We start from the raw sequence: 52,875 nt of genomic DNA, 5'->3' as shown, positions 1-52,875 counted from the left end.
TAAGTTAGGGTGAATCCGACTTCTAAACTCTAAACCTAAACCCTGCCTACTGTCTAGAACGAAATAGCCCTGGGTGCTTGGTAGCCCTGGGCCTGGGGTGCAAGCTGACAATTTCTCGGTGCGCTGGACGACTAATCGACCGTTTGATCGAGGAACCTATCGCTTTGTCGGCAACCACGATGACGGTTTTAAAGTGGAAGTTAATGGTCAAGCGCCCATTGACAAAATGATAGAAGTTGCAACGCTGACAAATGGCTATGGGACTTTTACTCAACCCGGTCAATATCCAGTGCAGTTGAAATATCGAGAGTATGGTGGGGGTGCAACGGCTCAACTTCGCATGGAGAAAGCTTCTGATTTTGTTGTCGCTCTTGATGATAACAATAACTCGAGCATAGAATTGCCTGATGCTTTTAATAAACATGGGGGCTACGATCGAGTTGGTGTACCGAGTAATAACGTTCATTTGTGGGGTAATGGTGTTGTCCAAGACTTTGATGGCGGGGCGAATGGTTGGGGCATCCTGATGCGGCGTCACAATACGACGGTATTCTATTATGTTTCTGGCAAAATTTGGGACGCTTACCGTAATGAGGGCGGTGCGCCCGGTTGGTTAGGTTATCCCACTAGCGATCCTTTTGAGGAAGGAGGAGTTACTCGTCAAAACTTTGAAGGGGGTCACATTACTTTCAATGGTCAAACAGCAACAGTCCACCGTCCTACTCCGCCTGTGCAGTCACAACCCGATCCCGGTTCAGGTGGAACAAACCAAAATATGGAAGCATTTTTTGGATTTGCTAAAGGTAAAGTAGGCATTACTCGCTTAGATGGTCTTTATGACTTACGGGGTCAATGTGTAACTTTGATTGCTCGATACGTTCAAGAAGTCTTTCTACCTGCTAACCAACGTACTGTTTCTCGTGCTTTTGGTCATGGAAAAGATACTGCCAGTGTAGTTGCTCGAATGCTGCCGAATAATTTCGGGCCTGCAACAAGTTCGGGCTTACCAAAACGTGGTGCAATTATTTCTTTCCCTGATATTGGGATTGTTGGTGGAGTCCGATATGGTCACGTTGGAATTGTAATGGAGTCGCGTCAACTATCTAATGGGCAACGACAAGTCAGGATTATGGATTCAAACGGTGACAATAAGGCAGTTAATAGCACTGTCAAAGAATACACCAACTGGATTAACATTCCGAACGGTACAGCCAATGGCTATGGCGCGAATATTTACTGGACGAATCCGAAATAATTCCCAGTGAAAAGCTGCGATCGCCCTTCTTTCCCTTCCTAAAATTAAGTGCGATCGCACTCCCTCATCCTTCTCAATCCAAACACTTCTGGCAAAACCCAAGCAATCTCCGATTTGTCAAGTTTTCTGAAGATTAGGCCGCGTTTCGCATAAAACTAGCGCCTTCTTCCAGATAGATAAGTGACGGTTGGTTTTTGAGTGCGACGGGCTGTCCTGAGTGCGATCGGGCGATCGACCTTTATTAATTTTTCTTAAAAAAGGGCGATCGCTCCTCGATCATCAGTTAAAAGGTCGATCGCCCTTTACTGCTTTTTCTCAAGCAAGGGCGAGATCCTTTTTGATATAAGCGATCGCCATGACAATAATTTGCTATCTCCCAGACAAAGAACGCGCAAACTCTAAAATTTGTTGCTGACGTTCATGAGACAAACGTTCAACCATCGCAGCTAATAGCTCAGATACAGACAACCAACGCCTTTCTTGCGCCTTCCAAACAACTAAAAACTGCTCGGTAGACAGAGTACACAAAGCTATCGTTTCGCCACAGCGATCGCTAAATTCTACCTCATAATTTCCATCATCATAACAATCTACTATTGCCCCTCTAACACCCTGGTGCAAATTAGATTCAGGCAATGTTACTAACAATTCGACTACATCAAATAATTCTGGCACGATCGTGCTTACCTCCGAACGAATAGTGTTACCAGTCTCGCCCCATTACTGCCCGGTTCTACGATCCAACCTGTACGGACAATCCCCTGCTGTCCCTGTGCGCCCACAATTTCCAAGTCTACAGTATAGCGCTGTCCGTGTTTGTCATTTAGTCCTAAAACTGCTTCAGCATCAAGAGTTTTAGCTGAAATCTGTGCTAACAGCAATTCATAATTTTCTTGGCTAAATCCTAAACGACGCTGAAATATTACAGCTTTATCGCTACCGACTGGATTATCTAAATTAAGAGCATACTCTGTTAATTTTCGAGGATCGATAACGAGATGGCTGACAAGTTCTTTCAGCTTCATGTTTGTTTACATAACACTAATTTTAGCACCCAACATTAAAGAGCGGCTTTGGAAACCCGATCAACTTTCAATTTTAGCTCTAACGTACAATAACTCATAACTAACAACTACCACTGTGGCCGAGAAGCCATTAAAGCAGTCGCAGCCTCGCTCGGTAAGGGCTTAGCAAAAAAATAACCCTGACCATATTCACAGCCGATCGACCTCAACCTAGCTAATTGTGCCGCCGTCTCCACACCCTCAGCAATCACATCCATACCCAAAGCGTGAGCCAGCGCCACAATCGTCCGCACGATCGCCACATTTTCCCCCTCGCTTTCGATCTCCATTCGCCCCACAAACGACTTATCAACCTTCAAAGTATCCGTAGGAAACCGACTCAAATAACTCAACGACGAATAACCCGTGCCAAAATCATCAATTCCCAAATTCACATTTAACGCTTTCATCTGCTTCAAAACTGCGATCGCCGACTCCACATCATCCATCACCACACTCTCAGTAATCTCCAGCTTCAAACTCTCGGCACTCAAACCCGTTGTTTCCAAAATCACCTTCAGGCGATCAACCAAATCCGGCTGAGCAAACTGCTTCCCAGATAAATTTACACTCATAATCAAAGCTCGATCGAAACCAAACATTTCCTCCCACAGCCGCAACTGCCGGCAAGCCTCCTCCAGCACCCACTCACCCAGCGGCACAATTGCCCCCGTTTCCTCAGCCACCGGAATAAACTTCATCGGTGGAATCAAACCCCGCAGCGGGTGTTGCCAACGCACCAAAGCCTCAAACCCGATAATCCTCCCGCTTGCCAAAGATACAAACGGCTGGTAGTGCAGCAAAAACTCCTGACGCTTGAGGGCCATCCGCAAATCTGTCTCCAACTGCAACCTCTCCACCGCCAAAGCGTGCATCGAAGCATTAAACACCTGATACCTTCCCGTTCCCAAAGCCTTCGCCCGGTACATCGCCGTGTGGGCGTCCCGCAGCAAGTGTTCCGGCTGTTCCCTGACAGTAGCAGCAGATTCGCCCCCCAGCGCAATCCCGATGCTTGCCGTCACAAATACCTCCTGCCCCTTCAACTCAAAAGGCACCATTAAAGCTTGGTGAATTCGATCGGCCAAATCCACGGCACTGTCAACATCAACATTCCTCACCAAAATCGCAAAATCGTCACCCCCCACCCGCGCCACAGTATCCCCGGAGCCAATAATAGCCCTCAACCGCAGCACCACAGCGATCAGCAGTTCATCCCCCACCAAATGACCCAAAGAATCATTAATCACCTTAAACCTGTCTAAATCCAGAAACAGCACCGCAAACAGATAGCTGCTGCGGCCCCTAGTATTGGCGATCGCCTGCCCCAAGCAATCCACGAACAAATCCCTGTTGGGCAAACCCGTTAGAGAATCGTGAAAAGCATCGTAAAGCTTCCTGTAAGCACTGACACCCAAACCAGTCACCACCAAACCCAAAGTCGGCGACACTAACGGTACCCACCCACCCCCAATAAAAATCCCATAAGTAATCCCCAACAAACCCATCAATCCCGCACCCCCAGCCAATCCGGCCCTCGCAGGATGCTGAATCCGCCAAGCCAAAACCCCGCCAACCATCGCCCAAGCACCGTTCCACAAAATTTCCGCCCATTCCGGCCACACCCAAAACAGCGATCGTCCATCCAAAACCGCACTCAATATTTGGCTGAGCATTTGCGCGTGCAGCAACACCCCCGGCATTTTCGGACTTTGCTTTTTAACCGGGCTGTAAGGCGTCAAAAACAAATCTCTGGTACTCGGTGCCGTCGTCCCGATCAACACAATCTTGTCCTTAACCCAGCTTGGGTCAATTTCTCCCTTCAATACCTGCCTGATACTGACTTGTCGCGCCACCTCCTTACCAGAACGGTATTTGAGCAGAATTTGGTAGCCTTTGGCGTCGAGATTTGCATAGCCGCCACTGTCAGAAGTTAAAGGCACAAATTCTGCCTTTCCCCAGTTGATTTGGTGGGGATGAACAGCGCTATTTTTCTGCTGTACTCTGTCTTTGAGATACAGCAAAGCCACTTGCAAAGAAAACGATAATGCAATCTTTTTGTCTGGTTGCGAGACTGAGAGCAAATTGCGGCGTACAACGCCATCAGGATCGAGCACGAAGTCGTTAAAACCAACTCGATCGGGCGGTATCCCCGGAGGCGCAGGCACTCCCGGACTTTCTGAATCGCTCAATTGGTTGATCGCCACCACATTCGGTGCTTTCAGCCCGGCCAGCAATTTTTCGTGTCCCGGCGCTTGAGGCAAATCCCGGTACAAATCCAAACCGATGACTTTTGGCTGATACTTTTGCAATTTTGCCAAGGTTTGAGCGATCGCACCGTCGGAAATCGGAAATCTCCCCAAAGCTTGAATATCGGCCTCCGAAATTCCCACCACCAGCAGTCGCGGATCGGGCCCCGAATCTGGCTGCAAGCGCACTAACGAATCAAAACTCGCCAATTCCAAGCTTTGCAGGCCTCCCAACTCCCGAACTCCCATATTCAGCAGCGTTACAGTCGCGCCCGCAAGCATTGCAGGCAAAATCCTGACCCGTCGGTTTTGAGAACTCAGGTTGAGGCTAGTTGCCACAGACATGACATATCGAAGATTTCGAGAAAATTTGGCAGTCACAGAAAAAATATGTCGGTGCAAATTAGCTTTGCACAAGTCTGTTCTTACAGAATTGAGCTTAATATGAGATTGATTGTAATTTTTTCAGAACTTGTGCCACAACCGAGTTTCTTTAAGCTAATTACTCGATTTGGCAAAGTATTTCTCGAATGGGAACCGGGTTTTTGAAGATTTGCCGACAAATCCTGTCTTTCATTCCTTGTTTCCCCAAATTCGCACAAGCGTTAAAATTTAGTCGATCGAACTTTCAGGATATTTTTGAGATTATGGCGAATCAACTTCCGATTCCGGTGATTGTTAACGGTGCTGCAGGCAAAATGGGCCGCGAAGTAATTAAGGCGATCGCCCATGCTAGTGACCTGACCTTATTTGGGGCTGTAGACCGCTCTCAGTCGTGCCTCAACGCCGATGCCGGCGAATTAGCCGGATGCGGCCCGTTAGAAGTTCCCATCACTGACGACTTGCAAGGAATGCTGGTATTAGCAGCTCAGGAAAAGCAGTTAGGGGTGATGGTAGATTTTACGCACCCTTCGTCAGTTTATGAAAACGTGCGATCGGCTATAGCTTACGGCATTCGCCCGGTAGTCGGCACTACGGGATTGAGCAGCAAGCAAATTGCAAAATTAGCTGAATTCGCTGATAAAGCGAGCACTGGGTGTTTGATCATACCCAATTTCTCGATCGGCATGGTTTTGCTCCAACAAGCCGCCGTCACGGCATCTCAGTATTTTGAACACGTAGAAATTATCGAGCTGCACCACAATCAAAAAGCCGACGCCCCCAGCGGTACGGCAATTCAAACTGCCCAAATGCTAGCAGAAATGGGAAAAACTTTCAATCCGCCAGAAGTTGAGGAAACCGAAAAATTAGCCGGAGCGCGAGGTTCAGTAGCAGATGAAGGGATTCGCATTCACAGCATCCGTTTACCCGGTTTAATTGCCCACCAAGAGGTAATTTTTGGCGGCGCCGGTCAAGTTTATACTTTACGACACGATACGAGCGATCGAGCTTGTTATATGCCAGGAGTCTTGCTGTCTATACGCAAAGTTATTGAACTGCGATCGCTCGTTTACGGCCTGGAAAAGATATTGTAGTCATTAGCCATTAGTCATTAGTCATTAGTCAACAGTCAACAGTCAACAATTCCCCAGTCATTAGTCATTAGTCAACAGTCAACAGTCATTAGTCATTAGTCATTAGTCAACAGTCATTGGTAATATGGAATTAATCTAACTTCTGACTTCTAACTTCTGATTTCTGACTTCAACATCAATCCGTTAAAACCCTTATATAATCCGCTGCCAAACAGACATCCGTTGTATCAGTTACAAAATCTGTTGCCCAACTTCCTATGCTAATTCCCTTAACCCGCCAAACCTTTCAAGAACTAATTCCCGCCGTCGCCACGGGAGTCCAATACAAATATTGCTGGGGGAAACCGCCCGATTTCTTGAGGAGAATGTTAATCTCTGCGGTTATCGTAATTCTCGTGCTGGTTGTCTACAGCTTCGTCGGTTCCGATATCGGGCCGCTAGTTTTAATCACCGGATTGATAGCTGGTTTGTACTGGCTGTGGGGGCCGATTTTGTGGGCGAGTTTGCGGAATGCAGAATGCCGCAAATATCAATACTGCGGTTTTTGGCAAGGACGAGTTTTGGATATTTACATCACAGATGAAGTCACAAGTCAAGAAGAAACAGTCAATCAAAAAGGACAACTCGTAATAATTGACAACCTAGAACCGCGCATCAACTTAGAAGTTGGCGACAAAACCGGATTTACCACTACACTTCGAGCTCCCTTGCGGAAAGAACACCAAGGAATTGTCCCCGGCCAAGCTGCTTTAATGTTAATCATGTCAAATCAAGAAGATTTAGGCAGAATTGCCAAAGTTTCAGATATTTATATTCCCAGCCGTGACGTGTGGGTGAGCGACTATCCTTATCTGCGTAGGGATTTGTTTGTCGAGATGAGCCAGCAAATTAAAAAAGGTAGGAAAAAAGACCGAGAGCGAGATAATGACAATAGAAGCACAAAAAGGCGATCGTCCGCTGATTATTAATCTGGGACTTATGCACGGGTGCGTGGGCAGAAACCGGGTTTTTGGGAGATACTTGGTTGTAGTCGCAAATTAAGGTGAAAAACCCGGTTTCTCGGAGCTCATATCAATTCCGATAATAACGGAATGAGAAGCGAGGAGACGGCAGTGCCGTTTCCCTATCGAAAATAATATTGTAGGGAAACGGCACTGCCGTCTCCTAATTTTGGCTAATAATTCCGATGCAACCGGAAATGATCTCACAGATAGAATGACTACTGACTAATAACTAATGACTAATGACTGCTGACTTCTCGATCAACTGTTCCCCTCTTGGCCGTAAGCTTGCCAAGCCAAATCCACCAGCCCGTTAACAATAGCCACAGCCACCACCGCAGAGCCCTTGCGGCCCTCAATCCGAATGTGAGGAATCATCGAATCATGCAGCCGCGACTTAGCCACGTCAACCCCTACAAACCCAGAAGGAGTCCCAATTACCAAAGCCGGTCGAATTTCCTCAGATTCAATCAAATCTACGATCGCCGACAAAGCAGTTTGAGCCTGGCCCACCACAAAAATCCCTTCAGGATAGCGTCTTGCCAAAGTTTCAATCCCCCAAGCCGCCCGCGTCCTTTCCTTTTGGGGGCGTGTCAAAGCCTCCATCGAACAGTAAACCGGATTCGCAAAGGTATTTTGGATTAGGGGCGTAATGCCCACCTGCACCATCGGCACATCTACCACGATCGTAGTCCGAGCAGCCAAAGCCGCAGCCCCAGCCTGCAAAGCCTGATCGGAAAAACTAATTAAAGACTTGTACTCAAAATCAGCAGTCGCATAAATCACGCGACGGACTATTTCGTACTCCGCCGCTGAAAAACCGTGGTCGCCAATTTCGTTATCGATTAATCCCAGACTCTGGGCATCGCTTACGTGCCATTCCATTTGTTGGATAGCTGTCGCCTGTGAGTTGTCAGGTATCAGCTTACCAGCTTTTAGTCATTCGTTGACTGTTGACTGTTGACTGTTGACTGTTGACTGTTGACTGGCAACTGCCAACTGACAACTGCCAACAAATGACTAAGTTTCCGACGACGAAGAAGATTTGCCCAACACCGGAGTCAGGAATGCCACCAAAGCTCCGATCGCAAAACCGGACACATTCCGAACCACAGGCAACCAGTCAGAAGTCCGAGTCACCACCGGCCCAAGCCCGAAAGCGAAAAACAGAATGCCCCACAGCGGCGAAAAAATCAGAGCCCACTGCCAAGCCACAACCTGTCCCGGCTTCCGAGGCTGAGCCGCAAACCCGCAGATGACGCCGCCAACCACCGACGTAATTAACGTCAGAACCCACTGTTCCCTCGGCAAACCGGGAACCACGCGGCATCCGCCCTGACGCAAACAGCCTTCTATCGACTCCAAAGATTCAATAATCGCTCGATCTTCCCCATTGTCCCGCACAAAAAATTGATTACCGTAGCGGGTTTGCAGTTCCACCCAAAAAGTGCGCGGCAGCAGCGGATACAGCGAGTCGCCCACATTAAAATTGAGCAAATTGCCCCCTCGGGGGTCAGCAACTAATAACACACTCTTGTTATCTAGCCCCCAATAACTTTTGACAGCCAAACCAGGCGTGCGATCGTACTGAGTCAGCACTCGCAATTTCCAGCCGGTTTCGGATTCAAATGCCTTTAAATTTTTTGCCAAATTTTCTTCTTCAATATCCGTAAGGGCTTTAGCTAAGTCAATGATCGGCGTCTGAGTTGACGGCAACAAATCGGGATTATTGAAAGCGTGGGCCGCAGGTGCGATCGTCCACACCGACAAAGCCAGAAAAAATGCGGCAACAGAGGCTAGAAATTTTCGCGGGAAAAGCTGTGACATAGGAACTTATAATCCGGGTCTTAATTGTGAATGCTAGCTGGCGGTCTTAACCAAAGGATAAGAGAAAACTCATATTTCTTTACAATTATTTACTTTACAGGAAGCCGAGAGCAAGGGGAAGGAAAAAATAGTTTTTGAGAAAGGGGGAGGGGGAAGGGGTGGAGGGAGAGAGGGGGAAGGCGGGAGAAATTAGCGATCAAGATCCTCAAAGGGGTGAGTAACATCGAAAATCGAAAATCCACTGCATCCCCCAATCGAAAATCTAAAATCGATTTGGTTTTGCCCCAACCCCCTCACAGAGACGCCGATCAAGATCGCTCACATTAGGATTAGTTCTCAGATAATCTCCCACCCAGTCACAGCCCCTCACCAGCAAATCGTCAAGATCCAAATTCCATAAAATCACCCGATTATCCCGGCCTGCAGAAGCCAGAACCTTCCCATCCGGGCTAAAATTCACACTCATCACGCTATCCTTGTGACCCGTCAAAGTTTTTAGCAAAGTCCCGCTGCGGCTCCACAGTTTCACCTTATGATCGTAACTGCCCGAAGCAACCAACAAACCATCCGGGCTAAAAGCAACGCTAGTCACGCTGTCGCTAGAACCCTTCAGCAGCGTCGCCACCAAAGTCCCATCTACCTTCCACAATTTCACCGAATTGTCGTAACCAGCCGAAGCCAGCATTTTGCCATCAGGGCTAAAAGCCACCCCCAACACAAAACTGTTGTGAGCTCCTTCAAAAGTTCTTAGCAAACGACCGTCGCGATTCCAGAGTTTGAGAGTACCATCATCGCTTGCAGAAGCCAGCATCGAGCCGTCGGGACTGAAAGTCACCCCAGTCACCCAGCCTGTGTGTCCCGTCAAAGTCTTAATCAACCTGCCGTTTCTAGTCCAGAGTTTCACACTCTTATCCTTGCTCGCCGAAGCCAGAACCTCGCTGTCGGGGCTAAAACTCACGCTCATCACGCTGTCGGCGTGGCCGTCGAGAGTGAACAGCACAGAAGGCGAACACGGGAATAGCGGAGCCGAAGGACAAGGGAGAATATTATTCATGCCATCTTCTGTCAAACTCCACACCTTCACCGTTTTGTCGTAACTCCCAGAAGCAAGTAGCTGGCCGTCGGGGCTGAAACTGACGCTGGCGACTCTCTGAGTGTGTCCTTCCAAGGTTTCCAGCAAAACCCCCGTGCGGCTCCAGAGTTTGATAGTGTTGTCCGTAGAAGCAGAAGCCAGCCTTTGGCCGTCGGGGCTAAAAGTAACGCCTTGCACCCGGTTTTGGTGTCCGTCGAGAGTTTTGAGCGGCACGTCATCGAGTCGCCACAGCCTGACAGTTTTGTCAAAACTTGCCGAAGCCAAGGTTTTGCCTTCCGGGCTAAAACTCACCTGAGTAACTCGATCGGCGTGTCCCTCAAAAGTTCTCAGTAAGCGACTCTCTGGTTTAATACTGCTAGCATCGGTTGGGCGTTTGTCGCCAACACCAGCAAGACTCCAGAGTTTGACAGTCCCGTCTGCACTTCCAGAAGCAAGTGTTTGACCGTCGGGAGAGAAACTGACACCAAATACCCACTTGCTGTGTCCCCGCAAAGTTGTTAGCAGTTCACCTTTTTTGGCTGGTGTGGAATTTTCTGTTGGTGGGCGTTTGAGTGCAGCGATGCTCCAGATTTTCACCGTTTTATCTTCACCCGCACTGGCGATCGTTTCACCATCGGGGGAGAAACTGACGGTGTAAATTTTCGAGGGTTGTCTGTTTTCGCTGTGCCATAAATTAGCGATTAACTTACCGTCAGAACTCCACAGTTTCACAGTACCGTCATCGCTCGCCACAGCGATTATTTTGCCGTCGCGGCTGAAGCTTAGCCAATTTACGGGAGCAAATTGTTCGATCGTTCGCAACAGCGTGCCGTCGGTTTTCCAAAGTTTGATAGTTTTGTCTGTAGAGCCACTGGCGATCGTTTGACCGTCAGAACTAAAAGCAACGCTGGTAACGCTATTAGTATGGCCTTTGAAAGTTGCCACCAAACTGCCGTCAGTTTGCCAAATCTTGACAGTTTTATCTAAACTTGCCGAGGCTATGGTTTTATTGTCTGGACTGAACGCCACACAGGAGACACTATTAGTATGGTCTTTAAAAGTTGCCAGCAAACTGCCATCGCGCCGCCAAAGTTTTACTGTTTTATCTACACTGGAAGAAGCTATTGTTTCGCCGTCTGGACTGAAGCTAAGGCCCCAAACTACATCGCCGTGTCCTTCCAAGCGGTTGCGTTCTTTGACTCCATAAACTGCCTGCTGGAGGGCAGCAGAAATCAGAATTTCGGTGTCTTTGAGAGTATACATTTGTTGGGAGTGTTCGATCTGTTTCCACTTTTTACCAGCTCTCAAACTTTCCATCATGGCGTCAAATTTGTTGTTTGAGAAATAAAGTGCTTCAGAAGCTGCTGTCAGGGTACTGATTTCAGCTCGCTGAGTTTGAGCGACAGCTAGCTGTTTTTGACCAACTGCCCGCCACCAAAAATTTACGGCGGCGATGGTGGAACTGGTTAGCAGCATGACGCCTATCACTGCTACTCCCAGCAGTTGTTTGAGAAAAGTATTGGCTCGGTAGAGCTGTGCTTGACTCATTTTTTTGTCTGCTTCTGCTTTGTGCAGCCTGGCTTCTAAGCCGAATCTTTGGCGGATTGGTCGCACTAAATAGTCGTGTACCAATTGATAGCGGTCTTCGGGCGCTTCCCGTAGCAGAAATAGCAAACCATGACCAACTAAAATGTCTAAAATTAAGTCGAGGTTGTCGGTTTTATTTTGTCGGTTTTCAGAGTCTTTTGCGAACTGTCGGTGTAAGGGAATTCGATTTCTGCCGATCGCCGATAATTCAGTTTCGCGGGCATCGGCTGGCTGCGGGCCTGTAACTAACGAGAGTTCGTGTTTGGTTTTTATCAGGCGAACGCCTCTTTCATCTGTCAAGGAAAACAAGATTTTCCAAGCTGCGTCTTCGTTAACCAGACCACAGTCAGAGATGACTCTTTCGAGCGATCGCTTCACTAATTCCGCTTTGGGATTGTCCCCCAATTGCTGGTATTGTGCTAGACTGGTAATACCTTCTTCTTGCAGTTGCGCTCCTACTACCTGCAATTCGATTGGTCGCACTTCTTGCAGTTCGTCTGCTAAATCTTCTACGAAGGCATCGATCAGTGCCGGCTCTAAATAAAATTCCGCCCGTTCTGTTAAGTGTCCGATGACAGCCCGCGCGTCTTTGATAGAAAAACTCCGCAGTTGGTAGCGGATACTTTTGTCGAGAATATTATTGTTAATAGCGTCAAGATTTGGGAAGCGATCGCAATCTAGTAAGTAGTGCAAATAATCTTCGCGCAAGCACAGAATGATCTTGACATAAGGCAAGTTCAAAAACAAACGCAAGAAATTATAAAAAAGTTGTCTTTGTGCCACTGAAGTTGAAACAAAGAAAAACTCTTCAAATTGATCGAAAATCAGCACAGTCAACAAATTATTTGTGGCATTTTCGCGTAACTGATCTATAATAAAAGAAGAGACTTCCGAGCTGCGAGCAGGAATAACAGAGCAACTTTTTTTGGGGATTTCCTGTAGTCCTTTCGAGATTAATTTACTTTCCTCTTCGGCTTGTTTGTCGTACAGTGCGCTGTTCAAAGCATTTTCTAACTCCACCAGCCAGTCGGTGTAAACTTTGACTACTACGGGCAATGTATCCCGCGCGCCCGGAGTAATATTTTTCAAAGCTGGTACTAAGCCGGCATTGACGAGAGAACTTTTCCCGACTCCACTGGGCCCATGAATAATAGTTAATTTATGGTCGTCCCTGCTAATTCTTTCTAGCAAGCTATTGATATCTGTTTGGCGCGAGTAAGCTGTCATGGACGCTGCAATGGCAGCTTGGTTTTGAGCTGAGGGACCTGAAGGATTGACGGCTTGGCGCTGCTGCTGCAATTGGCTGGCTCCGATAAAAGCTCTAAATCCGTATTGATATTCGATCGACCGCTGGGTTTTTTTAATCCGAAACGCTTTAAGATACTCTCCCTGCTCGAAATAAACCGCTTGCAGTTCCGTCAAAATATCGATGTAAAGTCGGGGGTCGTACTTCGGCTCGCTTTGAGATTGAGCCAACTCCAAAGAATGAACCGCCGCTTCCCACTGGCCTAGCTGCCGCAAACTTCGGGCTAAAAGTAAAAGATACGAACTCCTGTCGGATTTGGGATGTTGGATTTTAGATTTGGGTTCGTTACTTGACTCGTTAGGGCCCAGAAATTCAGGATAATTTCCCTCAAACCCCAATCTCAAATCTTCAATCAGCAATCTCAAATCATTAGGCGTTTGATCCAAAATCGCCAAAGCCAACTCGGCTAGCTGGCGGGCTTGACTCCACCTCGACTGTTGCAAGGCAACTTCAGCCAAAAAGCCGTAATCTTGAGCTAATTGGCTGGGAGTACCGTAAGTGAAGTGCAACTGCAAAGAATTTTCAGCTAATGCTTGCAACTCTCCCCAAGCTTTCAGGCGCTGCAGCACTTCTCCGAGGTGTGCTGTCACCTCAGCTACCAATTCGGGGCGTGAGGCAAGGGAGAAAGCGTTTCTAGATTGTTCCAGGCTAATCCAAGCTTCTTCCCAGTGCTGGCGGTTGGCTACCGGGTTTCTGGCTGCTTGCAAGCGGTGACACAGGGCTATGTGAAACAGCACTATGCCTTCTCTCTCTAAAAATAAAATTTTGGGGACAGGCTTCGACAAGGAGGAGAAGGTTTCTGGGTTTTCGGAATGTTCCAAGTTTGCCAGTTCCCAGTTGCCCGTTTTCTGCTGCCAAAATAGTAAACTTTCTTGGTAGTGAATTAAGGCAGTTTCGGTTTGGTCGCTGACATAGTAATCTCGACCGAGAACGAATTGCAGGCTGGCTTTGAGGGCGGGTTCTAATTCTTCACCGCGATTTTGTAAATCTCTTAAAGCTAATTCGAGTTCTCGGCGTGGCAAAGAGCCGATCGCCAAATCGAAGGTATTGCCCGGACTCAATGGCGAATACGAGTGGACATCTGATTGTCGTCGGTTTTGGGGCCCTGAGTTAAAAGTTAGAAAGCGTTCTCCAGAGCTGATTTCGCGCTCCAGGCCGCGTTTTTCGCACGGGGTTTCGCAGGTCTCACAATTAGCTATGCTGCTGACGTTGCTGCTGGCGAGTTCTTGATTGAGTTCGCCTATTTTAAATATAGTATCGGCCCGCTTAGCGAGGAAATTAATTAATTCGTCAACGCCCATTTCAAATTTAATTGTGGCGGCGGCCCAACTTTTGAAATCCGGGGCCAGACGAATCATTTTGGTCACGATGTCATCTGTTACCCACAAAATCACTGGGCAGGAAAAATTTTTGCGAAATTCGTCTCGCACTTGATTGGTAGAAGCCATCAGTTCGTCGATCGCTACTACTGTTTCTAAACCGAATACCATCAAAGCCGACGCGGTACCGACAGGGGAGTACCCCTCCTGGAAAGTGCTTGCCTGCAGGGTAGTGTAGAGAGTTTTAACTGAAGGTGGCAGAACGATATCTTGAATTGGAACTGGGGACACTTCTCGCAGGCGCTGCGCTATTTGCTGCCGCAACTGCTCATAGTTGCAGCGCACCAAAATTAGCGAGAATTGGTGTTGAGACATTGTGATTGACCTGACCAGAGTTTTGAGCGAGCGCTCGTTGTAGTTGGCAGTTTCTTGTACCTTAATTAGATCGGTCATGCGTGCACCTCTTTTGCATTAATCAATTACCTAACGCTCGCCAATCGTGACTGAAAGCGTATCTACTTAGACATAGCCGTCTCTGTTTGACGCTTTATCTCTGTATAAATACGTAGTTTTTCGTACTTGTCCTGTCAATACTTACATAGTTATTAGAGCCAATGTAAAGATATCATACCTCTCAATCTCAGAGAATGCTAGACTTGCGAATAAAAATTTAAGGTTGTCTTAGATTTTTTGATTCAGCTATATATAAAGGACTACAGATCATAAATAGCCAACCGCTAAATTTATGCTCATCGCGACTACTAGCTATTAGTAAACAACTCCGATATATCTGTAGCAGGCATTTAGCATAACAGAAAAAAAATGTCCTCCAAGATGGGATTATGTGAAATTAAGAGCAACAGGTAAAAATAGACATAGGGGCTCTGACATTGCAGATATGAGAGTTGAGAGTGGGCAAAGTCTTTAGTGGCGGCAAAGTTTTACACGACAATAACATTCACCGCCTATAGCCAGCATTCAACAGAAATCAGCCAGTGGCAAAAACCGCTGACTGATTTCTGTATTGGATTGTAAGATTTCGGAGTTGTGAGCGATCAATTTTCAGTTAAATACTTTCTAAGTCCCTCGTGGTTAAGGGTTCTTAGAGTCGCGAAGCCATCTCAAAAATCCCAACTATTTTGGTTCACGGCGCTGTAACCACTCCTTATATTTTCTGGTTTCTGCTAGGGCTGGATTAATTCCAAACCAACGACCTTCTTGATCGCGGTATTCAAAGACAAACATACTTCGCAACAAGATTTGAGACTCTTCTTCGCCGGTTACACTTTGTCGGTTGACGACTTGAAACAGCAATTCCCATTCCATGTCATTGATGGCTCCCAAAAGGTCATCGCGATATTCTTGAATGACGCTTTCGAGGCATCCGCGAGAGAAGGGAGGGTCTTCGTGCTGTAAACAGCTATACAAAAGCATCAGTAGATTGCGAACGTGACCGCCGCTGATCCGGCAAAGGCGGTCTAAAGTTTTGGGAGAGTCAAACACCTGGGAAATCAAATCAATGCGTTGATGGGGAGCAACTGCGGGGAAAGCTCTAGCTAATACTAGCTGGCGCAGCAGTGCCATTCCTTCAATGTGGTCGTCGCCCGATCGCACTTGCACTGGTACCATCGGCATCACCTTGGGCTTGACTCCAAATCGACTGGCGAGGCGGCCGAAATCGTTGGAAAAAATCAAAGTCAAGGGAATCGTGTAGACAACATGGCAATTAAGTTTTTTCAACTGTTCGCCGCGGTCTAAAAACAAGTATTCTGGCTGGGTGCGTCCGCTGGGTTTGAGGGATGCGTCGAGGCGATCGAGGTTGTCAACAATGACTGCGAGCCCTTTTTTCCCTTGCTGCTTAAGTTCGGCGTTAGCTTTGTTGAGAAGTTCTTCGTTGATCGACTGCAAAATGCTGTTGGTGCGGGGTTCGAGATATTGCCTGAGTTGCGATCGCAGTTTGGGAGAGTCTTTAGTTTTAGCAGTAACTCTAGCAATGCCTACAGATAACTCGGCTTCCGCTGACAAATCGATGGGAGTCTGTAAAAATTCTGCCACTTCTGCAAACAGATTGCTGAAATAGCTCGGTCTGAGTTTGATTTTAGCCGATTCCATAGTTTCGCTGACTTGGCGCGCAATGCTCAGCAAAATATCGCTGATGTCTACATCACCCATGTCTAAGTCTTGGGAAGACTCGAAGTAGACGACGCAAAAACCCTCTTGCTCTAACTCAGCTTTCAGCCGAAACAATTCCGTAGATTTGCCACAGCCGATATGTCCTGTAAATAGTTGACAGGTTGGCTCGTTGGGGGAGATGCGGGTAATGGTTCGCTGTAAAGATTCAATGATTTTGCCGCCACGCACGGAACCAAAATCAATGTAGTATTGATAATCCCCTGGGTCTCCCGCAACAAGGGTCTTGCTCGGGTTGCAGGCTTTATAGAATCTGTCTAATTCGAGTGCGATCACAATTGAAGCCGAATAAAAGTTAAAAAATTTAATCGAAAGTCTAAACTTTCTTTGCCTGAGTTTAGTTTGATTTGTAACCTTTTGCACTGTGGGGTAATGCCCTAAATACCCAAAGAACCTGGAGCTGGTAAGGGGTTTTCCCGGCGCTGGAATTGGAAATTCTTAATTAAAACTTTGGAATTACCTAGCGGGATCAGTGATATTACTGATCTTGGCAGGAGTCTGGGTAAATTTGCGGGAATCTGGTTAAATGGTAGGGGAAAACAGGGTTCAAGATAGAGAGAGATTAAACAGTTTGGAATTTGTGCTAATCCTTAATTACTATATTGTCAAGACGTAGATGGCTAGTTTTGGAGCGGTTTCTCAAACAGAGTTAGGGCGCAGGCGCCAAAAGTTGCGGCAGCAGAGGCGCGCTCGATTGGCGGCTGTTGTGTGGCAAATGCTGGCAGCGAGCGCCATGGCTGGAGGTTTGCTGTGGTGGATTGCTCAGCCGGCTTGGTTAATTGCCCGATCGGAACAAGTGAAGGTGGAGGGCAATCAGTGGCTGTCAGATAAGGCGGTGCGGTCTTTGGTGCCGCTGTCTTACCCGCAGTCGCTGTGGGGGATTCAACCGCAGGCCCTGGCCGAAAAGCTGGAGTCAACGGGGCCGATAGCTAAAGCTAAGGTGACTCGTAACTTGTTTCCGCCGAGTTTGACTATAGAAGTGGCAGAACGACTGCCGGTGGCGGTAGCTCAACCGACTGCGGTGTTGAGATCGAACAGCGACAAGGAAAAAGTGGGGTGGCTGGACGCTCGCGGAGGTTGGATGCCGTCGGATAGTTATACTGCTGTACGATCGCAGAATAGTTCGATCGGGCCCGGCAGCATTCCGGGAACACAGCCTCAGCGTTCTTTGCCGACTTTAAAAGTCATCGGGCCTTTGGAACAGTACCGCGCCTCTTGGCAGAAGTTTTACCAAGGACTCAGCGGCTTGACGGTGAAAGTGTTTGAGATTAATTGGCAAAACCCGAACAACTTGATCTTGAAAACAGAGATCGGTACCGTACACTTAGGGCCCTACAGTTCCAAGACTGCGGAGCAACTTAAGGTTTTAGACCGAATGCGACAATTGCCAAAACAGCTAGATTCAAGCAAAATAGCCTACATTGACTTGAAAAATCCTGCTTCGCCGATCGTCCATTTGCCAGAACTCCCCCCCAGTTTGGAGAGTTCCACTCCCGCACCCACTCGCGCCCAGAATTGATTTTCTGTCAACAGAAGCTAGAAGGTATCGATCGATAGGCAGAATTGTTGCCCACCAGGATCGATACGCAGGGCTTCAAATCAGCACAGTTTTTGGATAGCGCTCCGCGTCTGGGGCTAGTATCCATTTTTTTTCCTTCTGCCTTGCTTACAATTGCCTTAATCCGGTCAAGTACCTGGAGGGCGTCAAGCGAGGTCTGGGCTAGCGAGGCCGGCAAAATCCGAGATTGCTAACATTAAGCATCGATCAGTGTTAGTTTTTCACGCAACTTAGCCTATAGTTGATTGTGAATTGGCGTTTAGTTAAAAAGCTGTAATCTACTATCCCCGACTCTAATGAAGCTTAATAATAGACAGGGGTCTGACCAAGACAGTCCCCCTTCGGAAGAAGTAAAAAATTTTCCGGTGGCTGCAGATTCCGCCAATCCCTTTAGACGCAAGTCTGGTTATGTAAATGTAGATAGTATTGATATCGATCCTATGGTCAATCCCAAAGACATAATGCCCAGCAGTGCTGCCAAAATCAAAGTAATTGGCGTCGGCGGCGGTGGGGGCAACGCCGTTAACCGGATGATTGCCAGCGAGGTTTCTGGTGTCGAGTTTTGGTGTGTGAATACAGATTCCCAAGCTCTGGTTCTCTCAAATGCTCCGAAACGCTTGCAAGTCGGACAGAAGTTGACGCGCGGTTTGGGGGCAGGGGGCAATCCGGCGATTGGTCAAAAGGCTGCGGAGGAATCTCGCGACGAGGTTGCTAATGCTCTGAATCATGCGGATTTGGTATTTATCACAGCCGGCATGGGCGGCGGTACGGGTACGGGCGCGGCTCCGATTGTGGCTGAGGTGGCTAAGGAAATGGGCGCCTTGACTGTGGGCATAGTGACGCGGCCTTTTACGTTTGAGGGACGGCGACGCACCAGCCAAGCTGAGGAAGGAATCGCGGCTTTGCAAACGCGCGTGGATACGCTGATCGTAATTCCTAACGACAAGCTGCTGTCTGTGATTTCGGAACAAATGCCGGTACAAGAGGCTTTTCGAGTTGCTGATGATATCCTGCGCCAAGGGGTTCAGGGTATTTCTGACATTATTACTATTCCCGGTTTGGTGAATGTTGACTTTGCTGACGTGCGGGCAGTAATGGCTGATGCGGGTTCGGCTTTGATGGGCATCGGTGTGGGTTCTGGCAAGTCGCGGGCTAGGGAGGCTGCGATGCAGGCTATTTCTTCGCCTCTGCTGGAAGCTTCGTCTATTGAGGGCGCTAGAGGTGTGGTGTTTAACATCACTGGCGGTACTGACATGACGCTGCACGAGGTGAATGCGGCGGCTGAGACGATTTACGAGGTTGTCGATCCGAATGCCAATATTATTTTTGGAGCGGTGATTGACGAGCGGCTTCAGGGCGAAATTAAGATTACTGTGATCGCTACTGGTTTTTCGGGAGAAATTCCGGCGCCTCCGACTCCGGGGCGGACGCAAAATGTTAATGCTCCTTGGCGGGCTGCAACTGCGCCGACAACTCCTGCTCAACAGACGCCTGATCCGAAAGCGAAACCGCCGCAGGATTTGGGATTGGATATTCCTGAGTTTTTGCGTAACCGTCGCCCACCAAGATGATTTTAGATTTTAGATTTTAGATTGGGGATTTTGGGATTTTAGATTGGGGATTTTGGATTTTAGATTGGGGATTTGGCATTGAATCTCCAATCTCCCATCTAAAAAATCGAAAATATCGAGCATCTAAAATCTAAAATCTAAAAAATCTAAAATCTAAAATCTAAAAAATCTAAAATCTAAAATCTAAAATCTAAAATTTCCAGGGTTTGGCCTGGTTCGGGTTCGAGGAGTTGGGTGGAGAGGCCGGATTTTGCTAGTAAATCGCGAAATTCGGGAATGCTGCCGATCGATCGCACTAACATTGGTAAAATGCCTGTGGCTCGGATGTCTCCCGTCGCTGTAGGCAGAAAAAACCGAGGTTTCAGTGTTTGGGCGAGGCGGAGGGCTTCATCTGGCCCGATGATGACTTGTCCGAGGAATGGGAAGATTTGACCGATGACTGGGGCGATCGCTACGTCTACTGTGTCTATTTTCTGTTTGACTTTTTCTAATGGTGGCAGGTGCGGTTCGTAATAAAGTGTCTCACCACTGCTTAAATCTTTGAGCAAATAGCCGTTTTCTTCTTGTCCGGGTCCGATTTCGGCTCCGGGTACGGCAGTAATTTGTAACTTTTCTTTAAAATTTAACTCTTGCCAATTTGCTAAAGATGTGATATTAGTGTAGCCTAAACTGCTGAGGACTTTGGCTGCGGTGGGTGAGGCGATCGCGGGAATTGTGCGATCAAGCTGTTCGAGTGTTGGTCTGTGACAGTGGTCGTCTAATCCTTGGGAAATTAGGATGAGGTCGATCGGCGGTAAGGTGCTGGGAGTGAAGGTGACGGGGGTGTTGTGGTAGGCGGTGAACAGCCAGGGTTGACCGTAAAATACGAGGGGATCGACTAGCCAGGGATCGACGAGGATGGTTTGGCCTGAAATGTGGAAGATCCAAGAGTTGAGGTCTATTCGGGTGATTTGCACTGTTGTTTGCAATAATTCTTTACATTTGTTTTAATCATAGCTAATTTTGTTGGGGAATTTTTAACCGCAGATGAGGGCGGATGAGCGCTGATGAACGCGGATAAGATGGGATTTGTCTGGAGAAAATTGGCGTTTATCTGCGGTTGAAATAAGATGATTAAATCGAAGATTCCTGTGGCTTTGACTGTGGCGGGTTCGGATAGTGGCGGCGGGGCGGGAATTCAGGCCGATTTGCGGACTTTTGCGTTTCACTGTGTGCACGGTACGAGTGCTCTGACTTGCGTGACGGCTCAAAATACTTTGGGGGTGATGCGAGTTGATGCTTTGTCTGCGGAGGCTGTGGCGGCTCAAATTGAGGCGGTGGTTGGGGATATTGGGGTGCACGCTGTGAAAACTGGGATGCTGCTGAATCGGGAAATTATGGTGGCGGTGGCTTCACAGGTGGAAGGTTTGGGAATAGGGAATTTGGTTGTCGATCCGGTGATGGTTTCACGATCGGGCGATCGATTGATTGATGAGGGGGCGATCGCATTTTTGCGGGATGTTTTGATTCCAATGGCTGCTGTCGTGACTCCGAATCGGTTTGAGGCTCAGATTTTGAGCGGTTTGGAGATTGTTTCTCTAGACGATATGCGATCGGCGGCGCAGCAGATTTACCGTTTGGGCGCAAAAGCTGTTTTGGTGAAGGGCGGCGGGATGAAGGGGGATTTGCGGGGAATTGATGTTTGGTTTGATGGTACGCGGTTGGATGTGTTGAAGACTGAGACTGTTGATACTGGGAATACTCACGGGACTGGTTGTACTTTGAGTGCTGCGATCGCCGCTAATTTAGCATTAGGTAAGGATTTATTTACAGCGGTGACATTGGCTAAGGATTATGTGACTACTGCTCTCAAATATGCTTTGGATATTGGGGAAGGTCAAGGCCCAGTAGGGCATTTTTTCCCCCTGTTACTCAAGTAGGAAGTTATTTGTTACTTGTTATTTGTTTGGGGCTGCTTAACAGTCAACAGCCAACAGTCAACAGTCAACAAACCGTTAATTTCTTAATTTTTCAGGCGATAAAGCGATCGCCACCAAGTCTTCGATTTTCTTAATATTCGGATCGCCGGCCAAATAACCAATCCCTCGGTGCAAGTGCAGGCGAAACTGTTTGGCTAGAGTTTCTTTTTCTGTGCCTAAATTATCTTGGTGACAGCGCTGCTTGAGGGCAATTATCAGGATATCTGCCATGTCGCCGCCGAAGACATCCCAGCTTAATTCGACGTTGCTGTCGCTGGGAATTGGTACTGGCGATGGGATGCTGGGCTCGGCGAGCGATCGGCAAAATCCCCACCTGCATAGAATATTCCACTGATCGATTTTGGTCGATCGTTTCAGTTTTGATAGTTGGTCTTTGCCTGTTTGGGAGAGGCGGATGCGATCAACTGGTGGTTCCATAGGTTTAAAATTTTTTGGTGTATTGTAAAAAGTGTTAATCTTGAAAAAGCAAAGCCTCTAGATAACTAGAAATAATTAACATTTTTTTACACGGCGTGACTTGATTAAATCGGTTTTTTTTGGTATTGTGATTGTAGTAGGATTTATCCTTAATAATGGGATGGTGGGAAAAATAAATTTTTCGCAACCATCCCATTATGCTATATATACTACCGCAACTCCCTAGCAAAGTCAAGGGGGTTGCGGCTATTTTTTAGCGCGAATTTTTATTCCCAGAAGTAACCTTTTTCGACGGTGGTTTGGTGTTTGGCGGAGTCGTATTTGAGGAGGTAGCTGTGGGCGATCGCCTCTAATTCTTGGAGTTTTTCGTATTCTACTTTGCTAATTTCGGTGTCGGTAGAAAGCAGGATGACTTGGTGGCTGGCCGAGGGGAAATACCGTTCGACTAGGTTGTTTCTGTGGGAGGAGTCGAGGCGGCCCAAGGGAGTGTCGATCGCCACTGGCAATTGTCTCCCGGATACTCTAGCCAATCCCCACAAAAAGGCGATCGCCAGCAATTGTTTTTCCCCGGCTGAAAGTCGGTGTTTGGGTACCGGTTTGCCTTCTGGATCGTAAATGGAAAGGCTAAATGTTTGAGTGTCGATCGCAACTCTGTGCACGAGGTCGGTTTTGTGCAACAGGTAGCGGAAACAGTCGGTAATTTCTATTTCGAGTTTATTGAGTTTTTTGAGGGTGAGTTTTTCTTTAAAGAGTTTCAGGGTGGCTTGGGCTTTGGCGATGGAGGCGATGACGTGTTGGCTGTTTCTGATGGTAATGTATTCGCTGCTGTAGCTTTCTAGTTCTTTTTGGGTTTTGGCTAATTCTCTGTCTAATTCGTCTATGCGGCGGTTAGCTGATTCTAAGTCTGCGGCTGCGTTTGCAACTGCTTTTTGGGCATTTTTAACTGCCAATTCTAGTTTCTCGTAGGCTTCGGGGGAAGCGGCGGCTGCGAGTTGTCTGTCTGTAAAGTCGATTTCTGCTTCAATGCTTTTGATTTCTTCTATTTGGTCGCGGGCTTGAATTTGCTGGGCTTTGATTTGGTAGCTAAGGAGGTTTTCTAGTTGCTGGATGCTGTTGTTGTCGGCGTTCATCCAGGGCGGGGCGTCTGTTCCGGCTTGCTGTTCTAGTTCTTGGTTTTCTTGGCGGATGAAGTCTTGAATTTTATCTAGCTGTTGGGGATTTAAGGAGATTTCTGCGATATAGTTGAGAAGGCGATCGCTTCTTTGTTTGATAACATTTTGGGCAATCTTTGCTTGCTGCTGGCTGGCTTCTGTTTCTGCTTGAATTTTTGCTTCGCTTAGCAAGGGCGAAATTAGGGCTAGTGGTAGCGTATTTGATGCCAATTCCATCATGGATTGACGGGTTTTGTCTGCCTGATTTCTGTAGTCGTTTAGCTTGCTGTCTAGCTGACTGCGATCGGCGGCAATTTTTCCGCCTTCATAAATAAACTTTTCTGAGGCTTGTTGCTGATTTTTTTGAGCTTTATTTAATTCGTTTTTAAAGCTGGCTTGTTCTTGCTTAGCTAAGTCTATTTTATCATTAATTTCCTTAAAAGTTTGTTCGATTTTCTCTAAAGCAGCCAAGTCTTTTTTGCCAGCAATTTCTTTCCGCTTGCGGCCGGCTAATATTTCTAAATCGACCGCGAGGCGTTCTGCAAGTTCCAAACCTAAAAGAGATTTAATCGCCCCGACGACAAACTCCGGCGGTGTTTCGAGTTCGGCGAGTTCTTTTACTTGTTCGCCGTCAAACAAAAATAGGTTGGATATTCCGACGGGCAAAAGGGTTTCGATGTATTCGTCCCAGGTGTTAGTAATCGCTTTGTCAGACCACCAATCGCTGACTACTTCGCTGTATATGAGAATGCTTAAGTTGTCTTTGGTATCGTTTTTTGTCCAGTATCTAACAATTTTGAATTGAGATAATTTGTCATCTTGGACTTGTTCAAATGTTAGTTCGACGCGGGTATCTTCTAATGTGGGAGTGTGGCGGTTGACGCATTGATTGAGAAAGTCGCTGTAGCTTAAATTGCCTCTGGTGGAACATTGGGCGCGGCCACCGTAGAGGGCGAGGCGAATGGCGTCCATGAGGGTGGTTTTGCCGCCGCCATTCATGCCGCCAAATAAAATGACTGGGCAGGGATTTCCGTCTTTTTCGGGGCGGAGATTGATGGTTTGGGTGCCTGCATAGGGGCCGAAGTTTTTGAGGACGAGTTCGAGGAATTGCATTGTAGATGTAGATGTTGTTGGTTGGTGGGGGGGCGGTTAGCAGCGGATTTTGTAGCGGATTTAACGGATGGGTGGTTGGTGGGCGGCGGTTATTGGCAAGGGATTTGGTAGCGGATGTAACGGATGGGTGGTTGGTGGGGTGGTGGTTAGCAGCGGATGTAACGGATGGGTGGTTGGTGGGCGGCGATTAGCAGCGGATTTGGTAATCACCCACTAATCATCCGTTACATCCGTTACAAAATCCGTTGCTAACCGTCCCCCCCTTGCTACCAATCAATCACATCGGTTGAATCTTCCTCTTGGTTCCGGGGTCTAATGCTGGGAGGTAAGGGGAGTTCCGCATCTGTTTCTTCATAGGTTCCTGAACTTCCTCTTGTCCAACCCCTGCCACTTGTTTTGGGCGTCCACAAGTATGGTTGAATGTGTTTCTGCCAACCTTGTACAGATTTTGGTGGGAGGATGCGGTGATATTCTAATTTGCTGCGTCCAAAGTTTATAAATAAACCTACTTGCGCTCCTGTAGCTGCTACGTAAGCTATTATTTGAGCTTTATCTTTATCGGTCATTGGATAATTTACGGCTTTATCCTCTACTACAATACCTTCATTCACCCAATGGTCTAGATAAAGGATTCCCATCCAAACTTCACCGTCGTAAATTTGTCTGGGATACTCCATTTCTGTTGTTAAACCGGATTCTATCATTTCAGCATCAAAGGCTCTTTGGTAATGTTTTTCTCTTAAACCTTTTTGCGTCCTCCGGTGTACTCTCATTGCACAGCCGATGATGCTGTATGTAAGCTCCTGATGGGGAATATTAGGATTAATCATGGTCGTAAAAATTTTGTAATTTAAACGATGAGGGTTGGGTAATAATGAGGTTAGTTGACAGCCTATTGTATCCGATCGCTCGGCGGGGTAGCTGTCAACAAGTTTGGGTTTAACCGCAGGCTAGCGCGTGCTATTCGCTTGGTTTTTCCTCTCCTGAATTTGGCGGTGAAAATTTGATATCCGCCCAAGACAACTGTCTGCTTTGATTGCTATTGCTTTCCAGTTCTTCTTTAAGTTTGGCAATATCAACGGTATCGTTTTTGGCGGAACTGTTGGTTTGGGCGATCGCATCTTTGAATTGCTGAATGTTTTCCGTCGGATTTGCTTTGATATCTTCCACCGCTTTTTTTAAATTGCGTTGATAGTGGGCGTTGCCAATTGCTTCTTCCTTCGATCGCGAACTGGTTTCAAAGCATTTGTCCAAATCGCCGTAAATGCCTGTACGGCGGGGCTTCGTGTAGTATTGGCGTTCTGTATCCAGGAGTTTTGCCATCAATTCGAGGTGCATTTTATCCTCGCTGCAAATCTCTTCGATCGCAGTCCATTCATCGCTACCGAGGAGTTTTCTTTCAGCGGCGGGACGGGAATCTTCAAAAGGTTCGCCCGTAACTTCTTCGTAAATCCGGGGTAAAGAGTCGTCGAATTCGTGCTTTTCTTCCAGCCAAATGCGGCGGATTTCGCTAAGTTCTTCTGGGGTAATTAAGGTGATGTCGCGCATTTCTAGGGGTGCGGTTTTGCGGATTTGGGTTTGTGCTTCCAAGACTCGTCTCAGCCAGTGTTCTCGCCAGAATTTGGTGTAGGGCCCTGGGATGGGTTCGACGGAGGTTGTGTCGTCGCCCATGTTGCGTTCAAACAGTTCTACTCTACCGTAGATGCGGCGGAAGTCTCTTTTATCGCGATCGTTTTTAATGTCTAATTCGTTGCGAATATCGAGAAGAGGCTGCATCCATTCTTTTTCCTCATCGTTTTGAATCATTGCCTCCATAGATTTATCTTGGCTTACCATTGTGCAAACCCAGCAGCCAAAGCGAGAACTGCCGCAGCTAGGGGTAGAAGTATCGACAACTAAAGGACATTCATTGTCGGCTGTTGCACCTCGATACATGGTAAATAAATCTTTGTTGCTATTTTCCCAAGGATTAGCCCACTGATTTAGATAAATCCAGACTTCATCAGTTCGCCAATCTTCTATCGGACTATAAATTAGGGAATTAGGCAGACTAGGACTCTGATAAAGCAGAGATTTAATCGAACTAGAATTATTATTTAGACGGTCACTCATGCGACCTATTTCATGTTTCTCCATTGAAACCGCGCGTTTAATGCTTTCAGCTTTGCGAGTACCCAATATCAGAATCACTTCTCCATTGATTCTCACCATATCACGAACAAAGCGATTAGAGGGAAGGATTTTCAGGCGTTCAGTACACCAGCGAAATCCATGTCTCGGTGCTGGGTAGCCTTTTCCCATCAAGTTTACCCAGAAAGTATCTTTGACATCTGGATAAAGCATATAAGGTTCTATTGGTAGCTGTTGCTCTATAGCAGCAGACTTCATCTGTTTTAATGACTGACGTACCCAAGTAGAAACTATCGGGTTTTCTACAAGTGTATCTGTTGTGATTACATAGATTTTTTTTATTCTTTTTTCAGGTGGCAATTCTGCTATCGCATACCAGATAAGCTGCACTACCGTAGTGCTGTCTTTTCCGCCGGAATATCCTAAAACCCAAGGTATATCATCTAAACAATATAACTCTTTAATTTCTTTACTTAATTTTTCTATTTCTGCCACTAACTCACTAACACTACGGGGTGGAAAGAGTGGTATTTTCATTGTTTCTGTCATGTCTTTAACCTCAGTTAGTTAATTAAGCTCTAAATACATTCAGCCGATGCCATTCTAGCGATTCAAGTCTTGGTAAATCTTGGTCTGAAGCCGGCAGGAGAATAGTTTCACTATGAAAATCTTTCATACATCTGGCATTGGGGGATTCCTCTTCTAAGTCATCAGCGACGATAATTCTGTAATTATCATCTATAGAAAACCAACCCTGGTCAAAAGCCCAATGATGATTTTTACACAATGATATCCCATTATTAATTTGATTATCATAAAACTTTGAGAACGGCTTAATATGTGAGCCATCTACAATAGTTTGAGTGAGATTCCTGATGACTTTCAATCGACAAAATGCACACTTGTAATCATAGGTATGTACTACTGCTTTCCTGAAAAAAGCATTTCTAACAGCAGATTTGGTTAAATAAAATTTCGGTTCTGCGTCAGGAATTAATGCTGAGTCTGATAGTTCTCTTTCTGTCTGAGTAACTTTTTCAAAGTCTTGATTAACTTGCAAAATATCTCCAATATCCTCCCTATTTAATGAAAACCATGTCGCAATCAGTGTATCTATTAATTGAGATCTCGAATTTTGGTCTTGAAGTAAATTGAATAATTCATTATCCCAACTACCGTATTCTACAGCTTCTCTTAGCTTGTTAGTGGTCTTAGGCTTTGAACCATTAAATCCCGACTTTAATGTTTTATGCCAGAAACCATCGCCTTCCAAATGCCAAAATGGATAGTGCAAACCACGATCATGAGATTCAGAACCTAAGATATCCCAATATTTATTAAAGGTTTTAATTAAGTCGTCTGAAACATAAATTCTATTATCCCTAATTATTCCTTGAGAAATTAGATCGATGATTGACAAGATTAATATTGGCTTATGATTAGCTTGACCACGTTGGCGTGTATTACTTACATTAAGAGCGGCAAAACGTTGTCGATAGTACGCTAAATTCTTATTTGCGGACTCTTCTCCTGTAGTCATTTTCTCCTCCCGCTATGATTAAATACAATCCGACCTAAAATTTAACACTTTTTTCAACAAAAAGTTAAGAACCGCAAGGCACAACCATAACGCAGAAACTAGACAATTTAAGCAGTGTCAGCAGACTAAAAAGTAATTTTCTAGCCTAAACAGGAGATAATTATATCACTGTCCGCGTGCATCTGCGGTTTCCAAACCCAACCTCACCTTCAAATAATCACTCATCCAACTAATACTCGCCCTCGACTTAGAAATCCCCCCTTTCAACAAAATCCCATTCTCCCAATCAGGATTAGAAATCGACCAATCAACTTGCTGCAAAAGGCTCAAACGTTCCTCCCAACTCTCAGGAAAAACCGACATCAAAGCCGCCCCAACTTCCCCCAAACTCTCAAGCACAACACTGTGACAGTGTACGCAATCCCGGCGCATTTCCCCCGCCGCAACTTGCTTGTGCAGAACTAATTGCCAATCGGGAATAAAACTGCAAACCGCATTCCAATAACTAACCGCCAGTTGTATTTTTTGAGCAAGTTCTTCCTCTTTCTGTTCTTTTTTGGTGCGAGAACCAGAGGGTTTTGCCTGTTCGCTGCCCTCAATATTAGACAGCAAAGCCATGATAGCACGATCGATCGCACTCAGCGCAAACAATTTGTGTGATCGCCCGTTCAAACTCCCCTTCTCCATCTCAGTCAAACACCGGAAAACCTCAACCTGCTTAACAACCGCCTTCACCACAAAAGCGCGATCGTCCCGGTGGTTGTAAAGTAGACTTAGCGACGCCTCCAAAGGAACTTGAAAACCGTTCAAATCAGCAAACATCTGCTGCGATTTTTCCAACCCAATATCGAGAAACAAAATCAGCGCCACCGTCTCATATCCCAACTGCGGATTTTCCCTCAAAGCCATCTCAAAAGCTGCGCGCCGATGCTGTCCGTCATTAATAGTAAACTTAGCATCCATCGGCACTCGCAAGCGACCGATTTTCCGTTCTTCGGCCTCATTTCCCACTGCTTCAAAAGTAATATCCGCATCAATCGAAGCAGCAATAGCCCCACAAGTATAATTTGTAGGATTCTTAACTAAATAATCAGCAATTTCGGGAATCCTAGCTTTGTTAAGCGCGCGTTTCGCCCGCATAGACGGCGGCAAATCTTCAGATTCAAAGGGAAACAATTTCGGCAAAAAACGCACCGGACACATCGACACGTAATATTCGCGGCCCGCTTGAATGCCCCGAATTACCGGCAAAATGTATTCAAAGGAAGGAGTAGACATATTTTAGAATGGGGCATTGGGAATGGGGCATTGGGAATGGGGAATGGGGAATGGGGCATTGGGCATTGGGCATTGGGCATTGGGCATTGGGCATTGGGCATTAATAGCTATTGACTTTTGGCAAACTCTATGGTATGTCGCTGGTCTAGCAGGGCATAACTTAAGTATTTCACAAGGTTTTTTTAAAAACAAGTGTTGACATAAAGTTTAATATATGATATTTTTTGAAAAAATAGCCTAATTATATAAAAACCGCCTATGAACACCAACCCAGCGGATGACCTCGCTACTAAAATATTAGAAAAAGAAAATAGCGACAGACAGGAAATCGCACTTTTATTAGATAATTATTTAGGAAAGGACGATCGCATTTTCGTACAAAAAACCCAGATGGGAAACAGCGAAGCATACATCGGTTCAGTCACCCTAGAATGGTTAGACTCTCGCGTCCGTTTCGCCTCGCAAATGCCGCTTTTCCGCCAAAAATTCGACCTCCAAACCAACAACATCGTCCGCGACGACGAAACCATCGACGAAATTATCCAGCGTCCCTTAGATTGGTCGCGCCAAGCCGCCCTAACTCAATATTTAGCCGCCCGAAAATCGCACAAATTCCCCGCAGTTTTAGTAGTCGTCAGTCCCCCGTGGGTAGATAATCCTCTAGCCGAGGAATGGGATAAAAATGGCGTAGCAACCAAATCGGCTGCTGAATTTACATCCTTTGATAAAAACGAGAACTTAGGGCTTTTGGATGTGTCTCAAAAAGTCTCCATTTTTGCCTTAGACGGCCAGCATCGGCTGATGGGAGTGCAAGGTTTAATGAGTTTAATTAAAACCGGAATCCTGCAAAGATACAACAAAAACAAAAAACCTGTCGGCGCTGCAATTACTCTGGAAGATTTAGCAGAAGAGTATCAAATCGACCCCGAAACAGTGTATAAATTAGCTCACGAAAAAATCGGAATTGAGTTTATTCCGGCGGCGGTAGCGGGGGAAACGCGACAGCAAGCACAACGGCGCGTGCGATCGATCTTTGTGCACGTTAACCTAATGGCCGTAACGCTGAGTCAGGGACAGCTAGCATTATTGAACGAGGACAACGGATTTGCCATCGCGGCCCGAAAAATTGCCGTCACCCATCCCTTATTAAAAGAACAAGATGACAGAAACCCCCGCGTCAATTGGGACAGCGCGACAGTCGCAGCAAAATCAACTGTCTTAACCACATTGCAAGCGCTGCAAGATATGTCGGAACGGTATTTAGAATACAAATTCCCTCATTGGAAGCCGGAACGAAAAGGTTTAATTCCCATGCGTCCCGAAGATGAAGAACTGAAAGAGGGAATTGAAGAGTTTAAAAAATTGTTCGATCATTTAGCCACTTTACCCAGCTATCAAAGAATTGAAAGCGGCGAAGAAACGACTGAATTGCGCCGATTTAGTTTTGAAAAGCCCGGGGGCGAGGGAAATATTTTGTTCCGTCCAGTCGGTCAAATTGCTTTAGCTAATGCTTTGGGAATTCTAGTATTTAGAAAGAAACTTTCCCTGAAATCTATTTTCGACAAACTCCGCAGATTCGATGTCGATGAAGGATTTAGCCACATGGACAATCCTGAGTCTGCGTGGTACGGGATTTTGTACGATCCGAACAAAAAGCGAATGCTAGTTTCTGGAAAGGATTTAGCGACGAAGTTAATTGTATATTTGGTGGGGGGAATTCAGGACGATATGGAGCGAGCTCATTTGCGCCAAGCGGTAGCGGAAGCGAGGACTTTTGAGGATAAAGCTGTTAGTTTTAACGGCAGGTTTGTGCAGCCGCAAGAGGTAGGATTGCCGCCAGTGCTTAGCTAAGTTTTTATGCTGATAGCTGCTGCAGTCAGGGATTGAAATTTAGGAGTATTTTAAAGCGCGATCCCTAAATTTTGATCCTAGTTAACGTTATTTCTTGATTATGATTGTTGCTGATTGCGGAAGCTATCGATAATCTCATTGATTTCTTCAACGGCGACCGTTTCTTGGTCAGATTTGGCATAGATGATGAGCAAGATGAAACAAGTGGTTGATGTGACTTGATAAATAATGCGATAGCCTCCACTTTTTCCTTTACTGATGTCGCTGTTTTTGGCTCTTACTTTGAATACGGTGTAGCCCGTACCGGAAATGCGATCGCCTGGACATTCGCCTGCTTGCAACTGCTGTAGGAGAGGTTGCAAGTCGGTTTGAATTTGGCGATAGCGTTTGGCGAGGGTTCGGAGTTGGCGCTTGAATTGATCTGCAAACAGAACCTGGATGCTGGGTGCTTCAGACATCAATACCATCCCAAAGTTCTGCGATCGGGTGAACTTTGCCGTCTTCTACTTCCTGAAGCGCAATTCGGAGGCTGTTGAGGATATCTTCTTTAGATAGCTCGTCTTCGTCTTCTTGAAATAGTTGACCCAGGGATTGCAAAATCAGGGTTTCGATCGGCAAGTTGAGTTGACTAGCTTTCTGAAGAAGCTGCTGTTCTAAGTGATCAGGGATGGTGAGGGTAATTTGCATGGGGTTTGCCTCTAGCTTTTAATAGTATAGATTAATTCTCACAATCTGGTTTCCTTTAACAAAATAAGTTCGGCTCCTACAGGCAAATGATCGGACTCTGTTGCCTCCAAAACCGAACTCGATTTAGCACCCCAATGCTTTGAATACCAAATATAATCAATCCGGAAAACCGGATAATTTAATCTCCAATTCGACCTTTTTACCAATAATTTAAGTTCCCAACCGTGAGGCCAGGTAAAACCAAACCCCCATCCCGATTTTCGGAAAGCATCTTGCATGACTTTCTGCACCCTGTTATAGTCTTGAGTTTCGTCTGTCATATTAAAATCGCCCGCGACAATTACTGGCAGAGTTTCTCGCTCAACTCGCTGCACTAAGTCTTGAATTTCAGGCGATCGTTTGTCATATTTGTAAACTGGAACTTTGAAAAAACGCCATTTTTTAGAGAGTTTCAACCACGGCCCGGTAGCTTGCATATTATAAATCGCTACTTCTTGTTCGTTAAATTTAATAATTGCCCGCTGCTGCGTTTCTCGATGGCCGGCTAAGTGCAGTATTTCGCTAGATACAATTGGATATTTACTGAAAATTCCTACAGAGTGAGTGCCAATTTGATAGGGGTAGTCTGCTTTTAACCCGGGAAAAGCTCTTTGGGTAGGTGCTTGAACCATTTCTTGTAAAAATATAATATCGGGTTTTTGCTGGTCAATCAGTTTAAATAAAGTAGGTGACTGAGTTTTATGCCAACTGATGTTATGGGATAGAATTTTGATTCTGGGCTGCGAATCTGTAATTTTGATGGGTGCGGGAGAAAAGTATTTGACGTGCAGCCAACTTATTAGAAGAATGCAGGCGATCGCCGAAATAATAGCGAACCATATTTTTTTAATAATTGACAAGCCGATGATAGGAAGCAGGAAAATTGGGAATAAAATTAATGGTATAAAAGTGGTAATTAAGGCAATAATCCACAGTCCATCCCAAAAAATTAGTTTGAGAATGAAATAGCAGATAATAAATGCTGAGTAACTGTAAGCGAGAAATTTTGCAGCTTGCTTTAAGCATCTCTGGATTATATCTTTTGGGATGTGCTTCATTGGGAACCTATTAAAATAAGAACTTGCTTAAATCGAATTCTTCATTTGACCGATGTTGGTTGTCTCTTTCAGAAATCAAAACCAACAACAGGCGATCGGTATAATCCGCCGCACCCCGCAACTCTTCTCGCAAAATTTCCAGTCCGCCATTAGCATATTCTTCAAAAATTTGCAAGCGTTCTGCTTCCAATTGTTCGTCGAGATGGGAGAGAATTTGAGGATTTTTGGTTTCGGCGATCGCAATTAATTTAATCGCCATATCGTAGCCCCTGGATACAAAAATATCAACATCGATCGCACCCGGTTCTCGTTTAGAAATTTCCCCCAAAGGCGATCGTTTTTTCCGCTGCTTTCCCAAGGATGCGGCGAAAGCGATGACATCGGCGTAAGTCTGGAAAGGGCCAGTGTTGTTATCCGATAAAGTTAATGATTTGACTAACTCGGCTTTATCTTTAGCAATTCTAATTTTGTTAGCAGCCATTGGGATTAATATGTAATTTTTAACTGAGTAATTTGATTGATAAAGTAACCGCAGATTAGAGGCAGATAAACACAGATTAACGTAGATAATTTTCAGAATGTCCGCAACAACATAATTTTTTGGGCAAAACCTCCTCTTGCTTCCCGGCGCTTGATTTGTTCGTCCAAAAGTCGATCGCCCGAAATGCCAAAACTCACCATCACCGCATCTATCACCTCATACAAATCCGCCAATTCCGCCACCAAATCTTCGTCGTGGGCGGAGGCCGCTTCCCCCGCTTCTTCAATCAATTTCTGCAGCAAAGCTTGACGGTATTCTGCCTCCGACAAAATTACCAACTCGCATTCATTCCCGCTTTGGCGAATAATTTCAGGAATGCGATCGCGCACCAACTTATGATACTCTTTTTCCACGTCAAACTCCCTTCAACCTTGACTAAAAGTTTGAATCAACCAGCGATTAATTTCCCCGTCATCTTCTGTTTGACTCCGGTTCAACGCTTCCTCAATTAACGCTATTTCTAACCCAGGTAAAACCAGTGAATTTTGAATTGTCCCACTCCCTCCAGCAGTAATAGCAAAGGCAAATACTGCATTGGTATTTGCATTAGCTGCCCAATATTCTTGGACTTCAGAATGTTCGTAAATTAAACGCTTTACTCCCAAATCATCGGCACTAGAAGATGCTCCTATTTCCACCACTAAAGCTGGAGGTGCAAACCCATTCAAATTAATGGGCGTATTCGTGCGAGGAGGTAATTCAAAATCTGCACCTATATAATAAGACAAATCAGGTTGAAATTCCCGAATACCTGTTTTGCGAAAACTGGCATTAATTAACTCCACTATTCGGATATTTCTACAAGCAGTATAAAAATTGACAACTCTCGAAACTACTGAATTATGACGACTGTGCAATGGTCCTACTGGTGACATTTCTACCCTCATGTGTTCTTGATAGTAATAGAACTTGCCCTTTTCCCATGCTGAATCCTCAGCAAAATTTAGAAACTCTTCCCACGTCGCCTTCACCCAAATATCCGTTTCCAAAACCTGCGTAATTGCCGAATTATAAGCCATAATCCACCTCTACTATTTCCGTATATTCAAATTCCACGTCAAACTACTTTCAACCTTGACTAAAAGTTTGAATCAACCAGCGATTAATTTCCCCATCATCTTGCGTTTGACTGCGATTCAAAGCTTCCTCAACTAACGCAATTTCTAGCCCTGGTAAGACCCGCGACTCTTGAATTCTCCCGCTACCTCCGCCATTAATTGCAAACGCAAAAACCTCCCGCGTGTTTGCACGTTCAACCCAATATTCACTTATTCCTGCATCTTCGTAAAGCAACCGCTTGCCGCCTAAATCATCATTAAAAGAAGACGCCCCAATTTCCACTATCAAATTAGGCGGATCGTATTGATTTAAATCAACAGCAGAATTGCTATCATCAGGAGGCACTCTTAAATCTGAACCAATGTAGTAAGCTAAATCAGGTTGAAACTCGCCGATACCGGCTTTGCGAAAACTGGTGTTAGTAAACTGAACTACTCGGATATTTCTCAATGTTGCAAACAGAATAACTACACAGGCCATAATTGAATTTTGACGCCCGTGCAATGGCCCTACTGGTGACATTTCTACCCTCATGTGTTTTTGATAATAATAAAACTTGCCCTTTTCCCAAGCTGAATCGTCAACGAAGGCTAGAAACTCTTCCCACGTCGCCTTCACCCAAATATCCGTTTCCAAAACCTGCGTAATTGCCGAATTAGAAGTCATAATCCACCTCTACAATTTCTGTATATTCAAATTCATTTGGACTGCGCTTAACTAAAGGATAGCGCGTCCCGCCAAGTTCGATCGCATCTTCTTCGCAATCAGCTTTCGGAGAATTGTACACCAGCACGTATTCCCTGCCGGTGCAACTTTCCATCTCTTGAGCAACTTCTCCGCGCCACTGAGTTTTAGTTACCAAAACTACCAATTGATTCGCCAACTTCGGCAGCTTATTCGCGATTTGCTTGCGATAAATCTCGTCCAAACTGCCAAAGGGAGAATCCATTACAATTGGAAACGTACTGCTATCCGGACCCATCAAAGTATTCTTTTGACTCCACTCCCGCACGCCCTCAATAATCCCGCCGATAAACGACAAACTGAGAATTTGATTTTCTCCCGTAGAAGCGGCAACCAAAGATTCTTTACCCGACGTATTTTCTACTAGCGTCAGTTCGTATTTATCGCTCAATTTGGGGATGTAAGGAGTAAAAGAAATTTGACTAAAAATATCTTGCACCCGCTTTTCCAACTGAGAAGAAAACTGTTTTTCTAAGCGCGATCGCACTTCAGTGAGGCGATCCATCGCATCCTGAGTCGCAGCAATCCGGCGCTGGGCTAATACTTGCCTTTGCTCATTCAGTTGCTGCTTATCGATTTGCTTGTCCAAAGCCGACACCTGCACATTCAAACTCTCAATCTGCTGCTGGTTAGAGCCTGTTTCCCGGTGCAACTCGCCAATTTTTGCCTCAATTTCATCCAAGCGCTTTTGCAAGCGGCTGACATCGCCGTCAGGAAAATTTCGCAGCTTGTTGTGAATATCGTCTAACTGATTTTCCACACGAGAAAGTTCGGTTCTGTCGCGGCTGATATTGCCTTGCTGTCGGTCAATTTCCTCCCAAAAATCAGCCACTTGTTTATCAATTTCATTTACCCGATCGCTAATCCGAATAGTTGTTTCTTCCACATCGCCAACACCCGCTTTATCAATCCAACCGCTAACCTGTTGGCGTGACTCAGAACCCTCCACTAATTCCGCACCGCAGATACACCGCTGCTGCGCTAATAACTCTTCCAAAAACGGTCGCTGAATCCCGGAAAGTAACTCGCCTTTTTCCCGCAAACCTTCAACAATTACTTCAAATTCAGCCGCCGCCTCTGACAGAAATACCGCGTAGCCGCGCACGGAAATTGCTCGTTTTAGAGCATCTGTAGCCTGTACAATTTGTTGCTTCAATAAATTTTTCTGGATTTCCAATTCGTCTCGCAATTTTTGTAAATCCGCAGCACCGCTAAGTTCCAATAAGTTACCATTAACTGCTTTCTTTAACTCCCCTTGGTTGACCAATTCCCGCTCAATTTCTACTTGTCTGCTCGCAAGTTGCTCAGCTTCTTGCTCAATTTTTTGCTTGTCTTTTAAAAGTTTCTTCGTTTCAGCATTCCCAATTATATTTAAATCTGTCTCTAGAGATTTTTTTGCTTCTAGTAAATGCCGGAGCGATCTATTCAAGACTTCCACTCCCAGCAACTCTTTAGTAGCTTCCGCAATTTCTGCCTTCTTGTCATAGCGGACAATTTGCTCGATTCGCTCCCCATCAAAAAAGAAATACTTATGTAAACTTTCCGGCAAAATCCGCCCGATAATATCATCGGGATGCTGATCCGGCTTCAGCCATAGACCGTTATCTTTTGCTACATTAAGAAACAATTCAGCCTTGCCATGTTCTACAGTGTTTTCACTTTTATAAGCACGACAAATGCGTCTTGCTTGGTAGCGCGTGCTGTCGTGTTCAAACACAATTTCCGCCCAACAAGCTACGGCTTTTCCCATTTCTGCCTCAGCCAGAGCGCGCTTGTTTACTAATTGTTCTTCTGCCGCAAAAGCCGCGCTAAATTCTCCGTAAAGTACCCATGTAAAGGCATTCATTAAGGCAGTTTTTCCGGCTCCGTTGTTACCGTGAATTACTGTAATATTTTGCCCGCCCCAAGCTAGTTTAATTTCGGGGCTTTTGCCGTAAAATTGACGAAAGTTGCACAGAGTAATTGAGATTAACTTCATACAATTGCTTCCTTAATAATTTTTAAAATGTCATCGTTAATGTGCCGGGGAACTCTCATGTACAACTTATCTTTTTCAATTTCCAATACCCGCTCGATAATTTGTCGGACTTCGGGGGGCGCGCTAGTAATTGGTTGCTGTACGTCGCTGAATTCCTGATGAGTTTGATAAGCAGAACGCTTTTCTGCTAAAATGCTTTTCGGTACGGATGCGATCGCACTATCTTCATATCTAAATGCCAGAATCAGATTTTCATTCAGATTTTCAGTCATTTTTTTTGCAAAAATTAAAATATACAGGGGCTCGGCTCATGGGCGAGAAACCCGGTTTCTACGAGTTTTGCGAACAGTCACGAGAAATCTACAAAGAAACCGGGTTTCTGAAGTCTGGGTGCGATCGCGAACTAAACTAGCAACTAAAACTGCTATCAAATAATTCTATATTCTCAAACATAAACCGAACCTTAATAAATGTCAAATGTCTAATAGCCCATAACGCTTCTGAAGTTGCAGCAATTTCACTCTAGCTTCCCCAGCATTGTCGGCTAAATCGGCAAATTCCAAGAACCGCTTCAACTCTTTTCGCAGCAAATTGCGCTCGACTTCTAAGGTTTCTCTGCCCAAATCTGGAGGCAAAACTATCATGTCAAATAAAGTTGCCCTTTCCTTCCCCGGATGCGGCCGCAAAATCCGTCCCCGGCGCTGAATAAACTGGCGCGGATTGCTGCTGCTTGCTAAAATTACAGCATTGCGAATTGCCGGAATATCAACGCCTTCATCCAAACACCGAATCGCTACCAAACCTTGCAATTCTCCACTCTCAAATTGCTGGCGCAAGCGTTCTCTTTCTGCTAAAGGAGTTGCCGCCGTATAAGTGTTAACTCGGTAGCCTAATTCGGAACCCAATAACTTCGCGGTTTCTGTTAGCTGGCGGTGGTGATTTCGGCGCGCGCCTCCTTCGATCGCACCGTCGCCGCAGTAAAATAAAGTGTGGGCGGTGTCGAGGCGGTGAATCATTAATTCTCGCAAAGCTACTAATTTATTAGCCGCAGCTCCAATCAACCGGGCTCGCTGCATTAATAAAGTCGTTAAAGCATCGTTTTCTTCTACTTTGTCATCGCCCCAAAGCGCCCAGCCAATCTTTTGAGTTAAGCGGGAATATTTGCGGGTTTCGGCTTCGGTCAATTCTACTAAAATTGGATAGTATAAATAATGTACTAATGCTTTTTGGCGGATGGCGTCGGCTAAGGTGAGTTCCGGCTGCAAAACAGGGCCGAAATAATCTAAAATAGCTTCGGTTCCTTGTTCGTCGAAATGCCTTTCTGGGGTGGCGGAAAGGGCGAGTCGCAGTCCAATATTGCGAGGCAAACTTTCTCCTAAACGGGGCGCGCCTAAGTTGTGAACTTCGTCTCCAATAATCAGGGTTTTTTCTGGGAAATAGCGCAGTTGCGATCGCAAACTATCTCCCATTAAGGTAGCATTAGTAGTGATGATTGTGAGAAATGCTCTATCCCCCGCTCGCACTTCATACAAACCCGCAGCCAGCTTGTTTTGCCAACTGCGGGCGCTATCAAAAGCCAAAATAGGTTTTAAACCAAATTTCTCGGATTCCCGCGCCCACTGATTCACCAGGTGGCAGTAAGGGCAAATTACGAGCAGGACTTGCAGGTTAATTTTATTGTATAATTCAGTGGCGATCGCCAGTGCAGTAATCGTCTTGCCGCTACCCGTCGCCATTTTCAGCGTACCGCGTCCCTGATTCGCAAACCAATTAGCAACCGCCACTCGCTGATACTGTCGCAATTGCAGCGATGGCGGCATTCTCGGAAACCCAAATTGCGAATTATTAGCCGTTGAGCGATTCACCTTTAAATGCCGTTAGATGCAAAATTCCCTATACTCAACTGTAACTCACGGACGATCGAAACTTAACAGCCCAAACAAATCATCCACCGACAGTTGCAAATCCGACAGCACATCGAGCACAGGTAAAATATCTTCATTCTCTTTAATCTCAGGTTCCTGCTGCGGTTTAAAAACAATAACTAATCGTTCTTCCGGGTCAATCAGCCAACCCAATTTAGTCTTATTTTTAAGGCAAAACAGAATCTTATTAATCACGCGAGTTGAACTTTGATCCGGTGATAAAATCTCAATTATCCAATCTGGCGGAGTTTCCAACCTATTTTCAATTTCTCCCTTAGCATTCAGAGGAATACGAGGCCACTCGAATACTGCAATATCTGGAACAATAGAACGTCCATCAAAAGAGCAGCGCAATTCAGTAAAAGCAAATGCTAACTTCTGCGGTTTACCAACTCGATTAATCACAGAGGGAAACTCGGATTGTAATGTACTGTGTTTTCCTTGGGGCATATCTTTTTGATAAATTTCACCATCAACATACTCGCTAGCCGGTTTAGTCTCTGGAAGCAACAAAAACTCTTCCAGAGAAATCTTTGACGGAGACTGAATTGACGTTACCATAAGCCATTAAACCCTCAAAAACTCTTAAAAATTCATATCGCTGTCAGTTTCCCAATCAGCACAACTCTCCGATTCCACACCGGTAGGGTGCATTGCACAAACCAACAAATTTCCCCCGTAAACTTGACCGTGATAGTTGCGACAACCGCGACAAGCCGGCTGCTGCGTCGGCGAAGGGTCTACATAAGTCACCATCGACAAATCTATCTCATCCAATTGCGGGTCGAAGTCGCGGCAAATTTCAATTATCGGTTCGATAAATTCATTAAATAAACCGTCAAATTCATTGAAATAACCGTCAATGTCATTAATCAGATTATTTTGTACTTGTTCAGTAAACTCTTCCGACATTTTTGCCAAAACGTCCAGCATTTCGACAAACTCTTCGCCCATTTCGGTGAAAAAATGCTCTACTTCAGAAACAGCATTTTCCATTACTCCAAAAAAATCTTTAGACCAATCTTCCATGAATTTGACAGCTTGCTATTACAAAATATTTTACAGACAGGTGCAGCCAGCCTCATGCGAAGTGCTGGCACCTACTTTCAATTCTATTACCTATTGCCTGATATCCGTCCACATCTGACAGGGGAGATATTCAAAAAGGGAACTCAAGACTATTATCCTGAGTTCCCTTCCTGCTTTGCTGAGCGAGCTTTTTCCTGCTTAATCCCGCTTCAGCCGCCGCAATTCCTCTTGTAAATTCTGCACCTGTTCGCGAAGCTTGTCTACGCCGCCTGTCTCTTTAGCATCTTTTGCCGAGACATCTTCTTCCTCAGAAATAATTTCAATCCGCCGAGGTTCAGCCGGTTTTTGCTCCCGGGCCGATTCTACGGGAGGCTGCTGCTGAGCCTGTTGCACCATCTCATCAACAAAGCGGCGAGCTTCTTCCGTGGACATCTCGCCCCGCTTCACCAATTCGTCTGCCAGCTTTTGGGCTTCAGTGCGTAATTCAGTTAACTTGCTGCCAGCTTTTTCACCAGCATAGGAAGCTAGCCCGACACCAAGGTAAACTGCTTTTTGTAAAATATCTCCGAAACCAGGCATAGGAGCTACACCTCATAAAACTGGGTGAACCGGAGACCACGCCTATTACAAGCATCCCGTGTTGCTGCTACCTTCCGGTCCTGACAAGATTTGGGCGTTGGAATCGCGTGGGTCCAGTTCATTTATGAGTATAACACAGTTATTTATTCTTCAACCACACACCAGTGATAAATTTCATAAATAACGCAACCGTTCTTCACCAGAGGGTCTTCAGCGACGATCGCCTTCGCCTCATCCATCGAACCCGCTTCAAACAGCAACATACCGCCGCCCCGCCGCGCCCAGTAGCCAGTTTTCGCTCGGTGTCCTTTAGAAATCAACTCTCGGACATAAGCTCTGTGAGCTGGCACGTATTGGTCAAAGACAGGCTTTTCGACAATTCCTTGCTCAATTTTGACAAACCAAGGCATTTTTATTTGGGATTTTAGATTTTATATTTTAGATTGGGAATGGGTGAGCACCAATGGGATCTAGGGCAAATGCTCTATATTCCATTTTGCACTATCCTTTCTTAACTGCGATGTTATCCGATGAACCAGTCAAAACAGCGATTTTTTATTGCCCTAGTGCCGCCTCCCGATATTGAACAGCACATTACTGAGATTCAACAGTATTTTGCGGAACATTACAACAGCCGCGGTGCTTTGAATTCGCCGCCGCACATCACGCTGCAACCTCCTTTTCACTCGTTAGCGGAGGATGTTCCAACATTAGAGCAAAGTTTGAATGAGTTTTCGGCAAATCGGCTGTCAATTCCCGTTACTCTATCCGGTTTTGCTGCTTTCGCGCCCCGCGTCATTTACGCTGATGTTGTCAAATCGCCCGAATTGCTGGAGATTCACTCATATTTGATGAGTTATATGCAAGCAAATGTGGGAATAGTCGATCGAGTTTCTCAGACTCGCCCATTTGTACCGCACATGACAGTAGCATTTCGCGATTTAACTCCGGAAAATTTTCAAACCGCTTGGTTGGAATTCTCCGAGCGATCGCTCCACTTTGAGTTTACCGCTTCGGCGTTAACCTTGCTGCTTCACGACGGCAGCCGATGGAACATCAGCAACCAGTTCCCCCTTGGAGCGAGCCTGCAAAAATCCTAAACCAATCCTGAACTCTCTCCCTTCTCTCCCTTCTCTTTCTTCACGTCTTCGCGGTTCCTTTTTCCGAAAAAATCTTGCTAGCAAATCATCATTAATCAACACTTCGGACAGTTTCAGGCCTGACTCGCGAGGGGCGAGAAACCCGGTTTCTACAACTTTTACACCGAGGAACGAGAAATAGTAGAAACCGGGTTTCTGAGGTCACAAGTGAGTCAACAAATTTGATGACTTTAGTCCTCACTACAAACCTGTTAAAATTTAAATGCCGTCACAGCTTACCTATTAATCTTATTAGGAGTTGCAAGTGCCACAGTTCCGTAAACCGAAATTCCTGACTGTTTCAATATTTTAGTTGCCGACTTAACCGTAATACCGCTAGTGTAAATATCATCAACTAACAACACTCGATCGCGCGGGAGCCTCCGGCGAAAATCTTTCCCCAAAATTAAAGCATTTTCCATTTCCGCTTGCCGCTGCTGTGCTGTCAGAGCGAATAAAGGCTGAGTATTTTTCACCCGAGCCAAACCGTGGCGCTGCAAAGGCAAACCAGTCAGCTCGCAAAAACTTTCAGCCAAAAGTTCCGCCTGGTTAAAACCGCGCTCCTTGAGCTTTTCTTGGTGCATGGGAATCGGTACAACTGTTAAATTGTCTGTAGCTAATTCGGGAAAACTCAGCCAAGCTTCCGCCAGCCAGCCGCCTAGAGGTTTGGCTAATTGCGGATTGCCGTCATATTTCAAAGCTGCGATCGCCCGTTTCAGAGCCCCGCCATACTCACCCCACACAAAAACACGCTGTTCTGAATGCCAAAATCGACCGGGATCGCTTAACTGACATCGCTGAAGTTGCTTGTGACAGTACGGACAAAACTCTCTGGCGGCTGGTCGCTGACAAAGAGGACAGTTAGACTTAAGAAATAAATTGAGAAAAGATTTGAGTAATCCCGTCCATTGTCGCTTGTTCATCCTAAAATTGTGGTAAGTGATTAATGGGAAAAACTATCAAATTCAATCTGTTTGCAAGAACAGGATCGCAGCGTGAAAAACCTCTACTGGCTAGACAAAATTCAACCTTCAGACCGAGATGCAGTGGGAGAAAAAGCATTTTACTTGAGCTGTTTGCTCCAGAAAAATCATCCCGTTGTACCGGGTTTTGTCGTGCCGGCTAAAACATTTTGGCAGTTTTTAGAGTCGATCGACTGGCTAGAACCGCTGTTTGCTGACTGGCCCCACTCTTCCCTGCATTTGAATGTCGATGAACCCAGACAACTGCAATCGATCGCCCGCAGCATCCGCCACCAAATCCTCGCCGGCAAACTGCCAGATTCACTGCTCTCCACCCTAGAGTCTGCTGTTTGTCAACTAAACTCAAACTCAAACTCCAAAGCCTTAATTTTTCGCCCTTCCTTGACTTCATGGAACCCGAAAACAGTCGGAATCCTGCAAGCTCACGCAGTACGGGCAGAACCAGAAGCAATTGGGGCCGGACTCAAACGAGCTTGGGCAGAACTGTTCAGAGCCCGAAGTCTATTTTACTGGCAGCGCTGCGGTCTGAGGATACAGCAAATAAATCCCGCAGTTTTGGTGCAGCCGATCGACCGAGCCATCGCCGCGGGCGAGGTGAAAACTAAAGCGGGTGCAGCGTGGGAAATCCAAGCCACCTGCGGTTTGGGATTGTCCCTCGCTAGGGGAGAAACCATCCCCGATTACTATCAAGTGCAGCCGGAAACAGGCGCAGTTAAATTCCAGCGGCTCGGTTATAAAACATTAGCCTACAATCTCAAAGTCGGCGACGGACAAGCGAAAAAAAAACCGCATACTGGCAATTGGGCTGCTGTCAAAATTCCCAATTATCCATTTCTAATTCCTGATTTTCCTGACAGTTGCGTGGAAGTTTTAGCGCTGGGAGAGAAAGCACAAACTGAATACGTTTTAGAGGCATCGCAACTGCAAAAAATCATTGAAGTGAGTAAAAAAGCGATCGCAGAATTTGACTCGGATTTAATCTTAAAGTGGACGATAAACCAGATAGCAAACAGCAGTGAAGCGCAATTTTATTTTACTCAAGTTCGTCTTTTGAAAGGGGAAAAAGTCGCACCGGTATGGGAAAAGCCGATCGCCCCAGCCAGGACTCCTGCGATCCTCAGAGGTTTGGCTGCCGCATCAGGAAAAGTTGAAGCAATTGCCCAAGTGATGACTAATTCGCACCCAGAAAACGCGGAATTTTTAGCCGGAGGCATTTTGGTAGCCCGGACAATCGAGCCGAATTGGTTGCCTTGGCTGAAAGTTGCTGCTGGGGTAGTTGCAGAACAAGGAGGCATGACAGGCCACGGTGCCATTTTAGCGAGAGAATTGGGGATTCCGGCTGTGGTGGGAGTTGCCGGGGCCACTCGGGCGATCGCCTCGGGCGATTGGGTATTGGTAGACGGCGATAGCGGAGAAGTTTTTGCCACCGCCCAACAGGATGCGATCGAGACAGGAGACAGTCGCCAACTTCTGGACACAGCAAAAAAGGCAGATATATACAGTACAGCAGCCAAAATGTCAATAGCCAAGCACCAATCTTCTACCTCTGATCGATCGTCCAATTCCGGGCTTAAATCTCGACAATCTGAGTCTACTCAATATGTTTGGGGCCCACCAACGGCGACTCAACTGCTAGTTAATGTCAGCCAAACAAGTTCGATTGACCGCCTCAAAAATCTGCCAATAGACGGCATCGGATTGCTGCGATCGGAATTAATGGCATTAGAAGCTTTGGACTGTGAAAACCCGAAACTTTGGTTGCAAAACGGGCGCAAATCGGAATTTGTCGATCGCATGGCGGATTGCCTCAGCTTATTTGCTGCTGCCGTTTCGCCGCGGCCAATATTTTATCGCTCTCTCGATTTACGCGAGTCAGGCGACCACGGCAGTTTCAGTTATACATTTGAACCGGAATTATTTGATTGGGAACTCTGCGTACTTCAAAAAGTCTGCGAGTCAGGCCATACCAATGTTAATTTAATTTTGCCTTTCGTGCGATCGGTTGACGAGTTTATATACTGTCGCCAGCGCTTAGAAACAGTTTGGAAAAACCGCTCAACAGAGTTTCAAATGTGGATTATGGCGGAAGTTCCTTCGGTGTTATTTTTATTGCCAGATTACGTAAAAGCCGGAGTTCAAGGAGTTTCTATCGGTACTAACGATTTAACCCAATTGCTGTTAGGAATTCACCGCAACTCCGACCAGGTAGCAGGTGCTTTCAACGGGCGCGATCGAGCAGTGATGAGGGCGATCGAACAATTAATCAAACAGGCCCGGACCGCCGGCATTCCTTGCTCAATCTGCGGCGACGCTCCCGCATTGTATCCGGAGACAGTGGAATCCTTCGTGCGGTGGGGAATTTCGTCTATTTCGGTCAATGTCGATGCTGCAGAACAAACTTCTAGGGCGATCGTCCGCGCCGAACAGCGCCTACTCCTAGAACTCGCTCGATCGATAATTAACAATTAACCACTTCCGGACGCACTTTGCCTGAGAAATCCGGTTTATATCTAATCTTAATCATACCTTTGGCAAGCAGCCACCCGCTCAGAAATCGGCTTTCTAGACAACCCGTGTCTCCAAGACTATTCACAACTACAGAAACCCAGTTTCTAATTATATAACAACCGCCCAGACGGTGAGGACATTTTTAATTGGTCAAACCCTTGCTTTTATTGCTTCTTCCTACTTCCTACTTCCTTCTTCCTTCTTCCTACTTCCTTCTTCCTACTTCCATCGGACTTCCATCGGACTTCCATCCGTTACATCCGTGGAGCGAATCCGTTGCCGAACTACCTTCTTCCTTCTTCCTTCTTGCGCTATCAAAAGGTTTGATTTTAAAGCTAGGATAGAAATATCACCAATTCTTGACATGGAGGTACAAACCGTGAAATCAAAAATTACTGCAACCGCAGCAATACTTGCCGCCCTGGCCTTTCTGCATCCTCACCCAGCATTATCTCAACCGGCAACTGACGGTGGCAAAAAACCCGGATTCTGGCAACCTCAAGCGCAGGTTGATAATACTCGCAACATTACCCTCAGACTGTTAAATGAAACGGGATTGAACCTAGAATACGGTGAATCAGGTGGCAGCTTGTCATCCTTGCCAGTCGGAGCCAGCAGAAACATCAGTGTTCGCATCAGCAATCGCACCGGCGACATTGCCAATATTCCAATTAATGCCACCGGAGGAACCACAACTTTGAAATACGACTATAACGTTGACTCGCAGACAAACATTTTGACGATTCGCATCACCAGAGCAGACGGCCGCACTAGGCAAGACCGGTCAGTTTATATTGATGAAAAAGGGCGAGTTTACTCTTTCTAAGATTAACGCTCATCAACCCGGTTTATTCTAATAAATCTTGGCTTGAGCAGCGAGGTATCCGGGAAGAAATCGGCTTTCTAGACTAGCGTGCATAAATTCTGTCTTTCTCAAAAAGTTATGAATCAAGTGCAGCCCCTAAAGAATCGATGTTTTTGTGCAGCGGATTTGACATTTCATCCCCAAAATCAACTGCTGCTTGCAATTGGGCGCTAGTGGCGCAGTGGTGCATCAGGTGGGTTTCGAGAGGATGTCAACCGCCGCATCGCGGACTAATATCCGTCGTTTTTCTTGATACCTGCGCCTCGATTTCCCTCTTCTTTCGGTTTAGCTTTGTTCACTCGCAAGGGGCGCCCCATCCACTCTGCACCGTCTAATTCGGCAATTGCAGCGTCTTCTTGGGCATCCTCCATCATCTCAACAAATGCAAAACCGCGCATCCGACCGGTTTCCCTGTCGGTAGGCAAGACAACTCGCTTGACTGTGCCGTATTCTGCAAATACTGCTTTCAGGTCTTCTTCGGTGGCGCGGTAAGACAGATTTCCAATGTAGATAGTCATGTCGATCGAACTGAACTTGTTGTGCTATACATAATAACCTTTTAATTTAACTGTCAAGTGCTAAGTAGGTGTGCAGAATTAATTACACAATATTTCTACTAAAACCCTTGCCTAGCAAGGAGTCTTTATGTAATTAATTTTGTGTGGTTACTTATCTAGCATACAACTGGGCGATCGACTCTGACTAAAAGGGTTTGCCGCACTGACCAACCCCTGGTACTGGGTGCAATAGTTAGCTTAATCAAAACTCATCTCCTCACTCGCCCTGCGGATGAGTGAGGAGATGAGTTTTGGCGTCGCGAGGAACCCCACCCCTGAACAATACTTGATTTTAATCAGATCACTTATGGGTGGGCGACGAATCACTAAGCATCTTCGGAAACAAAGCGACTAACAAGGTATAATATATTAGGTTGCTCTGGGCCACGAGCGTTGATATAGCGGTTCTCAACTTTCGTGAGGTACTTGCCAGTTAATTACCAATTCCCCACTACTTCAATTCTTTAATTTAAAATCTAAATCTCTACCTCACTCACTTGAGAATTGCTATACACATCTAGACAGCCCTTTGAGGAAACCTACTTCACATCTCCCCAGCCCTTTCATAGACGGGGAAATCTCGCCTTCAATCCTTTGGCAAAATTGAGAATGGGAAATGGGAAATGGGGAATTGGGAAAATTTTCTCCCCATCTCCTTCATCCCCAGTTTAGGATCTTACTTTCTTTTCTCAATTAAACTAAGGATTTGAGATTTAAAGCCGCTTTGTTAAGTGTTTGAGTGCCAACTCGACTTTGGGTAATACCGCTGGCTGTTTCCGCTGCTCCTTTATTCAGAACATTCATCGCATCTACCACTTGCTCAATAGCGATCGCCTGCTGTTTGGTATTCAGATAAATTTGCTGACTGCTGACAACAACACTGTTAATAGCATTAGCAACATTGTTAAAATTATCCGCCGTACCTTCAGTCAATTTCAGGCTATTATCTAACGTTTTCTTGCCCTCATCTGTTACCATCACTGTTTTATTAATGGAATTATTAATACCGTTTATCAAATCATTAATCTGATCCGACGATTTTTTGCTTTGATCTGCCAGTCTGCGAATTTCCGTCGCCACCACCCCAAACCCCTTTCCTTGTTCTCCGGTGCGTACTGCTTCCACTGTAGCGTTAATCGCCAGCATATTAGTTTGATTAGCCAAATCGCTGACTAAATTGGTAATATTAGCAATCTGATTGGTTTGCTGGCTCAAATTTAAAACTTGATCGGCAATCGCTCCAACTTTTTCCGTCAAACTCAACATTCCCTGCTGGGTTTTATGCACCACTTTACTGCCTTCTGCTGCCATATTTAAGACATTACTGGCATTCTCAAGGGCTGATTCGGCTTGCATAGCTGATTGCCTCGATGATGCGCCCAATTCATCCATTGTGGTAGTTGTTTGATTAACAGAAGCAGCTTGTTGTACAGCAATACGTTCCTGTTGCTCAATTGTAGCAGCGATCTCGGTAGAAGAACTGACAATCATATTAATAATACCTTTCAGCGCTTTATCTAAAGGTTTGGCGATCGCTATGCTTAAAGCTATTCCTAAAATAATCGCTACTAGCGGTCCAACTGTCATCCCCAAGAATACAGCTACTTGAGTCTTACTACTATCATTTTGGGCGGTTTGATAAGCGTCATCGGCTTGCTCTCTGTTGGATTCAACTACTGCTAAAGTTGCTTTTTCTGAATTTATAAACTTAAAACGAATCACCTTCGATTGCTGACTCAGTTTATTCAAAAGGTTACTCGCTGTCTTTGCTCTTGCCATTTCTGGCGAATTACTTTTACCTTGATTAATTAGGTTTAGCTGCAAGCCCAAAGGATTCAAAATTCCCAGTGTTTCAAATTCTTGATTAATTCGCAGGAGTTCTTGATCTTCCTGCTGCCACTCCTCCCAATACTTCAGCATTTGTTTATATAGTGCGTCTTCATCTGAGGTACGAGGAAGGACTTCGTATGCTTTAAACCCCTCTTTAATCTGCTGCCAAGCCTTGTCCATTCTGTTTAAGGCATCTTGCCTTTCTGCTTGACTGAGTGCCGGATTAATTAGCGCTCTCTCGGATGACTCAATTTGGGTTTGTCCCTCGTTAATTTTCAATAATGCTTCAATACTCGGTAAGTTATTTTTACCGAGAGTCTCTATGTGTTGACTGAGATTAGATGTTGAACTCCATCCTACCCAGGTCACTAAAAATACTAAAAGTCCCATCATCAGAAAAGCGCTGATAAGCCTGGTTTGTAAATTCATTTTTCTCAACATACTATTTCTGCTTCCTTCTACTACAGTTATCCTCACTGCAATCATGAACATATCTTGTATATTATAGCTTTTCTCAGGTAGATGAATTACCTATTAGGATTTTACGTTGGAGCTTTTACAGTTTTAAGTTAGTAATTAATTGATGAGTAAATCCTGAGCCTGAAAGTCGCTATCGATTTTGAGTGACGACGCAGTTATGGTAGCTTTTTGGTTGTCATCATGCTGAATTCATTTTTATAAACCCCCTTAGTCTAAAAGTTAAAACCTGGCGTTACACAAACCAAGCCTGCCGACGCTAACTATAAAAAGTGGCAAGATTATAATTAAGTTTGGAGTTCAGAGATATAGCCTTTGTGAGGCAGATGAGGTATTATATTGCTGACACATTCATAAAAGTAAAATCTAAAATAGAAGATAAATTAACTATAATTCGCTCAAGAGTCACAGCATCACCATAAGTGGAGGGGACACCCCTTCCAGTCACAGCACGTTGGTTTGCCAAGCATCGAAAACATCATACATTACTAGCAATGAAAGCTTATTATCTTGATTTTAGACAATAAATTATCGATGTTTATTATTACGGAAGCAATCTCAAAAAAATCCATAGCTAACTGTTTTTTGGGAGTTCTCACTTTCTTTGGTAAAAAAATTACTTAAACAGGCTATTGAAACCAAAAATATTGCTCAGGAATCTAATTTATGAGATTCTGGAAAATTAAGGCAGAACAACTGATAATTTTAGCGCATATTGAAAATAAAAATGATTCAAATCTTGAATAATGCATTTTTTAACTATATAGCTAAAAGGTTGAATGGCGATAATTAAACGAACAAACCTGTAAAAATTTTTTTCACAAACAGTATACTATACATAAGGGTAAATAAATTTTTTATATAAGTTAATTTAAGCAGGAAAATGATACAATTACATTTGAGGCTTCTATGAGCCCGCAACCTACAAAAACTATAAAAAATGCTTTGGTAGTGATGGAGAATAGTCAGACAAATAGGCAAAATAAGTAAAGAAAGTAATCAAGAAAAAGGGCGAAAGTAATATACTTGTCGCCCCCTTCCCCTGATTTATCATAAGCCTGAAAAATTAGGGTCAAAACTTAAAAATATTTTCAGTTTTATCAACAGAACAAATTATCAATAATTAGGAAAGACGATCGATTTTGCATTTCGTCAACTTTCTCAGCCAAATATTTGGAACTGGTTTACACATTGCTGTTATTGTATTTCATCTATCTGAGAAAGGCTATACGGGAATCGAAAGTGTCTGTGCAGACTTTCTAGCGGGGACTGAGAAATTCAATCTAGCCAAGTGTGGAAATCCCGTCAGGGAAAAAGGCGAAAAGCCAAACTGTGAAGTTTGGAAGCCCACGCCATAACTGTAATCAGTTTGGCGTTGGGAGGATGTTACTGCTTTTCCTTAGTCGATCGAGATTGACTGAGGCCCCGTGCTTTTACCGTTGGTGGGTTCGGCTGGGGGAGTAGTGTAGGAAGTTGAACCGGCTTGATCGTCGATCCAGCTTTTAACGGGATCTTCGTGAAGGTTGAGTCGAAGCAGGCCAGATAAAAATCCGCCCGCGAAGGCGATCGGCTGTTCGATCAATTCTTTCGCCATTGGGATGAGTTCGTCGATGAACATTCAAGAGTCTCCTTGTGTTGCAGGGGTTCTACCTTAACTGTATCGTTTGTACTGCGATGCTGGCAGCGGCCTACAAAAAACCTTGTTCCCAACGCTGAAGATGGGCGATCGGGCAATTTTTCGGTTATTGACTTACAATGCTAATCACATTGCTGCAAAAATTTTATGTGCCGTTTGCTTGGCTACCTCGGGGAGCCGATTTTACTCGATGCTATTCTGTACAAGCCGGAACATTCCCTAATTGTGCAGAGTTACGAGCCCCGCGAAATGACTTCTGGCGTACTCAATGCTGACGGTTTTGGTCTTGGTTGGTATCACCCGCACTTAGATACTGACCCGTTTACCTATAAAAATGTACAGCCAATTTGGAGCGACATTAACCTTCCAAGTATCAGTCGATACGTTGAATCAGGATGCGCGATCGGATACGTTCGCAGTGCAACTTTAGGACAAGCTGTAGATTTGAGCAACTGTCAGCCGTTTCAGAACGATCGCCTGCTGTTTGTACACAACGGCTTCGTGAAGAATTTTCGGCAAACTCTTTACAGACCAATTCGCGATCGACTCAGCGATACCATTTATCAATCAATTAACGGCACTACAGATTCAGAGCATATTTTCGGCTTGTTTGTCAATGAATTGACAGCCGGAAATCTGACCATACAAGCAGCTTTGCAAAAGTCGCTGAAAACTTTGGCAGAGCTAGCAAACTTTCACCAAGTAGAATTTTCAGCTAATATAATTATCAGCGACGGACACCAGCTCGTCGCCTCTCGCTTTGCTTCCCAAAAAACCCCTCCTTCCCTCTATTGGCTGCGAGACGATTTAAATTTCCCGAATTCTGTCATCATTGCTTCTGAACCTTTATTTGCTGGCAATTGGCACGAGTGCCCAGTCCAGAGCATTATCAGTACCGGAGTAGAGCGTGATATCGAAATCTATCCAATCTTGTAGAGAGGCAATTTATCGCGATTTGCAGCAGTGTCGCCGCGGCACTTTCAAGCTATTTACAGACATCGACTACGATACTTTTTGCCGCCAAGCTCATCCTGATTTCAGTCCAGTTGGCTGGCACTTAGGTCACATTGCTTATACTGAAGATTTGTGGCTGTTGCAGCGGTGTGCGGGGTTGAAGCCAGTCTTTCCTCAGTATCACCAACTGTTTGCTGCTGATATTTTGCCTAAAAAACAACGGGTTTTTCTGCCGACTTTACCTGAAGTTGAATTATATCTGGACGCGGTGAGAAAAAAGGTGTTAGATTATTTGGAAGTCGCACCGATCAACGAGCAAGAACGTCTCTGGCGGTTTATTATTCAGCACGAAAGCCAGCACTGCGAAACTGTTGCTTTCGTGTTGCAAATGCAAAGGAAGAAGGAAGAAGGAAGTTCGGCAACGGATTTGGTAACGGATTTAACGGATTTCAGGGACGTAAGGGATAGAAGGAAGAAGAAAGAGGGAAGATTAATTGCCGATTACCAATTACCAATTACCGATTCCCCGGCGATTGAAATTCCGGCCGGGGAATTTTACATGGGAAGCGATGCTGCTGAGGCTTTGGATAACGAGCGATCGCGCCACCTATGTTATTTAGAAGCATACTTGATCGATCGCTATCCCGTCACTTGCTGTCAATACCGAGATTTCATGGAATCCGGCGGCTATCAAAACCCTGATTGGTGGTCAGCGGACGGCTGGAAATGGCTGCAAGGCGAAGCCGTCTCTCAACCGCTTTACTGGTCAGAAAATCCAGCTTTCAGCAACCATCCAGTCTGCGGCGTGAGTTGGTACGAAGCCGAAGCTTACTGCAACTTTATTGGTAAGCGTTTGCCATCGGAAGCCGAATGGGAAAAAGCTGCAACCTGGGATGCCACAAATCAAACATATCGCATCTATCCTTGGGGAGAGGAACAGCCAAACGGCAGCCTGTGCAATCACGGCAATAATATTGCCAATACCTCGCCAGTTGATGCCTTTCCCAAAGGAGCAAGCGCGGCTGGTTGCTGGGATATGTTGGGCAATGTTTGGGAGTGGACTGCTTCAACCTTTGACGCCTATCCAGGATTTGAAAGTTCTCCTTACAGAGGATATTCTCAAGTTTATTTTGATGGAGAACACCGGGTTTTGAAAGGCGGGAGTTGGGCGACTTTTCCGCAGGCTCTGCGATCAAGTTTTCGGAATTGGTACTATCCGGGCGTGCGGCAAATTGTTGCTGGTTTTCGCTGCGCTAAAGAGTTTGCTAGGTAATTATAACGTATCGGCTCAATAAGTAGGGGTAGCAGAGAAAAAAAGTAAGCAGAGTGCACAAAGTGTCATAAAATAGGACACATG

45 protein-coding genes and 1 other RNA gene are annotated in these 52,875 nt (G+C 45.5%); 13 read left to right on the top strand and 33 right to left on the bottom strand.

The features are described from left to right. Positions 1 to 73: 73 nt before the first annotated feature. Complete coding sequence (locus QUB44_RS19065) at positions 74 to 1,255, top strand: CHAP domain-containing protein (protein ID WP_333369853.1); 1,182 nt, start codon at positions 74 to 76, stop codon at positions 1,253 to 1,255. Positions 1,256 to 1,624: 369 nt separating this feature from the next. On the opposite strand, the gene QUB44_RS19060 is transcribed toward QUB44_RS19065, so the two are convergent. The 3 genes from QUB44_RS19060 to QUB44_RS19050 all read right to left on the bottom strand — a co-directional run bounded on the left by QUB44_RS19060 (position 1,625) and on the right by QUB44_RS19050 (position 4,910). Further along, positions 1,625 to 1,930, bottom strand: a complete 306-nt coding sequence (locus tag QUB44_RS19060; protein ID WP_333369852.1) for a DUF4926 domain-containing protein — start codon at positions 1,928 to 1,930, stop codon at positions 1,625 to 1,627. Positions 1,931 to 1,938: 8 nt separating this feature from the next. After that, complete coding sequence (locus QUB44_RS19055; RefSeq protein WP_333369851.1) at positions 1,939 to 2,280, bottom strand: DUF6883 domain-containing protein; 342 nt, start codon at positions 2,278 to 2,280, stop codon at positions 1,939 to 1,941. Between the two features lie 107 nt (positions 2,281 to 2,387). Then, a complete protein-coding gene (locus tag QUB44_RS19050) occupies positions 2,388 to 4,910 on the bottom strand; it encodes an EAL domain-containing protein (RefSeq protein WP_333369850.1) in 2,523 nt (840 codons plus the stop codon). Between the two features lie 302 nt (positions 4,911 to 5,212). On the opposite strand from QUB44_RS19050, the gene dapB reads away from it, so the two are divergent. Both dapB and QUB44_RS19040 read left to right on the top strand, forming a co-directional pair. Next, entirely contained in the window at positions 5,213 to 6,040 is an 828-nt protein-coding gene (gene dapB, locus QUB44_RS19045; RefSeq protein ID WP_333369849.1) for a 4-hydroxy-tetrahydrodipicolinate reductase, read from the top strand. 257 nt (positions 6,041 to 6,297) lie between these two features. Next, positions 6,298 to 7,008: a phosphate ABC transporter permease gene (locus tag QUB44_RS19040; RefSeq protein WP_333369848.1), complete on the top strand. Its 711-nt coding sequence runs from the start codon at positions 6,298 to 6,300 to the stop codon at positions 7,006 to 7,008. Positions 7,009 to 7,302: 294 nt separating this feature from the next. Here QUB44_RS19040 and QUB44_RS19035 read toward each other — a convergent pair whose 3' ends face one another. The 4 genes from QUB44_RS19035 to QUB44_RS19020 all read right to left on the bottom strand — a co-directional run bounded on the left by QUB44_RS19035 (position 7,303) and on the right by QUB44_RS19020 (position 16,618). After that, on the bottom strand, positions 7,303 to 7,926 hold the full coding sequence (locus tag QUB44_RS19035; protein ID WP_006632961.1) for a precorrin-8X methylmutase: 624 nt from the start codon (positions 7,924 to 7,926) through the stop codon (positions 7,303 to 7,305). Between the two features lie 135 nt (positions 7,927 to 8,061). Beyond that, on the bottom strand, positions 8,062 to 8,868 hold the full coding sequence (locus QUB44_RS19030) for a TPM domain-containing protein (RefSeq protein ID WP_333369847.1): 807 nt from the start codon (positions 8,866 to 8,868) through the stop codon (positions 8,062 to 8,064). A 262-nt stretch (positions 8,869 to 9,130) separates the two neighbouring features. Next, positions 9,131 to 14,605 carry a WD40 domain-containing protein gene (locus QUB44_RS19025; RefSeq protein ID WP_333369846.1) on the bottom strand — a complete coding sequence of 1,825 codons (5,475 nt, stop codon included), beginning with the start codon at positions 14,603 to 14,605 and terminating at the stop codon, positions 9,131 to 9,133. 681 nt (positions 14,606 to 15,286) lie between these two features. Continuing rightward, the gene (locus QUB44_RS19020; protein WP_333369845.1) at positions 15,287 to 16,618 is read right to left on the bottom strand and encodes a P-loop NTPase fold protein; all 1,332 of its coding nucleotides are present in this window, start codon (positions 16,616 to 16,618) and stop codon (positions 15,287 to 15,289) included. A 340-nt stretch (positions 16,619 to 16,958) separates the two neighbouring features. Between QUB44_RS19020 and QUB44_RS19015 the strand changes: the two genes are divergently transcribed. Continuing rightward, positions 16,959 to 17,861 carry an FtsQ-type POTRA domain-containing protein gene (locus QUB44_RS19015; RefSeq protein WP_333369844.1) on the top strand — a complete coding sequence of 301 codons (903 nt, stop codon included), beginning with the start codon at positions 16,959 to 16,961 and terminating at the stop codon, positions 17,859 to 17,861. A 335-nt stretch (positions 17,862 to 18,196) separates the two neighbouring features. After that, positions 18,197 to 19,471, top strand: coding sequence for a cell division protein FtsZ (ftsZ, locus tag QUB44_RS19010; RefSeq protein WP_333163293.1), 1,275 nt, complete (start codon positions 18,197 to 18,199; stop codon positions 19,469 to 19,471). Positions 19,472 to 19,647: 176 nt separating this feature from the next. Here ftsZ and QUB44_RS19005 read toward each other — a convergent pair whose 3' ends face one another. After that, positions 19,648 to 20,427: an MBL fold metallo-hydrolase gene (locus tag QUB44_RS19005; protein WP_333369843.1), complete on the bottom strand. Its 780-nt coding sequence runs from the start codon at positions 20,425 to 20,427 to the stop codon at positions 19,648 to 19,650. Positions 20,428 to 20,580: 153 nt separating this feature from the next. On the opposite strand from QUB44_RS19005, the gene thiD reads away from it, so the two are divergent. Continuing rightward, positions 20,581 to 21,390, top strand: coding sequence for a bifunctional hydroxymethylpyrimidine kinase/phosphomethylpyrimidine kinase (gene thiD / locus QUB44_RS19000; protein ID WP_333369842.1), 810 nt, complete (start codon positions 20,581 to 20,583; stop codon positions 21,388 to 21,390). Positions 21,391 to 21,465: 75 nt separating this feature from the next. Here thiD and dndE read toward each other — a convergent pair whose 3' ends face one another. Together dndE and dndD are read right to left on the bottom strand one after the other, a co-directional pair. Then, positions 21,466 to 21,867: a DNA sulfur modification protein DndE gene (gene dndE / locus QUB44_RS18995; RefSeq protein ID WP_190660605.1), complete on the bottom strand. Its 402-nt coding sequence runs from the start codon at positions 21,865 to 21,867 to the stop codon at positions 21,466 to 21,468. A gap of 266 nt (positions 21,868 to 22,133) precedes the next feature. Then, positions 22,134 to 24,131 carry a DNA sulfur modification protein DndD gene (gene dndD, locus QUB44_RS18990; RefSeq protein WP_333369841.1) on the bottom strand — a complete coding sequence of 666 codons (1,998 nt, stop codon included), beginning with the start codon at positions 24,129 to 24,131 and terminating at the stop codon, positions 22,134 to 22,136. A gap of 11 nt (positions 24,132 to 24,142) precedes the next feature. Here dndD and QUB44_RS18985 point away from each other — a divergent pair, with 11 nt between their 5' ends. Then, positions 24,143 to 24,322 (top strand): hypothetical protein, encoded by a 180-nt coding sequence (locus tag QUB44_RS18985; protein WP_333369840.1) that lies wholly within the window; start codon positions 24,143 to 24,145, stop codon positions 24,320 to 24,322. Positions 24,323 to 24,397: 75 nt separating this feature from the next. Here the strand turns inward: QUB44_RS18985 and QUB44_RS18980 are convergent, their stop codons facing one another. The 4 genes from QUB44_RS18980 to dndB form a co-directional block, all read right to left on the bottom strand. Continuing rightward, positions 24,398 to 24,961, bottom strand: coding sequence for a GxxExxY protein (locus QUB44_RS18980; RefSeq protein WP_333369839.1), 564 nt, complete (start codon positions 24,959 to 24,961; stop codon positions 24,398 to 24,400). 130 nt (positions 24,962 to 25,091) lie between these two features. Further along, the gene (dndC, locus tag QUB44_RS18975; protein ID WP_333369838.1) at positions 25,092 to 26,810 is read right to left on the bottom strand and encodes a DNA phosphorothioation system sulfurtransferase DndC; all 1,719 of its coding nucleotides are present in this window, start codon (positions 26,808 to 26,810) and stop codon (positions 25,092 to 25,094) included. A 22-nt stretch (positions 26,811 to 26,832) separates the two neighbouring features. Next, on the bottom strand, positions 26,833 to 27,801 hold the full coding sequence (locus QUB44_RS18970) for an HNH endonuclease (protein ID WP_333369837.1): 969 nt from the start codon (positions 27,799 to 27,801) through the stop codon (positions 26,833 to 26,835). A 165-nt stretch (positions 27,802 to 27,966) separates the two neighbouring features. Continuing rightward, positions 27,967 to 29,079: a DNA sulfur modification protein DndB gene (dndB, locus tag QUB44_RS18965; protein ID WP_333369836.1), complete on the bottom strand. Its 1,113-nt coding sequence runs from the start codon at positions 29,077 to 29,079 to the stop codon at positions 27,967 to 27,969. Positions 29,080 to 29,337: 258 nt separating this feature from the next. On the opposite strand from dndB, the gene QUB44_RS18960 reads away from it, so the two are divergent. Continuing rightward, a complete protein-coding gene (locus QUB44_RS18960) occupies positions 29,338 to 30,930 on the top strand; it encodes a DGQHR domain-containing protein (protein ID WP_333369835.1) in 1,593 nt (530 codons plus the stop codon). A 98-nt stretch (positions 30,931 to 31,028) separates the two neighbouring features. On the opposite strand, the gene QUB44_RS18955 is transcribed toward QUB44_RS18960, so the two are convergent. The 15 genes from QUB44_RS18955 to QUB44_RS18885 form a co-directional block, all read right to left on the bottom strand. Next, complete coding sequence (locus tag QUB44_RS18955; protein WP_333369834.1) at positions 31,029 to 31,388, bottom strand: type II toxin-antitoxin system RelE/ParE family toxin; 360 nt, start codon at positions 31,386 to 31,388, stop codon at positions 31,029 to 31,031. Further along, the gene (locus tag QUB44_RS18950; protein ID WP_242723690.1) at positions 31,381 to 31,617 is read right to left on the bottom strand and encodes a hypothetical protein; all 237 of its coding nucleotides are present in this window, start codon (positions 31,615 to 31,617) and stop codon (positions 31,381 to 31,383) included. Before QUB44_RS18950 ends, QUB44_RS18955 begins: the two co-directional genes overlap by 8 nt. A gap of 38 nt (positions 31,618 to 31,655) precedes the next feature. Then, positions 31,656 to 32,714 (bottom strand): endonuclease/exonuclease/phosphatase family protein, encoded by a 1,059-nt coding sequence (locus QUB44_RS18945; protein WP_333369833.1) that lies wholly within the window; start codon positions 32,712 to 32,714, stop codon positions 31,656 to 31,658. A 10-nt stretch (positions 32,715 to 32,724) separates the two neighbouring features. Further along, on the bottom strand, positions 32,725 to 33,195 hold the full coding sequence (locus QUB44_RS18940; protein WP_190742092.1) for a DNA phosphorothioation-associated protein 4: 471 nt from the start codon (positions 33,193 to 33,195) through the stop codon (positions 32,725 to 32,727). A gap of 92 nt (positions 33,196 to 33,287) precedes the next feature. Further along, a complete protein-coding gene (locus QUB44_RS18935) occupies positions 33,288 to 33,608 on the bottom strand; it encodes a nucleoside triphosphate pyrophosphohydrolase (RefSeq protein WP_333369832.1) in 321 nt (106 codons plus the stop codon). A 12-nt stretch (positions 33,609 to 33,620) separates the two neighbouring features. After that, a complete protein-coding gene (locus QUB44_RS18930) occupies positions 33,621 to 34,274 on the bottom strand; it encodes a Uma2 family endonuclease (protein ID WP_333369831.1) in 654 nt (217 codons plus the stop codon). A 49-nt stretch (positions 34,275 to 34,323) separates the two neighbouring features. Then, on the bottom strand, positions 34,324 to 34,980 hold the full coding sequence (locus QUB44_RS18925) for a Uma2 family endonuclease (RefSeq protein ID WP_333369830.1): 657 nt from the start codon (positions 34,978 to 34,980) through the stop codon (positions 34,324 to 34,326). Continuing rightward, the gene (locus QUB44_RS18920) at positions 34,970 to 37,036 is read right to left on the bottom strand and encodes an AAA family ATPase (protein ID WP_333369829.1); all 2,067 of its coding nucleotides are present in this window, start codon (positions 37,034 to 37,036) and stop codon (positions 34,970 to 34,972) included. The genes QUB44_RS18925 and QUB44_RS18920 overlap by 11 nt, the downstream gene beginning before the upstream one ends. Then, a complete protein-coding gene (locus QUB44_RS18915; protein ID WP_333369828.1) occupies positions 37,033 to 37,308 on the bottom strand; it encodes a hypothetical protein in 276 nt (91 codons plus the stop codon). The genes QUB44_RS18920 and QUB44_RS18915 overlap by 4 nt, the downstream gene beginning before the upstream one ends. Positions 37,309 to 37,509: 201 nt before the next feature. Next, on the bottom strand, positions 37,510 to 38,856 hold the full coding sequence (locus tag QUB44_RS18910) for a DNA phosphorothioation system restriction enzyme (protein WP_333369854.1): 1,347 nt from the start codon (positions 38,854 to 38,856) through the stop codon (positions 37,510 to 37,512). Between the two features lie 90 nt (positions 38,857 to 38,946). Beyond that, a complete protein-coding gene (locus QUB44_RS18905) occupies positions 38,947 to 39,522 on the bottom strand; it encodes a Uma2 family endonuclease (protein WP_333369827.1) in 576 nt (191 codons plus the stop codon). A 24-nt stretch (positions 39,523 to 39,546) separates the two neighbouring features. After that, positions 39,547 to 39,990: a hypothetical protein gene (locus QUB44_RS18900; protein WP_333369826.1), complete on the bottom strand. Its 444-nt coding sequence runs from the start codon at positions 39,988 to 39,990 to the stop codon at positions 39,547 to 39,549. Between the two features lie 198 nt (positions 39,991 to 40,188). Then, entirely contained in the window at positions 40,189 to 40,569 is a 381-nt protein-coding gene (locus tag QUB44_RS18895) for a phasin-related domain-containing protein (RefSeq protein ID WP_333369825.1), read from the bottom strand. Positions 40,570 to 40,592: 23 nt separating this feature from the next. Next, an RNA gene (gene ffs, locus QUB44_RS18890) (signal recognition particle sRNA small type) lies at positions 40,593 to 40,689 on the bottom strand. Positions 40,690 to 40,712: 23 nt separating this feature from the next. Next, complete coding sequence (locus QUB44_RS18885) at positions 40,713 to 40,979, bottom strand: YciI family protein (RefSeq protein WP_015179070.1); 267 nt, start codon at positions 40,977 to 40,979, stop codon at positions 40,713 to 40,715. Positions 40,980 to 41,099: 120 nt separating this feature from the next. Here QUB44_RS18885 and QUB44_RS18880 point away from each other — a divergent pair, with 120 nt between their 5' ends. Beyond that, the gene (locus tag QUB44_RS18880; RefSeq protein WP_333369824.1) at positions 41,100 to 41,669 is read left to right on the top strand and encodes a 2'-5' RNA ligase family protein; all 570 of its coding nucleotides are present in this window, start codon (positions 41,100 to 41,102) and stop codon (positions 41,667 to 41,669) included. Between the two features lie 275 nt (positions 41,670 to 41,944). Here the strand turns inward: QUB44_RS18880 and QUB44_RS18875 are convergent, their stop codons facing one another. Then, on the bottom strand, positions 41,945 to 42,631 hold the full coding sequence (locus QUB44_RS18875) for a ComF family protein (RefSeq protein WP_333369823.1): 687 nt from the start codon (positions 42,629 to 42,631) through the stop codon (positions 41,945 to 41,947). Positions 42,632 to 42,703: 72 nt separating this feature from the next. Between QUB44_RS18875 and QUB44_RS18870 the strand changes: the two genes are divergently transcribed. Both QUB44_RS18870 and QUB44_RS18865 read left to right on the top strand, forming a co-directional pair. Continuing rightward, a complete protein-coding gene (locus QUB44_RS18870) occupies positions 42,704 to 45,160 on the top strand; it encodes a putative PEP-binding protein (RefSeq protein WP_333369822.1) in 2,457 nt (818 codons plus the stop codon). Positions 45,161 to 45,578: 418 nt separating this feature from the next. Then, a complete protein-coding gene (locus tag QUB44_RS18865) occupies positions 45,579 to 46,025 on the top strand; it encodes a hypothetical protein (protein WP_333369821.1) in 447 nt (148 codons plus the stop codon). 269 nt (positions 46,026 to 46,294) lie between these two features. Here QUB44_RS18865 and QUB44_RS18860 read toward each other — a convergent pair whose 3' ends face one another. The 3 genes from QUB44_RS18860 to QUB44_RS18850 form a co-directional block, all read right to left on the bottom strand. Continuing rightward, a complete protein-coding gene (locus QUB44_RS18860) occupies positions 46,295 to 46,582 on the bottom strand; it encodes an RNA-binding protein (protein ID WP_333206004.1) in 288 nt (95 codons plus the stop codon). Between the two features lie 732 nt (positions 46,583 to 47,314). Then, complete coding sequence (locus tag QUB44_RS18855) at positions 47,315 to 48,880, bottom strand: methyl-accepting chemotaxis protein (RefSeq protein ID WP_333369820.1); 1,566 nt, start codon at positions 48,878 to 48,880, stop codon at positions 47,315 to 47,317. Positions 48,881 to 50,327: 1,447 nt separating this feature from the next. After that, a complete protein-coding gene (locus tag QUB44_RS18850) occupies positions 50,328 to 50,546 on the bottom strand; it encodes a hypothetical protein (protein WP_333152197.1) in 219 nt (72 codons plus the stop codon). Positions 50,547 to 50,711: 165 nt separating this feature from the next. Here QUB44_RS18850 and egtC point away from each other — a divergent pair, with 165 nt between their 5' ends. Together egtC and QUB44_RS18840 are read left to right on the top strand one after the other, a co-directional pair. Next, entirely contained in the window at positions 50,712 to 51,500 is a 789-nt protein-coding gene (gene egtC, locus QUB44_RS18845; RefSeq protein WP_333369819.1) for an ergothioneine biosynthesis protein EgtC, read from the top strand. After that, positions 51,472 to 52,791, top strand: coding sequence for an SUMF1/EgtB/PvdO family nonheme iron enzyme (locus QUB44_RS18840; RefSeq protein ID WP_333369818.1), 1,320 nt, complete (start codon positions 51,472 to 51,474; stop codon positions 52,789 to 52,791). The genes egtC and QUB44_RS18840 overlap by 29 nt, the downstream gene beginning before the upstream one ends. Positions 52,792 to 52,875 lie beyond the last annotated feature (84 nt).

Origin of the sequence: Microcoleus sp. AT3-D2 (genome assembly GCF_036705715.1) — a bacterium.
Taxonomy (GTDB): Bacteria; Cyanobacteriota; Cyanobacteriia; order Cyanobacteriales; family Microcoleaceae; genus Microcoleus.
Note: the sequence above shows the minus strand (reverse complement) of the source record. Positions and strands in the feature narration are given on the sequence as shown.

Excerpts from the sequence above, each read along its gene's own strand:
- QUB44_RS19055 (WP_333369851.1), bottom strand. The coding sequence starts at position 2,280 with ATGAAGCTGAAAGAACTTGTCAGCCATCTCGTTATCGATCCTCGAAAA.
- QUB44_RS19050 (WP_333369850.1), bottom strand. The coding sequence starts at position 4,910 with ATGTCTGTGGCAACTAGCCTCAACCTGAGTTCTCAAAACCGACGGGTC.
- dapB (WP_333369849.1), top strand. The coding sequence starts at position 5,213 with ATGGCGAATCAACTTCCGATTCCGGTGATTGTTAACGGTGCTGCAGGC.
- QUB44_RS19040 (WP_333369848.1), top strand. The coding sequence starts at position 6,298 with ATGCTAATTCCCTTAACCCGCCAAACCTTTCAAGAACTAATTCCCGCC.
- QUB44_RS19035 (WP_006632961.1), bottom strand. The coding sequence starts at position 7,926 with ATGGAATGGCACGTAAGCGATGCCCAGAGTCTGGGATTAATCGATAAC.
- QUB44_RS19030 (WP_333369847.1), bottom strand. The coding sequence starts at position 8,868 with ATGTCACAGCTTTTCCCGCGAAAATTTCTAGCCTCTGTTGCCGCATTT.
- QUB44_RS19025 (WP_333369846.1), bottom strand. The coding sequence starts at position 14,605 with ATGACCGATCTAATTAAGGTACAAGAAACTGCCAACTACAACGAGCGC.
- QUB44_RS19015 (WP_333369844.1), top strand. The coding sequence starts at position 16,959 with ATGGCTAGTTTTGGAGCGGTTTCTCAAACAGAGTTAGGGCGCAGGCGC.
- ftsZ (WP_333163293.1), top strand. The coding sequence starts at position 18,197 with ATGAAGCTTAATAATAGACAGGGGTCTGACCAAGACAGTCCCCCTTCG.
- thiD (WP_333369842.1), top strand. The coding sequence starts at position 20,581 with ATGATTAAATCGAAGATTCCTGTGGCTTTGACTGTGGCGGGTTCGGAT.
- dndE (WP_190660605.1), bottom strand. The coding sequence starts at position 21,867 with ATGGAACCACCAGTTGATCGCATCCGCCTCTCCCAAACAGGCAAAGAC.
- dndD (WP_333369841.1), bottom strand. The coding sequence starts at position 24,131 with ATGCAATTCCTCGAACTCGTCCTCAAAAACTTCGGCCCCTATGCAGGC.
- QUB44_RS18985 (WP_333369840.1), top strand. The coding sequence starts at position 24,143 with ATGTTGTTGGTTGGTGGGGGGGCGGTTAGCAGCGGATTTTGTAGCGGA.
- QUB44_RS18980 (WP_333369839.1), bottom strand. The coding sequence starts at position 24,961 with ATGATTAATCCTAATATTCCCCATCAGGAGCTTACATACAGCATCATC.
- dndC (WP_333369838.1), bottom strand. The coding sequence starts at position 26,810 with ATGACAGAAACAATGAAAATACCACTCTTTCCACCCCGTAGTGTTAGT.
- QUB44_RS18970 (WP_333369837.1), bottom strand. The coding sequence starts at position 27,801 with ATGACTACAGGAGAAGAGTCCGCAAATAAGAATTTAGCGTACTATCGA.
- dndB (WP_333369836.1), bottom strand. The coding sequence starts at position 29,079 with ATGTCTACTCCTTCCTTTGAATACATTTTGCCGGTAATTCGGGGCATT.
- QUB44_RS18960 (WP_333369835.1), top strand. The coding sequence starts at position 29,338 with ATGAACACCAACCCAGCGGATGACCTCGCTACTAAAATATTAGAAAAA.
- QUB44_RS18955 (WP_333369834.1), bottom strand. The coding sequence starts at position 31,388 with ATGTCTGAAGCACCCAGCATCCAGGTTCTGTTTGCAGATCAATTCAAG.
- QUB44_RS18950 (WP_242723690.1), bottom strand. The coding sequence starts at position 31,617 with ATGCAAATTACCCTCACCATCCCTGATCACTTAGAACAGCAGCTTCTT.
- QUB44_RS18945 (WP_333369833.1), bottom strand. The coding sequence starts at position 32,714 with ATGAAGCACATCCCAAAAGATATAATCCAGAGATGCTTAAAGCAAGCT.
- QUB44_RS18940 (WP_190742092.1), bottom strand. The coding sequence starts at position 33,195 with ATGGCTGCTAACAAAATTAGAATTGCTAAAGATAAAGCCGAGTTAGTC.
- QUB44_RS18930 (WP_333369831.1), bottom strand. The coding sequence starts at position 34,274 with ATGGCTTATAATTCGGCAATTACGCAGGTTTTGGAAACGGATATTTGG.
- QUB44_RS18925 (WP_333369830.1), bottom strand. The coding sequence starts at position 34,980 with ATGACTTCTAATTCGGCAATTACGCAGGTTTTGGAAACGGATATTTGG.
- QUB44_RS18920 (WP_333369829.1), bottom strand. The coding sequence starts at position 37,036 with ATGAAGTTAATCTCAATTACTCTGTGCAACTTTCGTCAATTTTACGGC.
- QUB44_RS18915 (WP_333369828.1), bottom strand. The coding sequence starts at position 37,308 with ATGACTGAAAATCTGAATGAAAATCTGATTCTGGCATTTAGATATGAA.
- QUB44_RS18910 (WP_333369854.1), bottom strand. The coding sequence starts at position 38,856 with ATGCCGCCATCGCTGCAATTGCGACAGTATCAGCGAGTGGCGGTTGCT.
- QUB44_RS18905 (WP_333369827.1), bottom strand. The coding sequence starts at position 39,522 with ATGGTAACGTCAATTCAGTCTCCGTCAAAGATTTCTCTGGAAGAGTTT.
- QUB44_RS18900 (WP_333369826.1), bottom strand. The coding sequence starts at position 39,990 with ATGGAAGATTGGTCTAAAGATTTTTTTGGAGTAATGGAAAATGCTGTT.
- QUB44_RS18895 (WP_333369825.1), bottom strand. The coding sequence starts at position 40,569 with ATGCCTGGTTTCGGAGATATTTTACAAAAAGCAGTTTACCTTGGTGTC.
- QUB44_RS18885 (WP_015179070.1), bottom strand. The coding sequence starts at position 40,979 with ATGCCTTGGTTTGTCAAAATTGAGCAAGGAATTGTCGAAAAGCCTGTC.
- QUB44_RS18880 (WP_333369824.1), top strand. The coding sequence starts at position 41,100 with ATGAACCAGTCAAAACAGCGATTTTTTATTGCCCTAGTGCCGCCTCCC.
- QUB44_RS18875 (WP_333369823.1), bottom strand. The coding sequence starts at position 42,631 with ATGAACAAGCGACAATGGACGGGATTACTCAAATCTTTTCTCAATTTA.
- QUB44_RS18860 (WP_333206004.1), bottom strand. The coding sequence starts at position 46,582 with ATGACTATCTACATTGGAAATCTGTCTTACCGCGCCACCGAAGAAGAC.
- QUB44_RS18855 (WP_333369820.1), bottom strand. The coding sequence starts at position 48,880 with ATGAATTTACAAACCAGGCTTATCAGCGCTTTTCTGATGATGGGACTT.
- QUB44_RS18850 (WP_333152197.1), bottom strand. The coding sequence starts at position 50,546 with ATGTTCATCGACGAACTCATCCCAATGGCGAAAGAATTGATCGAACAG.
- egtC (WP_333369819.1), top strand. The coding sequence starts at position 50,712 with ATGTGCCGTTTGCTTGGCTACCTCGGGGAGCCGATTTTACTCGATGCT.